The organism is Cohnella sp. GCM10012308, assembly GCF_042649185.1.
Taxonomy (GTDB): Bacteria; Bacillota; Bacilli; order Paenibacillales; family Paenibacillaceae; genus Cohnella.
The window spans coordinates 1-53607 of record NZ_JBHRYU010000031.1; the positions used below are offsets into that span (position 1 = coordinate 1).

Annotated in this window: 67 protein-coding genes (1 of these 67 only partly in view); 11 read left to right on the plus strand and 56 right to left on the minus strand. The window is 55.9% G+C overall.

Annotated elements, in window-relative coordinates:
* Nucleotides 1-309: 309 nt before the first annotated feature.
* The gene (locus ACFOTD_RS26155; RefSeq protein ID WP_378122889.1) at nucleotides 310-567 is read right to left on the minus strand and encodes a YkgJ family cysteine cluster protein; all 258 of its coding nucleotides are present in this window, start codon (nucleotides 565-567) and stop codon (nucleotides 310-312) included.
* 163 nt (nucleotides 568-730) lie between these two features.
* A complete protein-coding gene (gene hemW / locus ACFOTD_RS26160) occupies nucleotides 731-1909 on the minus strand; it encodes a radical SAM family heme chaperone HemW (RefSeq protein WP_378122890.1) in 1179 nt (392 codons plus the stop codon).
* Nucleotides 1910-2247: 338 nt separating this feature from the next.
* Between hemW and ACFOTD_RS26165 the strand changes: the two genes are divergently transcribed.
* On the plus strand, nucleotides 2248-2532 hold the full coding sequence (locus ACFOTD_RS26165) for a hypothetical protein (protein WP_378122891.1): 285 nt from the start codon (nucleotides 2248-2250) through the stop codon (nucleotides 2530-2532).
* Nucleotides 2533-2571: 39 nt separating this feature from the next.
* Here ACFOTD_RS26165 and ACFOTD_RS26170 read toward each other — a convergent pair whose 3' ends face one another.
* The 5 genes from ACFOTD_RS26170 to ACFOTD_RS26190 form a co-directional block, all read right to left on the minus strand.
* On the minus strand, nucleotides 2572-3135 hold the full coding sequence (locus ACFOTD_RS26170; RefSeq protein ID WP_378122892.1) for a hypothetical protein: 564 nt from the start codon (nucleotides 3133-3135) through the stop codon (nucleotides 2572-2574).
* A 94-nt stretch (nucleotides 3136-3229) separates the two neighbouring features.
* Nucleotides 3230-3619, minus strand: coding sequence for a hypothetical protein (locus ACFOTD_RS26175; RefSeq protein ID WP_378122893.1), 390 nt, complete (start codon nucleotides 3617-3619; stop codon nucleotides 3230-3232).
* Nucleotides 3619-3816 carry a hypothetical protein gene (locus ACFOTD_RS26180; protein WP_378122894.1) on the minus strand — a complete coding sequence of 66 codons (198 nt, stop codon included), beginning with the start codon at nucleotides 3814-3816 and terminating at the stop codon, nucleotides 3619-3621. Before ACFOTD_RS26180 ends, ACFOTD_RS26175 begins: the two co-directional genes overlap by 1 nt.
* Nucleotides 3803-4033, minus strand: a complete 231-nt coding sequence (locus ACFOTD_RS26185) for a LexA family protein (protein WP_378122895.1) — start codon at nucleotides 4031-4033, stop codon at nucleotides 3803-3805. Before ACFOTD_RS26185 ends, ACFOTD_RS26180 begins: the two co-directional genes overlap by 14 nt.
* Nucleotides 4034-4114: 81 nt before the next feature.
* The gene (locus tag ACFOTD_RS26190) at nucleotides 4115-4318 is read right to left on the minus strand and encodes a transcriptional regulator (RefSeq protein ID WP_378122896.1); all 204 of its coding nucleotides are present in this window, start codon (nucleotides 4316-4318) and stop codon (nucleotides 4115-4117) included.
* Between the two features lie 610 nt (nucleotides 4319-4928).
* Between ACFOTD_RS26190 and ACFOTD_RS26195 the strand changes: the two genes are divergently transcribed.
* Nucleotides 4929-5876: a protein NO VEIN domain-containing protein gene (locus tag ACFOTD_RS26195; RefSeq protein WP_378122897.1), complete on the plus strand. Its 948-nt coding sequence runs from the start codon at nucleotides 4929-4931 to the stop codon at nucleotides 5874-5876.
* A 193-nt stretch (nucleotides 5877-6069) separates the two neighbouring features.
* On the opposite strand, the gene ACFOTD_RS26200 is transcribed toward ACFOTD_RS26195, so the two are convergent.
* The 30 genes from ACFOTD_RS26200 to ACFOTD_RS26345 form a co-directional block, all read right to left on the minus strand.
* Entirely contained in the window at nucleotides 6070-7041 is a 972-nt protein-coding gene (locus ACFOTD_RS26200; RefSeq protein WP_378122898.1) for a GH25 family lysozyme, read from the minus strand.
* The gene (locus tag ACFOTD_RS26205) at nucleotides 7022-7396 is read right to left on the minus strand and encodes a phage holin (protein ID WP_378122899.1); all 375 of its coding nucleotides are present in this window, start codon (nucleotides 7394-7396) and stop codon (nucleotides 7022-7024) included. The genes ACFOTD_RS26200 and ACFOTD_RS26205 overlap by 20 nt, the downstream gene beginning before the upstream one ends.
* Complete coding sequence (locus ACFOTD_RS26210; RefSeq protein WP_378122900.1) at nucleotides 7396-7773, minus strand: hypothetical protein; 378 nt, start codon at nucleotides 7771-7773, stop codon at nucleotides 7396-7398. The genes ACFOTD_RS26205 and ACFOTD_RS26210 overlap by 1 nt, the downstream gene beginning before the upstream one ends.
* 4 nt (nucleotides 7774-7777) lie before the next feature.
* A complete protein-coding gene (locus ACFOTD_RS26215; RefSeq protein ID WP_378122901.1) occupies nucleotides 7778-7957 on the minus strand; it encodes a hypothetical protein in 180 nt (59 codons plus the stop codon).
* Between the two features lie 3 nt (nucleotides 7958-7960).
* Complete coding sequence (locus ACFOTD_RS26220) at nucleotides 7961-8236, minus strand: hypothetical protein (RefSeq protein WP_378122839.1); 276 nt, start codon at nucleotides 8234-8236, stop codon at nucleotides 7961-7963.
* A gap of 55 nt (nucleotides 8237-8291) precedes the next feature.
* On the minus strand, nucleotides 8292-8459 hold the full coding sequence (locus ACFOTD_RS26225) for a hypothetical protein (protein ID WP_378122902.1): 168 nt from the start codon (nucleotides 8457-8459) through the stop codon (nucleotides 8292-8294).
* A 47-nt stretch (nucleotides 8460-8506) separates the two neighbouring features.
* Nucleotides 8507-12193, minus strand: coding sequence for a phage tail-collar fiber domain-containing protein (locus ACFOTD_RS26230; RefSeq protein WP_378122903.1), 3687 nt, complete (start codon nucleotides 12191-12193; stop codon nucleotides 8507-8509).
* A gap of 12 nt (nucleotides 12194-12205) precedes the next feature.
* The gene (locus ACFOTD_RS26235; RefSeq protein ID WP_378122904.1) at nucleotides 12206-12757 is read right to left on the minus strand and encodes a phage tail protein I; all 552 of its coding nucleotides are present in this window, start codon (nucleotides 12755-12757) and stop codon (nucleotides 12206-12208) included.
* Complete coding sequence (locus ACFOTD_RS26240) at nucleotides 12750-13877, minus strand: baseplate assembly protein (protein WP_378122905.1); 1128 nt, start codon at nucleotides 13875-13877, stop codon at nucleotides 12750-12752. Before ACFOTD_RS26240 ends, ACFOTD_RS26235 begins: the two co-directional genes overlap by 8 nt.
* Nucleotides 13877-14209 carry a lysozyme gene (locus tag ACFOTD_RS26245; RefSeq protein ID WP_378122906.1) on the minus strand — a complete coding sequence of 111 codons (333 nt, stop codon included), beginning with the start codon at nucleotides 14207-14209 and terminating at the stop codon, nucleotides 13877-13879. Before ACFOTD_RS26245 ends, ACFOTD_RS26240 begins: the two co-directional genes overlap by 1 nt.
* Nucleotides 14206-14604, minus strand: coding sequence for a phage tail protein (locus ACFOTD_RS26250; protein WP_378122907.1), 399 nt, complete (start codon nucleotides 14602-14604; stop codon nucleotides 14206-14208). The genes ACFOTD_RS26245 and ACFOTD_RS26250 overlap by 4 nt, the downstream gene beginning before the upstream one ends.
* On the minus strand, nucleotides 14601-15032 hold the full coding sequence (locus ACFOTD_RS26255) for a phage baseplate assembly protein V (RefSeq protein ID WP_378122908.1): 432 nt from the start codon (nucleotides 15030-15032) through the stop codon (nucleotides 14601-14603). Before ACFOTD_RS26255 ends, ACFOTD_RS26250 begins: the two co-directional genes overlap by 4 nt.
* A 3-nt stretch (nucleotides 15033-15035) precedes the next feature.
* Nucleotides 15036-16064: a phage late control D family protein gene (locus tag ACFOTD_RS26260; protein ID WP_378122909.1), complete on the minus strand. Its 1029-nt coding sequence runs from the start codon at nucleotides 16062-16064 to the stop codon at nucleotides 15036-15038.
* Nucleotides 16065-16067: 3 nt separating this feature from the next.
* Nucleotides 16068-16271 (minus strand): tail protein X, encoded by a 204-nt coding sequence (locus ACFOTD_RS26265; protein ID WP_378122910.1) that lies wholly within the window; start codon nucleotides 16269-16271, stop codon nucleotides 16068-16070.
* The gene (locus ACFOTD_RS26270; protein WP_378122912.1) at nucleotides 16268-19183 is read right to left on the minus strand and encodes a phage tail tape measure protein; all 2916 of its coding nucleotides are present in this window, start codon (nucleotides 19181-19183) and stop codon (nucleotides 16268-16270) included. The genes ACFOTD_RS26265 and ACFOTD_RS26270 overlap by 4 nt, the downstream gene beginning before the upstream one ends.
* Nucleotides 19184-19335: 152 nt before the next feature.
* Nucleotides 19336-19680, minus strand: a complete 345-nt coding sequence (locus ACFOTD_RS26275) for a phage tail assembly protein (RefSeq protein WP_378122913.1) — start codon at nucleotides 19678-19680, stop codon at nucleotides 19336-19338.
* Between the two features lie 12 nt (nucleotides 19681-19692).
* Nucleotides 19693-20211, minus strand: a complete 519-nt coding sequence (locus ACFOTD_RS26280; RefSeq protein WP_378122914.1) for a phage major tail tube protein — start codon at nucleotides 20209-20211, stop codon at nucleotides 19693-19695.
* A gap of 12 nt (nucleotides 20212-20223) precedes the next feature.
* Nucleotides 20224-21660 (minus strand): phage tail sheath family protein, encoded by a 1437-nt coding sequence (locus ACFOTD_RS26285; RefSeq protein ID WP_378122915.1) that lies wholly within the window; start codon nucleotides 21658-21660, stop codon nucleotides 20224-20226.
* The gene (locus ACFOTD_RS26290) at nucleotides 21650-22126 is read right to left on the minus strand and encodes a hypothetical protein (protein WP_378122916.1); all 477 of its coding nucleotides are present in this window, start codon (nucleotides 22124-22126) and stop codon (nucleotides 21650-21652) included. Before ACFOTD_RS26290 ends, ACFOTD_RS26285 begins: the two co-directional genes overlap by 11 nt.
* A complete protein-coding gene (locus ACFOTD_RS26295) occupies nucleotides 22123-22557 on the minus strand; it encodes a hypothetical protein (RefSeq protein ID WP_378122917.1) in 435 nt (144 codons plus the stop codon). Before ACFOTD_RS26295 ends, ACFOTD_RS26290 begins: the two co-directional genes overlap by 4 nt.
* Nucleotides 22554-23120 (minus strand): phage tail protein, encoded by a 567-nt coding sequence (locus ACFOTD_RS26300; RefSeq protein WP_378122918.1) that lies wholly within the window; start codon nucleotides 23118-23120, stop codon nucleotides 22554-22556. Before ACFOTD_RS26300 ends, ACFOTD_RS26295 begins: the two co-directional genes overlap by 4 nt.
* Nucleotides 23117-23443: a head-tail joining protein gene (locus ACFOTD_RS26305; RefSeq protein ID WP_378122919.1), complete on the minus strand. Its 327-nt coding sequence runs from the start codon at nucleotides 23441-23443 to the stop codon at nucleotides 23117-23119. Before ACFOTD_RS26305 ends, ACFOTD_RS26300 begins: the two co-directional genes overlap by 4 nt.
* Nucleotides 23440-23748: a hypothetical protein gene (locus ACFOTD_RS26310; RefSeq protein ID WP_378122920.1), complete on the minus strand. Its 309-nt coding sequence runs from the start codon at nucleotides 23746-23748 to the stop codon at nucleotides 23440-23442. Before ACFOTD_RS26310 ends, ACFOTD_RS26305 begins: the two co-directional genes overlap by 4 nt.
* An 11-nt stretch (nucleotides 23749-23759) precedes the next feature.
* A complete protein-coding gene (locus ACFOTD_RS26315) occupies nucleotides 23760-24809 on the minus strand; it encodes a major capsid protein (protein WP_378122921.1) in 1050 nt (349 codons plus the stop codon).
* Nucleotides 24810-24821: 12 nt separating this feature from the next.
* Nucleotides 24822-25187: a hypothetical protein gene (locus tag ACFOTD_RS26320; RefSeq protein ID WP_378122922.1), complete on the minus strand. Its 366-nt coding sequence runs from the start codon at nucleotides 25185-25187 to the stop codon at nucleotides 24822-24824.
* Nucleotides 25187-26305 (minus strand): head maturation protease, ClpP-related, encoded by a 1119-nt coding sequence (locus ACFOTD_RS26325; RefSeq protein WP_378122923.1) that lies wholly within the window; start codon nucleotides 26303-26305, stop codon nucleotides 25187-25189. Before ACFOTD_RS26325 ends, ACFOTD_RS26320 begins: the two co-directional genes overlap by 1 nt.
* A complete protein-coding gene (locus ACFOTD_RS26330; RefSeq protein WP_378122924.1) occupies nucleotides 26259-27830 on the minus strand; it encodes a phage portal protein in 1572 nt (523 codons plus the stop codon). The genes ACFOTD_RS26325 and ACFOTD_RS26330 overlap by 47 nt, the downstream gene beginning before the upstream one ends.
* Nucleotides 27827-28051, minus strand: coding sequence for a DUF6148 family protein (locus tag ACFOTD_RS26335; protein ID WP_378122925.1), 225 nt, complete (start codon nucleotides 28049-28051; stop codon nucleotides 27827-27829). The genes ACFOTD_RS26330 and ACFOTD_RS26335 overlap by 4 nt, the downstream gene beginning before the upstream one ends.
* Nucleotides 28052-28073: 22 nt before the next feature.
* Complete coding sequence (locus ACFOTD_RS26340) at nucleotides 28074-29903, minus strand: phage terminase large subunit family protein (protein WP_378122926.1); 1830 nt, start codon at nucleotides 29901-29903, stop codon at nucleotides 28074-28076.
* On the minus strand, nucleotides 29890-30423 hold the full coding sequence (locus ACFOTD_RS26345) for a hypothetical protein (protein ID WP_378122927.1): 534 nt from the start codon (nucleotides 30421-30423) through the stop codon (nucleotides 29890-29892). Before ACFOTD_RS26345 ends, ACFOTD_RS26340 begins: the two co-directional genes overlap by 14 nt.
* 742 nt (nucleotides 30424-31165) lie before the next feature.
* Here ACFOTD_RS26345 and ACFOTD_RS26350 point away from each other — a divergent pair.
* Together ACFOTD_RS26350 and ACFOTD_RS26355 are read left to right on the plus strand one after the other, a co-directional pair.
* Nucleotides 31166-31399, plus strand: coding sequence for a helix-turn-helix domain-containing protein (locus tag ACFOTD_RS26350; protein WP_378122928.1), 234 nt, complete (start codon nucleotides 31166-31168; stop codon nucleotides 31397-31399).
* A gap of 341 nt (nucleotides 31400-31740) precedes the next feature.
* Entirely contained in the window at nucleotides 31741-31932 is a 192-nt protein-coding gene (locus ACFOTD_RS26355; RefSeq protein WP_378122929.1) for a hypothetical protein, read from the plus strand.
* A gap of 159 nt (nucleotides 31933-32091) precedes the next feature.
* Here the strand turns inward: ACFOTD_RS26355 and ACFOTD_RS26360 are convergent, their stop codons facing one another.
* From ACFOTD_RS26360 to ACFOTD_RS26385, 6 genes are all read right to left on the minus strand, one after another.
* The gene (locus tag ACFOTD_RS26360; RefSeq protein WP_378123000.1) at nucleotides 32092-32553 is read right to left on the minus strand and encodes a sigma factor-like helix-turn-helix DNA-binding protein; all 462 of its coding nucleotides are present in this window, start codon (nucleotides 32551-32553) and stop codon (nucleotides 32092-32094) included.
* Nucleotides 32543-32992 carry a hypothetical protein gene (locus tag ACFOTD_RS26365; RefSeq protein WP_378122931.1) on the minus strand — a complete coding sequence of 150 codons (450 nt, stop codon included), beginning with the start codon at nucleotides 32990-32992 and terminating at the stop codon, nucleotides 32543-32545. The genes ACFOTD_RS26360 and ACFOTD_RS26365 overlap by 11 nt, the downstream gene beginning before the upstream one ends.
* The gene (locus tag ACFOTD_RS26370; protein ID WP_378122932.1) at nucleotides 32979-33236 is read right to left on the minus strand and encodes a DUF3310 domain-containing protein; all 258 of its coding nucleotides are present in this window, start codon (nucleotides 33234-33236) and stop codon (nucleotides 32979-32981) included. The genes ACFOTD_RS26365 and ACFOTD_RS26370 overlap by 14 nt, the downstream gene beginning before the upstream one ends.
* Before the next feature lie 4 nt (nucleotides 33237-33240).
* Nucleotides 33241-34608, minus strand: a complete 1368-nt coding sequence (locus ACFOTD_RS26375) for an SNF2-related protein (protein ID WP_378122933.1) — start codon at nucleotides 34606-34608, stop codon at nucleotides 33241-33243.
* Entirely contained in the window at nucleotides 34605-34883 is a 279-nt protein-coding gene (locus ACFOTD_RS26380) for a VRR-NUC domain-containing protein (RefSeq protein ID WP_378122934.1), read from the minus strand. Before ACFOTD_RS26380 ends, ACFOTD_RS26375 begins: the two co-directional genes overlap by 4 nt.
* A 265-nt stretch (nucleotides 34884-35148) precedes the next feature.
* Nucleotides 35149-37503, minus strand: a complete 2355-nt coding sequence (locus ACFOTD_RS26385; RefSeq protein WP_378122935.1) for a virulence-associated E family protein — start codon at nucleotides 37501-37503, stop codon at nucleotides 35149-35151.
* A gap of 157 nt (nucleotides 37504-37660) precedes the next feature.
* On the opposite strand from ACFOTD_RS26385, the gene ACFOTD_RS26390 reads away from it, so the two are divergent.
* Both ACFOTD_RS26390 and ACFOTD_RS26395 read left to right on the plus strand, forming a co-directional pair.
* A complete protein-coding gene (locus ACFOTD_RS26390) occupies nucleotides 37661-37978 on the plus strand; it encodes a GIY-YIG nuclease family protein (RefSeq protein ID WP_378122936.1) in 318 nt (105 codons plus the stop codon).
* A 6-nt stretch (nucleotides 37979-37984) separates the two neighbouring features.
* Nucleotides 37985-39256, plus strand: a complete 1272-nt coding sequence (locus tag ACFOTD_RS26395; RefSeq protein WP_378122937.1) for a DNA sulfur modification protein DndB — start codon at nucleotides 37985-37987, stop codon at nucleotides 39254-39256.
* 43 nt (nucleotides 39257-39299) lie between these two features.
* On the opposite strand, the gene ACFOTD_RS26400 is transcribed toward ACFOTD_RS26395, so the two are convergent.
* Nucleotides 39300-40553 carry a phosphoadenosine phosphosulfate reductase domain-containing protein gene (locus ACFOTD_RS26400; protein WP_378122938.1) on the minus strand — a complete coding sequence of 418 codons (1254 nt, stop codon included), beginning with the start codon at nucleotides 40551-40553 and terminating at the stop codon, nucleotides 39300-39302.
* Between the two features lie 78 nt (nucleotides 40554-40631).
* Between ACFOTD_RS26400 and ACFOTD_RS26405 the strand changes: the two genes are divergently transcribed.
* A complete protein-coding gene (locus tag ACFOTD_RS26405; RefSeq protein WP_378122940.1) occupies nucleotides 40632-40994 on the plus strand; it encodes a hypothetical protein in 363 nt (120 codons plus the stop codon).
* On the opposite strand, the gene ACFOTD_RS26410 is transcribed toward ACFOTD_RS26405, so the two are convergent.
* Both ACFOTD_RS26410 and ACFOTD_RS26415 read right to left on the minus strand, forming a co-directional pair.
* Nucleotides 40991-42949: a DNA polymerase gene (locus ACFOTD_RS26410; protein WP_378122941.1), complete on the minus strand. Its 1959-nt coding sequence runs from the start codon at nucleotides 42947-42949 to the stop codon at nucleotides 40991-40993. The genes ACFOTD_RS26405 and ACFOTD_RS26410 overlap by 4 nt on opposite strands.
* 349 nt (nucleotides 42950-43298) lie before the next feature.
* The gene (locus ACFOTD_RS26415) at nucleotides 43299-43967 is read right to left on the minus strand and encodes a nucleoside triphosphate pyrophosphohydrolase family protein (RefSeq protein WP_378122942.1); all 669 of its coding nucleotides are present in this window, start codon (nucleotides 43965-43967) and stop codon (nucleotides 43299-43301) included.
* Between the two features lie 61 nt (nucleotides 43968-44028).
* On the opposite strand from ACFOTD_RS26415, the gene ACFOTD_RS26420 reads away from it, so the two are divergent.
* Nucleotides 44029-44196, plus strand: coding sequence for a hypothetical protein (locus tag ACFOTD_RS26420; protein ID WP_378122943.1), 168 nt, complete (start codon nucleotides 44029-44031; stop codon nucleotides 44194-44196).
* 608 nt (nucleotides 44197-44804) lie between these two features.
* Here ACFOTD_RS26420 and ACFOTD_RS26425 read toward each other — a convergent pair.
* From ACFOTD_RS26425 to ACFOTD_RS26465, 9 genes are all read right to left on the minus strand, one after another.
* Nucleotides 44805-45401 (minus strand): DUF2815 family protein, encoded by a 597-nt coding sequence (locus ACFOTD_RS26425; protein ID WP_378122944.1) that lies wholly within the window; start codon nucleotides 45399-45401, stop codon nucleotides 44805-44807.
* Between the two features lie 175 nt (nucleotides 45402-45576).
* The gene (locus ACFOTD_RS26430; protein WP_378122945.1) at nucleotides 45577-46776 is read right to left on the minus strand and encodes a DUF2800 domain-containing protein; all 1200 of its coding nucleotides are present in this window, start codon (nucleotides 46774-46776) and stop codon (nucleotides 45577-45579) included.
* Nucleotides 46776-47198, minus strand: coding sequence for a hypothetical protein (locus ACFOTD_RS26435; RefSeq protein ID WP_378122946.1), 423 nt, complete (start codon nucleotides 47196-47198; stop codon nucleotides 46776-46778). Before ACFOTD_RS26435 ends, ACFOTD_RS26430 begins: the two co-directional genes overlap by 1 nt.
* A 22-nt stretch (nucleotides 47199-47220) precedes the next feature.
* On the minus strand, nucleotides 47221-47475 hold the full coding sequence (locus tag ACFOTD_RS26440; protein WP_378122947.1) for a hypothetical protein: 255 nt from the start codon (nucleotides 47473-47475) through the stop codon (nucleotides 47221-47223).
* Nucleotides 47459-47662, minus strand: a complete 204-nt coding sequence (locus ACFOTD_RS26445) for a hypothetical protein (RefSeq protein WP_378122948.1) — start codon at nucleotides 47660-47662, stop codon at nucleotides 47459-47461. Before ACFOTD_RS26445 ends, ACFOTD_RS26440 begins: the two co-directional genes overlap by 17 nt.
* A gap of 96 nt (nucleotides 47663-47758) precedes the next feature.
* Nucleotides 47759-48406 carry a sigma-70 family RNA polymerase sigma factor gene (locus ACFOTD_RS26450; RefSeq protein ID WP_378122949.1) on the minus strand — a complete coding sequence of 216 codons (648 nt, stop codon included), beginning with the start codon at nucleotides 48404-48406 and terminating at the stop codon, nucleotides 47759-47761.
* Between the two features lie 220 nt (nucleotides 48407-48626).
* Nucleotides 48627-49244, minus strand: coding sequence for a BRO-N domain-containing protein (locus tag ACFOTD_RS26455; protein WP_378122950.1), 618 nt, complete (start codon nucleotides 49242-49244; stop codon nucleotides 48627-48629).
* Between the two features lie 52 nt (nucleotides 49245-49296).
* Complete coding sequence (locus ACFOTD_RS26460) at nucleotides 49297-49500, minus strand: helix-turn-helix domain-containing protein (protein ID WP_378122951.1); 204 nt, start codon at nucleotides 49498-49500, stop codon at nucleotides 49297-49299.
* Between the two features lie 79 nt (nucleotides 49501-49579).
* Nucleotides 49580-49819 carry a helix-turn-helix transcriptional regulator gene (locus ACFOTD_RS26465; protein ID WP_378122952.1) on the minus strand — a complete coding sequence of 80 codons (240 nt, stop codon included), beginning with the start codon at nucleotides 49817-49819 and terminating at the stop codon, nucleotides 49580-49582.
* A 109-nt stretch (nucleotides 49820-49928) separates the two neighbouring features.
* On the opposite strand from ACFOTD_RS26465, the gene ACFOTD_RS26470 reads away from it, so the two are divergent.
* The 3 genes from ACFOTD_RS26470 to ACFOTD_RS26480 all read left to right on the plus strand — a co-directional run bounded on the left by ACFOTD_RS26470 (nucleotide 49929) and on the right by ACFOTD_RS26480 (nucleotide 52418).
* On the plus strand, nucleotides 49929-50669 hold the full coding sequence (locus ACFOTD_RS26470; RefSeq protein WP_378122953.1) for a helix-turn-helix domain-containing protein: 741 nt from the start codon (nucleotides 49929-49931) through the stop codon (nucleotides 50667-50669).
* Between the two features lie 18 nt (nucleotides 50670-50687).
* The gene (locus tag ACFOTD_RS26475) at nucleotides 50688-51125 is read left to right on the plus strand and encodes an ImmA/IrrE family metallo-endopeptidase (protein ID WP_378122954.1); all 438 of its coding nucleotides are present in this window, start codon (nucleotides 50688-50690) and stop codon (nucleotides 51123-51125) included.
* A 102-nt stretch (nucleotides 51126-51227) separates the two neighbouring features.
* A complete protein-coding gene (locus tag ACFOTD_RS26480; RefSeq protein WP_378122955.1) occupies nucleotides 51228-52418 on the plus strand; it encodes a tyrosine-type recombinase/integrase in 1191 nt (396 codons plus the stop codon).
* 107 nt (nucleotides 52419-52525) lie between these two features.
* On the opposite strand, the gene lepA is transcribed toward ACFOTD_RS26480, so the two are convergent.
* Nucleotides 52526-53607 carry the 3' portion of a translation elongation factor 4 gene (gene lepA / locus ACFOTD_RS26485; RefSeq protein ID WP_378122956.1) on the minus strand. Its footprint extends 733 nt past the window's final position, so only the last 1082 of its 1815 coding nucleotides appear in the window; its start codon lies off the right edge, out of view; its stop codon occupies nucleotides 52526-52528.

A 53607-nucleotide genomic window follows, 5' to 3' on the forward strand; every position in this document is an offset into this window, starting at 1 on the left:
ATGGGTCAAGACATTGGAAGACGCTTCAGACTATTACAGATCGGTGTAATCGCGCGAAATAAAGACCTACGCTGTAAAGATCGAATCATTGTAGGCCATGACTCCAGTTTTAGGGGGCCTAGCCGAAAGCGCAGGTTTTTCCCTGCAATTGCCCCATTTCCGGCTTGCGTTTTGGATTTACCTGCATATTTGCAGGCATTTCATCGCGTGTCGCGCGTCGGCTGAAAATACATGCACAAATGCAGGTTTTTAACCGCCAAACTTTCAAAAGCTCCGGTATGAGGATAGCGCTCTGCTTCTTTTTGAATCTTATCTCGGCGCCGTCAACCGCTCCAGCTCCGCCAAATACGCAAACGCATCCGCATCCCGCGCGCCGCACATCTCGGCGGAGGCTTGAAGCTGTCCGCAGACGGCAGGCCGTTCGGGAAGCCCGAATATGGAACAACGGTTGTCTTTGGTGAGCTGCACGCAGCGCACGCCCGCCGGCTTGCCGTCCGGCATCCCGGGAATCGGCGAGGAGATGGAGACGACAATGCAGCATGCGCCGCAGCCAGGTCTGCATTCCAAATCGATCGCCCCCTTATATTCATTCGTCCCGATGCGCCGATTCGAACACAGTTACACGGTTTTTCCGGCTAACTCGGTCTCGAACCTCGTTACACCCCGCAGTTACACGATTTTTCCGGCTAGCTCAGCTCACTCACACCGACTCGCAACGGCCTGCTGCGCCTCACGCCAGAAACGCCCCGAACACCTCGTTGCCCAGCGGTACCCCCGCCTCGCTTAACCGGTATCCGTCTTCCTCTGGCGTGCGCTCGAGCAGTCCTTGCGCCAGCAGCTTGTCCAGGACCGGACCGAAAACGTCAGCCAGGCTCGCTCCACCAAATTGAAGCGCAAAGTCCGCATCCCGTACGCCGGCTCGCAGCCGCAACCCGACCATCATGAAGTCCTCCATCGCTTCCTTCACGGACACGGCATTGCGCTCGAGTCTGGGCAGCCCTGCCAGCGCCGCGTCAATATAAGGCTGCACGCCTTTGATATTGAGATGGCGCTCGCCATGCGCATAGCCGTGAGCGCCTGCTCCGAGCCCGTAATAAGGCTCGTTGTGCCAATAGGCGGAGTTGTGCCGGCTCTCGAAGCCGGGACGGGCGAAGTTGCTGATCTCATAATGCCCGTAGCCGGCTTCTGTCAGCCGGCGGCGCAAATGCGCGAACATCTCGACCTCGACGTCCTCCTCCGGCAGCGGCAGTTCGCCCCGCTCGTACAGGCGGTGGAACAGCGTATTCTCTTCCACCTTCAGGCTGTACAACGAGTAATGCGGCAGGTCGAGCTCGAGCGCCCGCTCCACGCTGTCGGCCAACTGCTGCAGCGTCTGGCGCGGCAGTCCGAACATAAGGTCGATCGACAGATTCGTGAAGCCCGCCGCCTTGGCGTTGGCGATGCTGTTCACGACATCGTCCGCCTCGTGAATGCGGCCGATCGCGGCGAGCAGCTTATTGTCGAACGTCTGTGCGCCGAAGCTGATCCGGTTGACGCCCCCGGCGCGCATCGCCGCGAGCTTGTCAGGATCTGTCGTGCCCGGATTCGCCTCCATCGTGAACTCTGCGCCGGCGGCGATCGGAAAGTGCCGATTCACCGAATCGAGGAACCGCGTCATCTGCACGGGATTGAGCACGGTTGGCGTGCCTCCGCCGACGAACACCTTGCCGATCGTCTCAGGAGGAAGCGCCTTGACCGTGTTTTCCATTTCCCGCTCCAACGCATCCAGATAGGCGTCGATCGGCTGGCCGGCGGCCACGTAAGAATTAAAGTCGCAGTAATAGCATTTATTCGTGCAAAACGGGATGTGTATATAGAGCGCCCGGGGCGTCCACGCATGAAGCGGCGGCACCGTAGCGGTTGCGTTCATAGGTTAAGCTCCTCTCGGATGCGGCGCGGCATGCTTAAAGGAAGCAAAAGCTCCCCGGGACTTTGTCCTACGGAGAGCTTGCCGCAATCGTTAGTCTGTAAGATTCTAGTCGTCCAGCTTCAGTACCGCCATGAACGCTTCTTGAAGAGCGGAGTAATCCAGACGTATCTAATAGTAACTTATCGTAATCTGAAACGTCGTAATCCCCAGTTTTTATAAGGAGTTCTACAACATCATGCATCATATCATATCTAGATGTATTTTATCCAACTTTAATAGGCGGTGGCAAAAAGGTGTCCAGTATTTGCGCGTCATTATTATTGAAAGGAAAGATAAACATGGAGACATTGCAGCAGCACATTGAGGGGATCGTCGCGCGGAGCCGCGGCGGATGGTACGGCTTGGCATCGTGGCACTTGCCCGAGCTGCCGGCCGATCTAGCCGCTGAGGTAAACGAATGGTATGGCATACGAATGATAAACTGCTTGTGGCTGCTACGGGCGGCCGACGTCCCGCCGGGATGGTATGATTACGCTGACGTCGCGGACAAGGTTGTCGCCGTCGTGCGACGCAAGTCTACGGACGAGATGGCCGCCGAGGAAGCCGCGGCACGAATCAGGTAATGGTAAAGCCCCGGCGTGTAAAGCACCGGGGCTTGTAAGTTATGAATTCAACATTGCCATTTTTCTATCCAAAAGCATAATGCTACGGGCGCGTCCTTCTTCATTAAACATAACCGAGACTGCATATGTTTGCAAAAGCTCCTCTGGAGGTTGCCCGGTTAGATCAGAAACATATTTATTATTCTTGTTGTCATATGCGTAGTCTAAATTTTGTTCTCGCGCTTCAATCGCATGTTTTTTCCCATATAGTTTTTTTAATTCATCTTTGGTCATACCCGCTTCGGCTCCGCGAGCCGTTTTGTAATTTCCTTTTGAATCTTCGCCCAAACCTATCGCAGCAACTAGATCATCCCGGTACGCAATGTTAATGATTCCATCCTCATACGAAGTAAAATTTGTTAGGTCGCTCTCTTTTCCGCTACCCAGAATCTTCTCTACATCGGTGCGGGGGGCCCCGTAACAGATTGTCGCTTCCCCTTCCGTCTGAACGATACACATGTCCTTGTCCGAAAACGTATCAGCTTTAAAGCCCGCTCCGCTACCACCGCTACATCCGACCAACGCGATAAATAAAACAAGAATACCCACACGAAGTGCGCTCATTAATTCCATCCCCCATTCAAATCGTTAATTCCTATTTTCGCCATTCTTGTCGAATTTCCTGCAATAAAAAACGGCGATCGCTCGCCGGCTCTTCTTAAAATTGTATAGGATATTTCGCGTATCGCTCCTTGAGGCCTGGCCAATTAATCTGTACCTGCCCGATCAGGTCAGAGTAATCTTCGACCCGCTCCGTCATATAAGCCCGCAGCGTCGCCCGCTCAACCTCATAGATTCCACGTCTGCCTGCAACGCTATATGTAAACCGAAGCACCAGCGCTTCCCGCTCCGGGGTGTCCTTGATCCATATCCTATACTCCCTGAGACGGGCAGTAGAGCGCTCCAGCTCGCCCTGTATAAAGCTGCCGACGAGCTTGGTAATCGCCGCCCGGGTGCCGGTCGCCTGTTCGTGCTGCTGCCGTGCCAGCTCCATCAGCGTCATAATCTCCACATGTGCCTGTATAAGCTTTAGCGCGTCTTTGTCCATCACGCACGCTCCCGAAGCGGTCGCCAGTCCAGGATGCCGTCGAGCTGCAGCGTGCGCGGCCCCCGCTTCCCGTGGTCGTATACTTCCGCACGGCTCGCATCGACTGATCTGATCGATACGTGACGGTACGTGATCGCACCTTGCTTGTCTTGGTAGATCATATTCACCTCACGGCCGACGTGCTTATTTATGTCCATCTCTCCGCCGCCCCTTCCCGCCCTTTACGAGATGGATGGTGCGCGGGCTGTTGGGTTTCCAGTCCACAAGTCCGAGATCGCGTAGATCTGTCAGATGCACATGTGCCGGGCCGACAGAAATGCCTGATTCGTCGGCAATCTCGCGTAGCGATGGCGGGTAACCAAGTTTGTCCGTAAGGGTTGCGATGGCCGACATTACTTTGTCTTTGGTTCTCATGCTGCATGCCTCCAATCGAACGTTTGTTCTTATATTATACGAACATACGTTCTTTTGTCGAGTAAAAAAATACCCCGGCGATTATTCGCTAGGGCTTCCTTGTTTTATGACGGCAGCATCGAGCGCCTTGATGATAAATTCATTTAAGCTCATGCCTGCCTTTGCTGCAGCCGCCTCATATACCGCCTTACGGCCTTTTGGCACGTTGGGATACAATCGATCGTAGTTCGCCGCGTTGTATTTATTCTTTGCCCTTGTCGCGGCCGATCCCTTCTTTTCATCCATGGAATCACCCTCTTTCTTAATCCAAAATATCACAAAATAAATACGTACGCAAGTATAAAAGCGCTTGACTTTATACGTACGTAAGTATATAATAAGAATATAAGGAGGTGAGGAAATGAGAGCAAAAAGAAAGAAGAAACGCGATGATGCACTGAGGGAAGACATCATGCTGGTGATTGCCGCCACTAGCTTGATCGTCTCAGTCATCGCCCTGATCAGAGGGTGGTAATCGCAAAAGGGAAGTCGCCGAAAGGCGGCTTCTCTCCCCAAACGATTAATCCAAAGGGCGCGTTTCTTCTTTCGCTTCATTATATCACGAAAGGGTGAAAAGCATGAAACTCCGAATCGCGTACGGTCTGAGCATCGCCGCATTGGTCATTAGCATCATCGCCCTCATCAAGACGTTCTAACCCGCCTGACGAGGTCCAGACGAACGGGGCCGAAACCTAGCGCCTGATCGGCGCGATGGTCGCGGGGATTGTTCACGATGACAGAAGGAGATCATGCGGTGTGAGGCGAAGTTAAGGTTGGGTGCCATATTAAATGTGGAAAACAAAGCATTTCTACTTTTAAGGAAATTGCTTATGATACCAAATGGAGTTGTTGAATAGTGAGTCAATATACAATTATTGTTGAAAATGACGAGTCGCAGTGGGATGATCGAACCGGCGTATCCTATCACTTCCCAAGAAAGTACCGATCACTATTAACAACCGGCACTTCTGTTATTTATTACAAAGGAAGCCAAAGGAAATCTAGGTTCTCGAAACAAAGAATGAGTCGAGATCCACACTATTTCGGTCTAGCGAAGATTGGAGTAGTAACCCAAGACACATTAAACAGTGCCCATTATTATGCTGAAATAACGGATTATATTCCCTTCACAACTGCAGTACATATTAGAAATAATCTTGGGAATTATTATGAGGTCCCTACAAAAGATAATTTTTGGAGGGATGGAGTAAGGGCTTCAAGTAAAGATGTGTTTGCTAATATACTCAATCAAACAAATCTAGTGTTCGCTCAAAATTGTCCTGACATCGAAATAGAACTGGGCAATTCTCAATATCCGCCTGTCAATGACAGTTCTCCAGTGCTTGCCGACGATATTCTGTTTATCAAACGTGAATTTGAGAGACAAAAAATGGACAAAGGAGGGAATAGTGGCGGCTTTACATCAAACTCCAAGGTAATTGGTGATCGTGCTGAAGAAATTGTGTTAAAATACCTATCCGACACCCTTCTGCAAGAAGAAAAAGTTACTCTTCGATGGCTTGCAAAAGATGGAGAAACCCCTGGCTACGATGTATCATACGTGAACCAACAGGACGAAACAATTTGTATTGAAGTTAAAGGCACCACATCAAAAGCTTTCTTGAGTTTTAATATAACAATAAATGAATGGATGGCTGCTGAAAGGGAGCGAGATAATTATTTTATATATCTTGTAGCTGAATGTTTCTCAGCCTTTCCTTCCATTCAAGTGATAAAAAACCCCTTTGAACTCTGTAAAGATTGGTCCCTGAAACCTTTGGCATACAGAGTAACTCTAATCTAATTGGAAGCTAGTTATATTGTTGGTGATATACGGAGTTAATGCTCTCCATTCTTTTATTTCTTGAAAAATCCGTTACCGGTATAATAACTCCGCCGCCTTTGCTTCATATAGAAGGAACATTTAACGGCGCCAGAGTGTATCAGGTTCTTAACTTAACGAAAAAAGCCCGGGAGCCGATGCCCCCGGGCGCTTCTTATTTATACAGGTATACTTTTTTCGTCACGTTGTCCCACGACACCGTAGCGCCCAGCACGTCGGCCGCTGCGCGCACACCGACAAATGCGACGTTATCGATGAGCTGAAACGTATAGACGGCCTTGCCGTCCACATACGGCAGCTTTTTTTCGTTATCCCAGTTGATCGCCTTGCCAAGCGCTTCGCCCAGCTGCCGGAGCGGGAGGTACACATGGCCGTTGATCAGCCGCCCATACGCTGCCAGCTTGTCATTGACGACGACCTTAATCGTGTCCTTGCCGTCGGGCTTTGGATCTGGCTTTGGCCCGTACGCTGCGCGCAGCTGCTCCCCCGTCCCCGCGTAGACGTTCAGGTCCACTGCGCCGGGCAGACCGGCGACCTTCCGGCTGCCGTTTGCCCGCACGCCGCCCGCGCTGCCGTCGCTGTACTGCCAGATGGTCCATTCCCGCCAGGCCTGGTTGTTGTCCGGAGGAGTAGACGCGCTGTATCTGGCGATCCAGAGTGGATACGCGGACAGCTGCGGACCGAAGTTAAAGCCGAAGGAATTGCCCGTGTAGACCATCGGACGCCGGCCAGTCAGCCGCTCGAGCTCCGCAAGGAAAGCCATTGCGACCTCGTTGATCTTCGCCTGAGACAGACCACCCGGGTTATTCTCGTAATCCATGACCGGCGGCAGGTCGAGCAGCTGGACGCCGCCCGCTGCCGCGATGGACTCCGCGAAGTTGGCCGCCTCCAATTGAGCCGCAAGTACCGATTTAGCATCGACAAAATGATAGGCACCTACCATGATGCCCGCAGCTCGCGCCGCCTTGATATGGTCGGCAAATGTCGGGTCCCGGTACAATTGGCCCTGCGACGCCTTCAGGAAGGCGAACGAAATGCCATCGGCGGCCACCTTCGGCCAATCTACTTTTCCATTATGATGGCTGACGTCGATCCCCTCGGCGTTGTTATTGCTCCGCTTTTGCACTTGTCGTGCCTCCCTTGATCTGAGATTTATAATCGAGCACGGCCTTTTCAATGGCCGCGCGGATCGACTGTTCGCTGACCTTGATGCCGAGCGTCGCCGCCCTATCCGATACATACGTGATCGCTGTGTCCAGCTTGAGCGCGCCAGCCCCGCCGCCCATCATGGACTCCGCGAGCGCCGCCGCCTCCGTCGCCAGCTTGTGTAGCGTCTCGCGCTGTGCGGCCGTCGTACGGGCGTTGAGCCAAGCCGAGAACCGTTTACGCAGGCTTACCGCGTAACCGACCAGAACGGCAAAAATAAGCTCCAGCAGATGATCTGCCAGAGCTGTCAGAAACGTATTTCCCGCATCATGCATTACTCTTCATCCTCCTTCTCGCGATCCCGCCGCCGAAGCCGGATCCACAAGTCATATTTACGCGTGTACGTCTGGTAGGCGAGCAGCAGCAGGCCGACCATGGTCCCGCCGGTCACGATCAGCCACGTGAGGCGCTGCGCGGCGTCCATGCCGGGCGTCTGCCACCCGAAGGCGATACTTGCCCGGATCCAGACCGCGACGAGCATTTTCGCGTCATAGGCGGCAAGAAAAAAGAGCATCGACAGCATAAACGCGCTGACGACGCCCTTCCGGAAACGCTCGTGAAAATATTTGCGATGAGCGGCCAAAATGTAAGTCGCGGTACCGACCGTCACGGTGTAGACGGCCAGCAGCGCGAGGTCGATCCAGTCAAGCATAGGATCAGTCCCCTTTTTCGTATATAAGGTACTTGGCAAAGTTGTTGCTTCGGATCTCCTCCTGCAGCTCGCGGGACGCGGTACGGTATTGGATGATGGCGCTGCGCGTCTTGATCGACGCGTGGTTCAGCTGCCGCTGCTTGTCCCGGTACCAGGGGGATAGCCGCATGAGCCATTTAATCATGCGTTATCCGCTCCTCTCGTTTGGGTCATCCTTTTTAAGATTACTTACCACGCCCGCGATAGAACGATACGTATCTTTCTGCTCGATCAGCGCCGTCAGCAGCTCGTCGCGATCGTGCTCCACCTTGTCGAACAGCGACCGCGGCACAAGCTTGCCGGTCACGACCATGCGCACGACATACAGCATCGTGACAAGGAAGATTAAAGCGAAAATGAGAGCGACGCCGTACTTCTCGGCCAACTGCGCCAGCTTGGCGACCTGGTCAATATCCTGATTCATTGCGGCGCACCGCCTCCGTCATAAAATGAGCCCCGCCGAAGCGGGGCCGACCGTACTATTCCGCTTGCTTCTCTTGCTCCTTGGCGGCTGCCGCGAGCTCCTGGTCCTCGGCCTGCGCGATGCTCAGGAATGCGGCGAGTGACTTCGCCTCTTCCCCCAGCACGTACATTTGTGCTTGGATCTCCGTCAGGCGTACGCTTGCTCGTTGTCTTGTCGTTGTCATATGAATCGCTCCCTTTAAAATGATTCGATAACTGAGGTCTCTGTTGCTTAAGCAGTTGTTCCGATACGGCCGCCTACACTTGCGCTTTCAGCGGTCGTTCCTGCGGGCTGAGTGGAATCTTTAATAATAAGCGCACCGTTCGTGGCGTTTAATCCGGTAGAGTTGCCAGTTCCTCCGTTTCCGCTGGACAAAAACTTACTCAGGAGATTCCCTTGAATAGCGATGGATCGATTACTTACTGTACAGTCTACGACTCGCGCTCTTGAGCCTCCCGTGATAACTATACCGGGGGAAGAAGCAGCAGTCCCAATGCTAATACTAACAACACTTGCATACGTAACGTACGCTACAGTCAGTGCTGCAGTAGTGGCGGCGATGGTCATGGAACCCATTGATAAATAGGCGATATGCGAAACGCTCACAGTACCGTTAATGATGGTCGAATCTCCGGCCCCTAACATGAAGACTCGCGATCCGCAAGAAGCGTCGATAACGATATTTTCTGCATATGTTCCCGCTGCTACGTAAATCTCGACTTCAGTGTACATTATGCCGTAATTCTTTTTTGCGAGGGCAAGCGCGGCGCCTATAGTCTTTAACGCTGTCCCCGTACTCGCTCCGCTATTGGAATCCGATCCAGTAGAAGCGTTAACGTACAGGGATATAAAGCTGGTGCGTGCCGCGCTTGGGACAAAGTCAGTAGCGTGCTTACCGTCCAACATGTCAGCGTTCAGAGTAAACATCAACGTGCCGTTATTGAGCGGTATGTTGTTGGCCGTTCCTGCCGCGCTCACATGATATCCATCTACCATATCGGCGTTGAGATTCGCAACAGCGGTCGTGGATGTCACGGTGAAAGGGGCCGTGCCGGTCCCTACGGTCGATGTGAACCGGCGGGCGCTTGTGTCCCCGTTAGTATCGCGGTACATTAACGTCCCTGCAGCGGCGTTGCTTGTTGCATTATTACTCATGACCATAAATCCATTCATGTTCACATCCCAATAGAGATATTGAACACTTGCTAAACAGTTAGCGGGGAGCGTAAATGTTCCAGATACAAAAATGTCCTTAGCTCCTAGTCCGTTAACGTTTAACTTTGGGCTTGCTCCGTTAGGAACGTGTAAATTAACCCGGATGAGCATGCCGTGACTGAGTGCCGTTATGCCCGGAATGGTTGCGACATACGCCGTGGCAGTGCCTGTGGTCGTCACGATGTTCGGAATAACGCCGCCACTGTTGCTTAAGACAAAGTCCGTAGCATGGTATCCATCCACCATATCGGCGCTAAGGTTTGTAACCGTCGAGCCACCGGAGCTAACTGAAAACGGAGCTGCCCCGGTCCCATTATCATCAACAAACGATGCGCCATATCTGAACACTGGCGTTGCACTAAATGTGAGTGGGCCATTTACATTCCCAGCACCTAACCAAACCTCGCCTCCAGTTAAGTCAGCCCCCGCAAACGTCGGTCGTGCCGTTGTTCTGACGTCTTGATTTAGGTGAAATCCATCCACCATATCGGCGTTAAGATTCGTGACGACGGTCGTGGATGCCACTACAAACGGAGATGTACCGGATGCGATTAAGGAATTAAACCGATTCGCGCTAATAACGGCGTTTCCATCTCGATATGGAATGCTAAAATTGGTCGTCCCTACTGTGCTTACGTGATACCCGTCCACCATATCCGCGTTCAGGTTTGTTACCACGGTCGTTGATGTAACCACAAAAGGCGCCGTGCCTTGGGCGGCGTTTATCGTCGCTTGTCCAACGGAGACGCCTCCGTTAGCATCACGGACAACGGCGGTATTCGAGCTATTGCTTGCCGATGCGTGAAACCCATCCAGAAGGTCGGCGTTTAAATTCGTGACAAGTGCGGTCGTTGACGGCCCTTTTGAATCGATAAGTTCCCGCCAAGATCCCCAAGCGTCTGTGCTGTAGAGTCCGTAACGGTATTTTATCGGTGCATCCACGTTGTACGGGTAAAAATATTGGGTTGCCGCCATGTTGTTGTATCCCTTGATGGTGACTACAGTGCCGTATTGTGCGGGCCATCCCGAGACGTTATTAACAAAAAACGAGGTCGTTGTCTTGTTGGGATACGTGCTCGGCAAGTCGGTTGAAGTTTTATAGTTGTCCGCCTGGTTCGCCCTGACAAAGTCGCTACCATGAAAACCGTCAACTGTATCGGCGTTTAAGTTTGCGACTACGGTCGTCGAAGTAACAACCATAGGCGCAGTGCCCTGCGCCGCCAAAAGAGTTACGCCCGACACGTTAATGAAGCTTGACGAATCGCGCACTACAAGCGTGTCCGTCGTATTCCCGACGCTGGCATGTTTGCCATCCACCATGTCGACGTTTAGGTTAGGGACGACGGTAGGGGAAGTGACAACGAAAGGCGCGGCACCTGATGGCAACGTCGAAATGATCTGCCCGGATGCCTCCAGATGGCTTGCCGTCGTCGTGCCTATCTTGATTCGCCCGGTACCGCCAACGCCGAAGATTAGATTTCCATTGTCGATTTGATTGTGAAACTTGAAATCTGAGGAACCGGCATCGACGTAGCCAAAATATGCGCCGCGCGAGCTTTGATCCGCTGCCTTCGGATAAAAGCCCATATATACGCCGTTTGAGCTGCCGCCCTTAAGCAGCAGGCTCTCCTGTGTATTTGCTGGCTGAAGCACATTGCTGCCGACCGTCGCGCTGGGGGCAGAGACCGGGCCCGAAAACGCAGATCCGGACAGGTTTGCCTTTTCCGAATTGAGCGCGGCGAGCGATTTCACGGGAGCCGTCCGCCAGGTCGCCCCGCCCGTAATCGACTTAATCATGTTGGCCAACCAGCCGAACAACGTCGTCACCGTGCCGCTGTCGCCGGTCGGCGCGGTCGCATCGCTGATCGTACGGCTGCCGATGGCCGTATCCGTCGACGCGCCGGCGCCGCCAGTTTGCACGAAGGTGATGGCCGTCGTGCCAAGCGTAACGGCTGCCGTGTTGCTCATGGCGAACGTCTTGCCCCCGCCTGCGGTACCCTCGCGCACGTACACGCTGATTCCTGCGGCAACCTTGGCCGTCGTGTCGGCATCTGCCCCGCGTAGCCATGCGCCAGCTGCCGCGACGTAGATGCCGTTCTGGCTGCCCGTCGTTTGATTCTTAGCGAGCACCCGGTCGCCTGCCGCAAGCGCGACACCATCGATCGTCTGGAGCCCGGACAGCGTGATGTTGGCCGTCGTCGCGACCCGCACCGCACCGTCCGCAGCTCGCAGGATGAGATCCGATTCCTTCGCGAAGACGAGCGATCCGTCGATGGTAGCGGTGATGTTGGCGGCCGTGCCTACGGTTACCACGGTGTCGAATGTCTTTTCAACGATGTCCGGCCCGCCACCGGGGCCGATATAGTCGGCCGTCACGCCGGCATTCGCGTAAGCGTATAGGATTTCGCCGACGTCCGGATCCTGCGCGAAAAGGCCGATCTCACGCATGTAAAAGCCGGTGGTCACATCCGCATTAGATATGACCGTGCCAACAGCAGCCTTGTTCGGCGGCTGGATCCGCAGCCGTGCGATCGGCAGCGTCTGCTTTTGCGAGATCAGCCCGTTAAGCGCCGGGATAGCTTGGCCCGTGAGAGATCCGTCGCCGATGGCAAACTTGGTATAGTGGAGCTCCGCGCCGGCTTGCGCTTTACCTTGCAGCGCCAGGCCTTTATTGGTTAAAGTCATTCCGCCAAATACTGCCACGCCTTTTCCTCCTTAAATCGTAATCTGTTCTCCGAAATGCAAAACGCCCCCGAAGTAGAGCTGCAGGGGCTCGGACTGGCTGATCGTGACGCTGTCGAGCACCGACGACAGCCGCTTGACGGCATCCACCGCCTGGATAAACTCCTGGGCCCGCGTTGTCGTCACCTCGGAGTTATTTGTCAGCACCCGGAAGTGATGCGGATCCCCGCCGTATTCCCACCACTCCTCAACCGCCCCCTCACCAAACAGCAGCGCGATCAGGTCCTCGACCGCGCCCGGCGTTCCCTTCTTACGATGGAACGGGATCGCATTGCGGACCAGGGCGCGCCGTTGATCAAGCGGCAGATCCGGATCGTAGTACGGCGGCTGATACTGCCAGGCGAGCTCGTCCGTCTCTTCGTCCGTCCACTCCGCCGAACGACCGAATATATCCAAGGCGGATACCATCGCGGCGGTCGCTTGCAGCTGCACATCCAGCGCACCGGCAGCTGCAGCCATCGCAGGATCCCCACGGATCGACGACGGCAGCAGCTCGAGGAGGCTCACGGTTTGCATCTCAGTCATCGACGAGCCCCCCATATACGATATTCGTCGCACTCTCCTGGGCGATCTGCGTCGCGTCGAGAGGCGCATACGTTGGCGCTGTCACCACAATTCGCTGTGCTCCCGCAGCCATCGCACGCGCGACGAGCTCCGACGGATTGATGTCGCGGCCAAGCTTCGCCTTCTGCCAGCGCTGATAAGCCGCGACGGCTGCCGCGACCGCCGCCTGGATCGCCGGGACCTCCGCCGCCCGGGTCTTGTTGATGTAGTAGGTCAGCCCCGTGTTGTACGAGACCGGCAACGGGGCCTCGACGGTGACCTTGTCCGTCAGCGGTCGGATTCCGCGGTCCTCGAGCGTCTCCGCGACAGCGTCGAGCACATCCTGCCCGGGGATGATGCCGCCAACCAGCAAAGGCACGATCGTGACCTCGCCGTCTGCAGGCGAGTAAGCGTGGACGTCAGATATGGCCGACGACGTCGTTTTTGCCCAAAATTCATAGGCGCCCTGCGGGCCTGCCGTACTGTATGACTCCGGCGCTGTGCGGATCCGCGTACGGAAGTCTTCGTCCGACTCGGCTGCAGCGCCGCCGCTGCTCTCCGTCAGGTTGACCGCTGCCTGCACAAACGGCAGCTGATCCATCAGCACGTTAATCTGACCCGGCAAAAAGCCGTTACCCGCCGTTCCCGGCGTGGAGCTTTCCGCCGTAATCGTGCCGGTCGTGCTGCCTGCGGGGATCTCAAAATAACTTGTCGTTGAAAAGTAGATCGAGCCGTCGCCCCCTTGCGCACCGACACGCGTCCCCGCTGGGATCGGCGTCGCCGACGTCAGCGGAATGGATAACGTAAACTGCAGCGTCGTGATGGCCGGCGCGGCAGCGAGCCGGGTAATGCCAAGGAAGGCTCCCATATGATCAAGCAGCGAACCGGTCGCAAATCGCAGCAGGTTGCCCTTGGCGACCTGGTTGACCAGCACCCGCTGCTGCACGATGATGGCCGCAAGCGAAGACAAAAAAAGCCGCACCGGATCGGCGGGCTGAAGCGTACGGCCGGTAAGGCCTTCGTATACGGTGATGATGCTCTGCTGGATGCTGGCCGCATCCTCCGACGTAAACTGAATTTCTGGCAAATCCACGTATTCCATCAGGTCACCCCATCCGCGAGACTGTACCGCACGATAGCCGGCAGACGGCCAGCAAGCGCAGCAGTAGGATCGCCATTAATCAAGACTTCAGACACTACCGCGCGCGGCTCCTGGGCGGCGATGGCTGCCGTAATCTCGGCGACCAGACGAGCCTCAGCGATGGCCGGCGCTTCGTCGATCATCGTGTTGTCGATCCCTATACTGCGAGCAAGCGGCGCACTGCCGATCGGCGTCGTCAAAATCGTTCGAATGTTCTGTGCGACTTCTGCGGCGACCGTCGCCGGCGCGAAGTCAATTTTCGAGGGCTGGGTCATATCCACGGAAAAAATCATTTCACATACTCCTCCAGCGTTAGATTGGCCGTTGCCGAATATACGTTCCCCTCACCGTCCAGCACATCCCAGGATTGCGTCATGGACGTGATGACCCATAATCCTACGCCAACCCCTTTGCGTCCGATAATGAGCGGCACAGCCTTGCCGTCGCGCTCGAGCTCGGTCAGTCGGTCCAGCTCTTTCCGCGGGTTGAGGCCAAGACTTACGCTAAACAGCACCGAGAACGACACGGAGTCGACGCCCGGGCCAAGCCATTGCTTTTTAGGCTTTTGGCCGACGATGTCGTGCTGCGCCCAGCGGGCCGAAGAGTTGCGCGTGAATTCGTCTAGCGTACGCGTCGCACCCTCGGAGACGACGAAGACGACCGGGCCAAGGCTCCCCACCTTGTTCATTCAAGCCCACCTCCGCTGTAACTACTTGCGGTAATGCTCCCTGATACGGTCAGATTACCGGTTATGCTGACGTTGCCGCTGATCTGCGCCGCGCCGTCGATCTTGACGCCGCTCGCCGCTTTGACGGTCAAGCGCTTGGCAACCCGGTCATAATAGACATAGCTGCCATCCTCAAACCACGTCCCCCACTGGTCCGCAGCCCCCGGCGGATCTCCGTATGTGCCGAGGCAAAACCCGACGTTTCGAGTTGCATCCAAGAAAACGCACAGCACAGTCTCGCCCGGCTCAGGGACGGCGTTACCGCGCCCCCAGCCGCCCGACGTGATGACCGGCAGCTCGCCGGACACAAGGTCGTCGCGATCGGCGAAGACGACGCGCACGCTGCCGGCTGCCGGATCCGCCTTGGAGACTTGCCCGATATAGATCATCCGTTACCACCCCAATACCTTTCGAATTTCCAAGTCGGTCGTGTACCCCGATGAGCCGACGACATGCCGCGCGGAGACGATGATATATTTGCCGTCGTACTTACCCCAACCTTTGACCTGGACTGTTAGGCCGGCAGCCATTCGAATGTCGCCCATGAGCTGCAGCGAGCCCTTGCCGTACTCCTTGTTCTTCTCCCGCAGACGGATCCGCGCCAGGCGCAGCGCGGCCGCCTGCGAATCGGCCTGCTCATTCACCTTAAGCACCGGCCCCGTCTTCGGCGCGCCGGCGGGCGTAAACGTGACGGAGACGGTCTTTTTCGATTTGGCGTTCGTATAGCTAACGGTACAGGACCGATAGGCGGCGTTCGTCGTCGACCAATCGAATTGATATCCGGTCACATCATCCGTGCCGCGTTTGATCGTCGCGATCGTCGCCTTCTGCTCGTAGGTGAATTCGTCGAACAGGACCAGCTTCGAGCCTGACACCTTGATGGCGAGTCCCTCACGGTTCGCCGTGTCCTGGAGAAAGGAAAGGTCTGACTGCTCGGTCTGCTGCAGGCGGTCATAGGAAGGGTTGTCCTTCGTCTCGTACAGCAGCGTCAGCCCCGCGCGCTTCGCGATCTCGGCCGCGACCGTCTTCAGGGCTGTCTTTTCCCACGACTTCGACCGCTTCTCGAGCTTGGCCGTTCCGTTATTCGGCAGCGAAACGGCACGGATGGTCACTGTGTCCGGCGGGCCGCTCACGTTGCCCGAATCGACCTCGAAGGACCCGAGCGGCAGGCTCTTGATCTCGCCCGGTCCCGCCCAATTAATCGTTCGGATCTCCGCTTTGATTCGATCGCCGGCATCAGGCGTCCATGCCCCTTGCCAATTCCGCTCCCGGTCCTCGAGGGAGATCTCCAGATCGTCAAGCATCCCCGTCGCATCGGTGTACGAAAAGCTAAGCAGCGATTTCGCGATGTCCGCACTAACGTCCTTACCGTTGTAGGAAAGGACAAGCACCGCCCGGCGAGCGTCCTGCATTTGCTCCATCGGTCAGCCCTCCCGGCGCCAGGGCGGCAAGTCGGCGGCCGTCTCGGCAGGTCGTTCCGGCACGGCAAGGAGAACGCCGCCGCTGAAGAGGACGGTCGCCGCATGCGCCGGATTGGCATTGATCAGCAGCGACATGAGCGTCTCATCGCCGTACAGCTTAAAGGCGATACCATCCCAGGTATCGCCTTGCAAAGTGCTGTATATCATCGCAGGCTCACCCGCTCTCTTCGTTCAACCATTTGCCGGAATTTCCGTTCAAAATCGGCTTGCGAGTCCTGAAGGGCTTGGCGGAATCGCTGTTCAGTCTCCGGATCGCCGCCTTGGACAGTGATCACCGGCGCCCATGTTACGGTAATATCACCGCTGCTACCTTCTCCAGATCGCCCCATCATGTCGTTTGCCACGTCAAGCAGAGCATGCGATCGAGGCCTATTATCCAGCGGAATAGCGATTTCCGGACCCGCCTCGCCAAATATAGAGGGACTATTCGCGATACCGCCCTTGGCGTATTTAGGAAGCTCCGGCACCTTCGGCATCCAAGGAGCATCCGCGAAAACGCTCTTCGATCCGGTACCGGCTGGCTGAGGCAAGCCTGAGGTTTTATATAGCACGTCGACATTGATTTTCTTCTCCGCTGGGAGGAGGTCGACTTGTTTGTTCAACTCGTCGATCGCTTGGGCCGCTTCGGCGAATCTCTTCTTTTCCGCCTCTGATGCCTTGTTGTACCGTTCAGCCATTTTTTCAATCGAACCGCCCAGTTCGTTCTCAATCATTTTCACTTGCAGATTGTAATAGGAAGCAAAACTATCTTGTGCATCGGCTATTTCTTTTTCAGTTTTGCCGATTTTATTATTAAGACCGTCGAAAGATTTTTCTAAATTGTTAAGGTCGTACTCTAAGTTTGCCCAGTTACCGCCATAGTACAATCCAGTTTCGCTCTGAATCTTCTGAGCAAGACTGTTTAAATCCTTCGTTTTCTCGTCGTAACTTTCGTCACTGTCGCGGATCCCCTGCAACTCATTCATATACTGGAGGTAATCTCTGTAAGATTCTTTTGCCTTTTCATAAGCCGTATTTTGTTTTTCTAACTTGGCTTCTAAATCAGGATAAAGATCTTCAAGCTCTGGCAATTTACCCTCAGCTTCAAGCGCTTGGTGTTCAAGTTCGCGCTTACTCATATCCGCCTTCGCTTGATTGATGCCTTTCACCAAATCAAGTTGCTCTCGAAATCTATCGCTCCGTGCATCTTCGGCGCTCAAGATTTGCGGATTCATATCGATAAGTTCTTGCTCGACATTCGATAGTTTCCTTCGAGCTTCGGTAAGCTCGTCTGCGGGTGTCTTCGAATTTTTTATTTTTGCTGTTAAGCGATCATACTCTGTAATGAGGTTTTGTGTTCTTTTATTAGCATGGTCGATCTCATCGAAATTAGAATACGCCTCACCTAGAGAATCCCCCATGTTCAGCAGCTCTTGACGTGCCTTTTCTTGATGGCGCTTGTAAGCTATCACCCCTAAGGTGAGCGCGCCAACGCCAGCGACAGCTAAGCCAATCGGATTGGTCAGCAGCGCTGCTGCGGTGCCGAACGCTCCCGCCGCTCCGCCGGCGCCAGCAGCCGCGGCCTGCACCGTCATGAGACTACGAACGATCTTAACCGTGTTCTTCGCCAGTAAGACAGCAGGCACGCCGAGGGCGATCACCTTCACCAGTTCCTTATTGTCTCCCAGCCAGCCGGCGAAGTCCTGCAGCAGCGGCATCAGATCTTCGCTGAGCGGAATGACAAGGCCCGTCATCAGCTCGCGACCGACCGCCTGAAATTGCTTGCTGAGCGTATCATATTTCACGGCCGCGACGTCGTCCATTGTTTGCTTCGTCATATCAAACTGCTGACGCGCGGATCCTAGCGCCGAGATAACGCCAGCTTCCATGTCCTCGAATTGGGTACCAAACAAAGCCACGCCGATCGTGCTGCGTTCGATAGGATCCTTGATGTCGTCCAGCTTGTCGATGACCATCTGCATGGCATCGCGGCCTTTCAGTGAGCCATCCGACAGGCCGTCAAGTACGTATTGCCCTTTGCCCATGACTGACTGCAGAACAGTGAACGTGTCGCTCGCCTTTTTGCCGCCCTTATTGAGATTGGCCAGCATTTGATTTGCTGTTGTCTTGCCTACCTTCCCGGCTAGCTCAATGTACTGCTTGGACTTCGTTCCGCCTTTTTTGAGCGAGTCTGTCCACTTCACGATATTATCCGGAGCAAAGAGAGCAGCAAGAGCGTCAGACGTGGAATCGCTGCCGTCTTTGATCCGGATCCCGAATTCCTTTACCGCGTCGCCGACTTTGTCCAGGTTGAACGCGCCGGCATCAAGGCCTGCGGCAAATTGATTGAACATGTCCTCGGCGCTGTAGCCGAGCGTGGAAAAGTAGACGCTGTATTCGTTGGCGCTATCCAGCAGTTCACCCGACTTATTGAGTCCTTTTTGCGCCCCTTGAGCTAGAAGGTTATACGCCGCTTTTGAAGACACGCCGAAGTTCTTCATCATGGTATCGCTCGCCTTGATTGACTCCGTAATGTCCTCTCCGAACACGTCGCGGTAGACGATAGCGTCTTTGGTCATCCCCTCGAGCTCGTCGCCCGTCGCCTTCGATACCTGGCGAACGGTAGCCATCGCATTGCTCAAGTCCTCGAAGCCATCACCGAGACGCATATTGTAGAGATCCTCGACACTGTCGTGCATGACCGCCATTTCCTCGGCCGTCGCTCCCGTCGCCGCCTCCAATTGCGCCATGGCGTCGGACTGATCGAATACCGTGCCGACGATATCCTGAAGCGAATCGCTTGCCCTGTTGACGATGGCGAATGCCCCGCTGACTTCTGCAACGCGCTTCAACGTGTCGCCGAAATGCTTCGCACCGTCCGTCAGCCTGTCGATTGAGCCCTCCGTCCGATCTGCGTCTCTTCGCAGATCATCGAGGTCTCCCCGGCTGTTCATCGCCCGCAAAGCCCGCTCGAGCTCTTCAATATGGCGTTCCGCATCACCCATGGATTGACGGAAAGAGGAGTCCATCAAACCGTTAAGGCGGAATGCGATATCGTATTCCCTGCTGCGTCCTGGCATAATTTATCCCCTCTTTCCCTTCAATTCAGCGATATCGTCCATCCATTCCCTAATCTCCGCCAGCGGCAGCCCCAAGTAAAAAGGTGCCGGCGTATATGTAAGCATGGCGAGGGCGGCTACGTTTTTCCTAAACGCACCGCCGCTCCCCACGCCTACAGTAGCAAAAAATTTCGCGCCCTCAAGGTAAGGCGGGTGAAGTCCTTGGCGGATGCCGCACGGATGAGTCCGGCATGGACACCGGACGCCTTGGCAACGATGATTGCTTGATAGGCCTTGTCCATTTCCGGCGCAAGGGATCCACCGCCGTTCCGGCTTTGATCAGCACGATATTGACGCTCGCTCGACAAGATGTCCTCTCCGGTCAACTTGTCAAAGTCAACGGTAATCTGCTTGTACTCGGCCCCTTCGAAAAGAACAGGCCGGGCGAAAGTATAAACTTCGCCGGCCCCAGCTTGCTCTTGTTGCGGCATTTCTGCCGCTTGTTGATCGTCAGCCATGAAAAACGCTCCTTACAATCCAAGATTGGCCCGCGTTGTCGCCAGATAATCGACACCGTTGACCTTGTGGATATAGTTGTACTTGTCAATCTCCAGCTTGTCCACCTTGTCGATCGTGACCTTAAGATAGGTCACCGAAAATGCGTTGGTCGAGTCCATCGTGGCCGCGGGCTCGAGGTTACCAAGCGAGCTCGAGAGCGGACGGGCGCGCACCGTGACCTTAAGCGCCTTTTCCTTAAATTCTGCGGTCGCTGGATCGAACATTTGAATCGAAGCGCGCAGATCGAGCGCATGCACCTTAGGTGCAAGCAGCTCCGTCACGGCTTCTTCGATAGTCCGCCAGTTAAGCGTGAGCGTCATCGCACCGGTTTGGCCCGGCGCAGGCGCCTCTACTTCACCGTTAATGCCCCCGCCTTTGATGGTATCCACCAAGTACGTGATTTCCGGCAGGTTCGCCGTAGCAGTCCCCAAGTAATCCTTCCCGTCCTTGAACACCGAATAGTCAATAACGCGTTCAGATCTTGTCGGCATGTTGTCCCTCCTTTACGCGAACAGCGCGGCCAGATACGACGTGTCGTATTCAAGCAGGAAATTGATTTCCTGCGCCGGCCCCGGCGGCGTGATGTATAAATGGAATTTGACCTTGCCCGCCATCAAACTCGTAATCGGATTTTCCGACTCGAGGAATTCGACACGGCCACCAAGCAGTGCGCCGGAAGCCGTCAGGCCGTTCAGCCAGATATTGATGGAGTCGGTCACAGCTGCGATGAGGCGATTATTCAGCGGATCGTCTACACGCTGCATGTACGTCAGGACCAGGCTATTCCCGATCCAATTGAACATGCGGCGAATCGGGATGAAACTGTCTTTCGGATCCGTGACGCCCGGGAATGCACCCGTGTTGTTGCCCCAGCTCCTCCAGCCGCTCGCGCCCAGGTTGACCGCTGTCATGATGCCCTGGCTGTTGAGATACGTCGCCTGGTCGATACCCAGGAATTGATCGGTACCGTCGGCCAGCGCCGTGCCGTCTGCCTGCAGTGACTTGTTCGAGGGCGAAACGAACGGAATGCCGCCGTTGTCCGCGTCGGTGCGCGCGATCAGGCCGGCGAGCTGCGTCGAGTAATGGAATACCTTTGCACCAAGCGTCAGCATCGGATACGTTGCGATCTGTAACGTGCCCGTGTAGTTGTTGTCCGACTTCCAGGCGCCGGCATCCGCGTAAGGCTCCGTCGGATCGAGATCCGTTAGCGCCATCGCCTTAAAGTTACCGTTGATGTTGCCGGCCTTGGCCTTCATCACGGCAGCTACCGCCGGCTCATGCGACCAGCCAGGCGCGACCAGCAGGTCGGGCAGCACGCCATAACGTGGATAAGCCTGGTTGACCAGCTCGAATCCCGTATAGTCGCCGCCGACGGATACGCCGCCGATGATATCGTCTGCGTCGACCGCGCTGGGATCGAGCTTGTTATAGCCGATCTGCAGCTGCGTTGCGTTCGCCGGAATGGTCCCCTTGGTTGTGATGATGACGTGCCCGTCGTCGTCAAAGGCGGCCGTATAATCGGCGGCCGTGTACGTCGTTGTGCCGTCGGACGACTTCACGATCAGCGACGATAGCACGACGCCGGACGCGACGATCGTCGCGACCTTATTGCTGACAGCGACCGATGCCGGCGCGACCGTCGTCTTGTGCGTAGCTGGATCCAGCACGTTGACCAGGATCAGCGGTGCCTTGGCGTAAAGCGCAAAGTGGGAATAGATCAGCTCGCAAAGCGTAAAGTCCGCCCAGTTGTCGGAGTAGCCGAGCGCGGCGACCGCCTCCGCGTACGTATAAGCGAGCACCGGCGTATTGGCCGGGACGGCCGCGGTCGCCAGATTCACCGGCGCGGTACCGACCGCAAACGGGATGCCCGTTGCCGCAGCCGTTGGCGCCAGCACCGATGTGGCTTGCTCATTTACGGTAACGCCGTGATTAAATGCCATTGTCGATGCCTCCTTGGAGCAGGGTTTGATAGGCGACATACTCCGCCGTCCCCGTCTTGACGATACGCGCCTGTACGGCAGCCATATCGCTGACCGGCACGATGAGATCGGACACGGCCGGTCGCTCCGCGATCAACGGCTGCAGATACGCGGGAACCTCCGTGCGGAAGACGGTGGACTGCAGCAGCCGGCCGCCCGGGATGTTCGGGCCGAGATAGATCAGCGGACCCGTGACGGGTGGCGCGGCCTCCGGCTCGGCTGCCGCGAAGACGCCGAAAGGCTCGGCCGGGATGTTTTGGTCCTGGCCTTCGTATGCGGTAGGCTCCGGCTGGGGAATCGGATTCGGTACCGGATCCGCGGCTGCCACTTCGGCAGCTTCTAAGTCCGTGTCCGTCACCATCACGCCGTCGCTCGCTTCTTCAGCTGCCAGCTCGGCGTCTTGCTCTTGCTTCCTCTTGGTGCTCATAGATTTTTGACCTCCTGTCTGATTTGCGGTAGGGTCCAGGTCGTGAGCGCTTGGCAGATCCATTGCGGCTCCGGCTGGTCCTCAAGGAATTTCCATTTCCAATCCGATTCGATGCGGAATTTCTTATCAATGATGCGCTGCCGCATAAGCAGGATCCGCACACGCTCCATCAAATTGAGCACGTCAATAAAACCCGAATCGTGTTCCGACTGGGTCCCGAAAATGAGCTTAATTTGTGCGGTCGCTGCGCTTTCGTCGCTGTCGCCCTCCATAGGGCGGATGATGATCAGCGGGAACACTTCCGCATCGCGTGTCGATTCGGACTTTGCTGGCAGCGCGCCGAGGTGGACGGCGGGAACGCCCGCCGCGTCACCAGCCAGCTCCGTGCGAAGATAGTCCTGCAGCGCCAGGATCAGCATGACCGTCGTCAAGACGTTCCACCTCCCAGGCGTCGATTCAATTCATGCTCCAGCCGCTGCTCCATCGTTTCGCCCGCCACGTTTTCGAGGTGCTCCACGATCTCGGGGTTGTTGAGCATGACCGGGACGGCCGGGCCGTAAAGCTCTTGGATCGGCAGCCGACGCCTCGCACTCCGCCGATATACGCCGACGTGCCCACTGCCCATCCGCGCGAGGAACGCGCCGTCGATCGGCTTATTCCCGCCCGCGCGCTTCACAGCCGCCTTCAACACGCGTGGCCGTTTCGCCGTGACGCCCCGCGGGCTAGTTCGGAATTGCATCAGCGGCAGGTTTCCACCCTTCCAGCGCAGCTCACTGGACAGGGAGGACGCGCTGCCGCGCCGCAGCATGACCTGCTCTGTGACCGACTTAGCCTTGACGATGTACGTCTCCCGCGCCTTACGGCCGGATTCCGTTCGCATGCGCTGCTGCGTCCGGTTGAGCGCGGACAGGAAAGCCTTACGGACATCCTTGTCCAGTCCGCCGATTCGCCGCAGCGCGTCGCGGACGCCCCGCACCTCGCCCTGCACGATCATGTGACATTCGCCTCCAGGCCGATCGTGAGCACGCCCATATCCGCGTAGACGCGGTCCACACGGTAGCGACGGCCATTGATTTTAAGCCATTCGTTTTGCTCCGGCTCGCCGCCGAAATCTGCCAGGCTCACGAAGAGCACATGCGTGAGCACCGACACGCCTTCGGCCGACGCCCACGGGTGTTCCGTATCGCCGGACTGGTCCAGCACGCCCACGATCTCGCGGTCGTTGATGAGGAGCAGGTCGCCAAACTCGGCCGGATTGAGGAACGTCGCGTTATCTGCGGCTACAAAATCCTTGAAGTTTGGCAGCGGCAGCGTCATTCCGGATCGCCTTCCAGGAATGTCTCGTACTGCTTCAGACGCTCCGCGGCGTTCGATGCCGGCTCGAGCATGGCGCGCTGCAGCAGTTCTTTCTGGCGATCGGCGGCAGCCGTCTTGAATTCATCCGCAGACGGCCATTCCTCGTCCTCGGCCGCAGGTGTGAATGCCGGTTGGCCGTCCGCCCATTCAGCAAGACCTGCCTTCACCAGCCGGATCTCGACTTCCGTATCGGCGAGGCTGACGACCTCACCAGCAGGAATAAGGCCATCCTTCGTACGAATGGCCCAAGTCGATTTAATAGTCATGGCAGGTCCTCCTATTCCAAGACTTTGGCGACGTACCAAGCGTCCGAATTTACCGGCACCGGCAGCGGCTTCGAGCTGATCTGCAACCAACGAACGGCCGGGCTCTTCTCCGCCCAGCTTTCAGGTACGCGATCCCCCTCGATCGTACGGAAATTGCCGTCATCACCCATAATCGTGATACCGCCGTAATGGAACGTGAATAGCGGATCGGTTGGCAAGAAGGCGACCGTGCCTGCAGGAACCATCGGCTTGAGCTTCGGATCCCCGTTGCCGTCAAGATCCGTATCATCGAGATACCATTCGTCGTAACTCCAGATCTCGACACCCGGATAATTCAAGTAGCCGATATAGGTCGCACCGCCAACAGGCGGCCGAGGTGCGACGCCACCGAGCGTGAAACCGCGGATATCAAGCAGCTTCTGGATCTTTGCATTCTCGATGAACGCGTTCGCGACGTCCGTCGCTACCAGGAGAACTCCAGGAGCACCGCCCGAAGCCTTCGCGACCAACTGCTTCCAATGGACAAGATCCCCCACGATGTTGCTTGTATCTTCGCTCCAGAGTGTCGGACCCGTGAGGATTTCTTTGTTCGTGAAATTATAATCGATGATTTGGCTAACGCCTTCGCCGATTTGTGTAACCTTGCCACTGAAAATGAGTTCGGACAAAGCAACTTCTTCTCGCCTCGTGATCGTGTCGTCCAAGTCGATCATGTCCGAAGCGATAAGTTCTTCCGCTCTCTCCTCCGGCGTTTTACCGGAATAGGGGTCCTCGCCGAACCCACGCTTGCTCAGGTCGATCGTCGTGATCGGACGGGCTGGCTTAATCAGCGCCGGTTCAATTACGCTGACCGTGCGCCCATCGCGCGCGATAACTTTGCCCGGCAGAAGTTCAGAAACGTAAGGCGCAAGCCGGCGCTTGCCCTTCATGTATTCAATTTCTACCGTCTTGGTAGGAAACGTCTTACCCGTCCGCGTAAAACGATCCCGCAAGAAGGTAAGAACCGAAGGAATTTGACGCTTTGCTTCCAAAAGCGTGCGCGTATCGTAATATCCAGCCATGGGTGACCCTCCTTATTTAACGACGGTCTTGACAATCAGACCGACTTTTCTGAGTTTTTCGACGTGGTCCTTGACGGCGATCGTGCCGTCGATGCGCAACGCGGCCAGGTTATACTCGCCGCTGAGGTAGGCCGACGCACGCGCCGTCGTGGTTACAACGACTACCGGATCCGCCAAGATGGCGTAAGGCGCGTCATTCGTTCCGCCCACATAGGCCTTGACCGTATCTACGCCGGCGGCGTCCGTGCTGACGTACTGCAAGATCTGGCCGCGCTTATACGTGCCAGCCCCCGAGATAACGACACCCTTCGCCGCAATGTGCGGCGGGCCTGCGAACAGGTCGTCCCAGGCAAAAACGTCCGTGATTTGCTCTGCCATTATCGCTTACCTCCTCTGAGTGCGGCCGCGCGGGCTGCGATACCCGACGCCTTGGCCTCCACGTCTTTCTGTTCCTTCGTTTCCTTGCTGTCGGTTCCCGTTTCCGGAGCGTCGGTTTCGACATCGTTCACGCCGGAGTTGTCGGCGTCGTTCTTCAGCTTGCCAGCCATCGCCTTCCGGCGTTCGTTGTCCGCCTTGATGATTTCCATAGCGGTAGCTTCCGGGCTCTTGCCGGACTCCTTGGCCGAGGCGATCAGTGCGGCATTGGCCGGCGTCGCCATTTCGTCCAGCGCTTTGATGCGCTCGCGCTCTTCCTGCACCGCGGCCTTAAGGATATCCGGGTGCTTGGCTTTCAGTTCTGCCAAATCCATGATCTCGTCATCTCCTTCTGCGCTCTCGGGCGCTGGTTGTTCTTCTGCGGAATCCTCCGCGGCGACCTCCTCGGCCTCGTCTTCCTCCAGTGCTTCCGGCAACGGAGGGATGGAGGCGAACGCCCGCAGGTCAAAGCGTTGACCGCCGAACGAAGCGATGCCGTTTTTGATGGTAGCCGCGACCTTCGTCTTCCGGTCGACCTCGTCGGCAAATCCCAGGGATACGGCTTCATCGGCCGTCATCCAAGTCGATGCATTCAACATCGTCTTAAGGTCGTCTTCGTTCTTCCCTGTCCGGTCTTGATAGACGCTGACGAGGGACGTCTGAGTTTTATCAAGCATGTCGGCGGCAGCTCTGAAATCCTTCGCCTCGCCATACATCGGGCCAGCCCATGGATTGTGAGCCATAACCATAGCTCCCGTCCCCATGATGATCGTGTCGCCGGCCATCATAATGACAGAGGCTGCCGACGCAGCCAGACCGTCGACCTTGACGGTCACCTTCGCCTTGTGGTCCTTGAGGTACTGGTAGATGGCGAGCCCAGCGAACACGCTGCCGCCTGGACTGTTGATTCGTACGAGGATCTCGTCCACGTTCCCCATATTCTTGAGCGCACGCATGACGCCCTTCGGCGATACGGAATCGTACCACCAGGACTCCTCATCCTCGATTGGCGCATAGATCGTGAGCTCCGCGCCGTTATTGATCTTCGTCGCGTTCCAGATCGGCGTCGTCTGTCTTGGCATTTTGTTGTTCACCTCCTCCGCCAGCTGTCAGGCCGTCATCCGCGCGCATCCGCTTTTCACGGACGAGCTGCCGATGGTTCTGCTCGTAGTCGCTGCCGTTGATCTCGGCCGCCTCGCGCTCGCCGGTGCTCAGTCCGTTTGCGATCCGCTTCTCGGCCGCCTGCACTTCCTTCAATGGGTCAAGCTGACCCGGACTCGGACCGTGCCATTCGGCTTTCGTGTACGCCTGCCGAATCAGGTCATCATCAAAAAAGCCGGGCGCCGGGATTCTCCCCTTGGCGACGGCTTCTGCGAACCATTCCTCGTATATGGGCTGACAAAAATCCGATGATAGCCAGCTGCGCCGCATCCGGAATGCCTTCCACGCTTCAAGTAGCGCGGCGCGGCTCGCCGAATAAGACGACGTGAAATTTTTGACCAGCAGCTCGTACGGGATTTCGAGCGCGGATCCAACTTGCCGCAGGATCGACGTCACGAAGCCGTCGAATGCGGTATTCGGCCGGCCCGGGTTCGACGTGTTCGCCGTTTCGCCTGGTCCCAATCCGATGATCGCGCCGTTTCCGAGCTCGTAACTGTTTTCGTCCGCCCGGTCCACCTGCTCGCCGGCAGGGATGACCGGCGCGAGCGGATCCGCCGCGTTCTCCGTCTGGATGAACACGGTAAACATGCCCGATACGACGGCCGCCATCAGCTCCGCTTCAGTGTAACGGCCGAGCTGTTTCAGCGATTCGATGACCGGCGCGATGAAGGGCACGCCGCGGCGTTGCTCCGGCCGTTCCTTCTCCATCATGTGAATGACGTTCCGGCGCCCAGTCTCCGCGCCGAACACCTCGACGCGCGTCCATTCGCGCGGCATATTCTTGCCGAGCGGATGTTTATTCGCAAAATGGTAGGCTACGACCGCACCGTCAGAGTCGCATTCGACGCCGCCGACGATGTCCCGCCCCTCCATCTTCTGCGGATTGGAGCAGCGGTCCGCTTCAACGAGCCGAACCCGCAGGTCGTATAACGAGTGCCGGCGCGGGATGATCGGCAGCAAACCGAAGACGTCGCCGCTCATCATGTACGATAAGCAAGCGAGCTGTTGCAGCTGATAAAAGGTGTCCATCCGCATCGCGTCGCAGGCGGTCGTGCCTGCCCACAGTGAAAACTCCCGATCGATCGTCCGCTTCAGCTCTTGCGCCTCATCTTCGGAGAGGCCAAGAAAGTCCGCATCGACCGCCGGCTTCAGCCGCAGGCCGGTCCCGATGATATTCGTCCGGGCCGTCTTCAGCGCGCCGGTCGCGAGTGTCGCCCCACCCATGTAAAGGTCACGCGACCGCTGGCGAAGCGTCTCCAGGTTATCGATGATGTCTTCGTCCGGCGACCCGCCGCGGAATAGCCACCCAAGTAGAGACTTCTTGGTCCGGCTTGCGCCGTGATTGGAGTAACCGGAATTCATGACCTGCAATTTCTTGCGGGCGACCGTTCGCTTCAGCCCGCGCTCCGGTGAGACAGCGGCGACCGCACGATCGATGATGTTCATAGATCACGCGGAACCACGCGCATGACGCGAGCGCCGCTGCGGCCGGACTCGGCTTCCGCTAGCTTCCGCTCCCAATACGCGATGCTATCGCGGATCTCTTTCAGATTGGCGCGCGTCAAGCTGCGCGTGCCGATCGTGTAGGACTGCCCAGTCGATACGGCCAGGTCGGCAGCATACCAGGCATCCAGATGGAGCTGAATTTGTTCTTTTGGCAAAGGCATTAATTCCTTCACCTCCTTCCCGTCATAATCCCCTGCTGATTGTGCCGCGCTTGCGGCCAGGCTTCGCAGCCGTAGGCACCGCCCCCGCCGTTTGCCCGGCCGCCGGCGCCAATGCATCCAGGTTCGGCTGCACGATCTCCAGCGCAGCCATCGCATAGTTCCGAAGGTCGAGCGGTTCGTTTCGCGCGGATACCTTCTGCCACTCATATCGAGGCTGCCCGCGGTTAAAGCGCAGCACCTTCCGCTCCGCCGTGAGGCCGCGGAAATACTGTTCCGAGTACCCTTTGTCCGGCGCGATCGGGAAGTGGCAAAAGCCTGCTCCCCACTCTTCCAGCTTCAGGTTCGAGGTGATGCGTTCCTTGCCGGCATCGACGCCGACGCGGACCAGCAAACACTTCTCCCGCTTGGTCCGGCTGTGTCCGGCGATGATCGGCTTGCCCGGTCCGGATTCGCCCTTGATCGCGTAAATGCGCCGGTGCTCGCGCGGCTTGCAGTATTTATAGACCTCTGTCGTAAAGTGTCCGCCGGAGTCGATACAGGCGCCGGCGATCAGCATGCGCGCGCCGTCCTCGCGCCGCCATTCACGGGCGAGGTAGGCATCGAGCGCCGCCCATGTCTCCGGCTGGTCCGGCTTGCCGTGAATGACGTGGTACTGGATGCCCCAGCTCTCTTTACCAAGGCCCCACCCGACGACCTCAACCTCGAGCCGGTTGTCCTGCGTGTCCACGCCGGCCGTCAGCAGCAGCGCCTTCTCCGGCACGTCCACCTCTTCGCCGTAGTCCTCACGGCGCTGATACAGGAGCTCGTCGTCCAGCTTCTCTCCGGTTTCTTCCCACGTCTCACCCAGCGCCGTGTTCGTCCACGTCTTCAGCATTTCTTTGCCGCCCTTGGTGGCCTCTTTAAAGTTGTGGACGATCTCCTTCCACGTCACGAACGTGCTCGCGAGCTCATTCAGGTGGAAGCCGCGCGTCTTTGCGTTGTCCTTGCGTGCGATCCACTTGCCGGTGCCGGCTTTCCACTCATGCTCCCCGTGGAGCGCGCCGCACGACCGGCAAGCATGGTCCGCCTTCGTCGTCGCCTTCGTTTCCTCGTCGTACTCGAATCGGATCTGCTTCCAGGACAGCGGTTGGTGCTCGCCGCAGCTCGGGCAGGGCAGGCACCACTGCTCCATGCTGCTCTCCTCGTACGCGAATTCGATCCGGGAGGCGTTCTTGATCGTCGGCGTGCTGACCATGATGCGCTTGCGGTTCCAGAACGTCGTCGTTCGCTTCGTGACCAGGTTGACCGGGTCGCCTTCGGTACCGGCAGAAGCCGGGTATCGGTCCACTTCGTCGAGCAGCACAACGCGAATAGGCCGGCTCGCGAGCGACGCCGGCGCGTTCGATCCCGCGAGCGTGATGTGCCCGCCGGGGAATTTCTTGTGCAGCAGCGTGTTGCCCGTCGTCCGGCTCTTCACGTCGCGGATCTTCTTACCAAGCGACGGCGTGTCGCGGATCATCGGCGCGAGCCGGTCTTTGGAAAACGCTTCGGCCATCTGCTCCGTCGGCTGTACCAGCATGATCGGCGCCGGATCGTGGTCGACGAAGTAGCCGATCGCGTTCAGCAGGATCTCCGTCTTGCCGACCTGGGCCGAAAACATCATGACGATGTTCTGAACCCGCGGATCGTTGATCGCGTCCATGACTTCGCGCTGGAACGGCGCGCGGCTCGTCCGCCATTGCCCCGGCTCGGCCGATGCCTCCGGCGACAGCCGCCGGTAAGCGTCCGCCCACTCCGAAACGGTGAGATCCGGCGGCGGGGCGGCCAGCTGCGCGATGCCACGGAACAATTTCGCCAGTTTAGCCGGGATCATCGTCGTTCAACTCCACGAATTCCGAGCTGGCGGCGTAAAATTTCTTCGGATCGTAGGCGGAAAGCTCCGTCAAAGCGTCGTGAACCTCCCGCGTCAGCATCTCCAGAATGACCGGCAGCTCGTCTTTCGCCAGTAATTGGGGTGCGAGCTTCGAGGGCATGGCGAGGATCCGGGAGCGAAACGCCGCGATCATGTCGTTCATGACGAGCTTTACGTCGTCCGATCGGTGCAATTCGCCCTCCATCACGGCCAGTTCGAGCTCCGTTTTGCGGCGTTTGGCCCGCTCATGCAGCGCCCGCTCATCGAAATAGTCGACTTCCGACTTGCCCGCCGCACCTTCGGCCTGCAGGCGGATGTAATTCTGCACACTCTCCGCGGCGACGTACTTCCCGCGACCGCTCTTGACGACGATGCCCTCCTCGGCCAGCTGCTGGACCCGACGCGGCGTCAAGCCGAGCAAATCGGCCAGCTGCGCCGCCGTGAAGATCATTTCGCTTTGATTCGCCCCCGATTTCGCCATAACTCCCTCTTCACCTCCCCAAAATCGTGCCCGAAAATAGCAAAAAACCCTTGTCCCGCATGGGGTTAAGGGCTGTTATTTCATCCTGAATTTTCATACAGCTAGTTGCATAATGAAACGAAGCGACTAATTCCGAATCGTATCTACGCAAAAATCGGGGTCACGCGCACCCGCACCTTTTCCGGGCGCCAGGAGGACCCGCGCGGGGCCTTCATATGCTTCCCCTTTGGCCAACTCGCAAGTGTTCAGCTTGTCTGATTTGCACCGTATTTCCCCCTCCTCTACAGCAAAAATAATTTCGCTAAATGGCCAAAATAATCCAAATAATTATTTACGTACGTAAATATATTTGGTATAATTTAAGTATAGAGAGGAGGTGAACAAGATGCGTAAAACGAGGAAAGAAGAACGAATCGAGTTACGGACTGCGAAGTTACTGCTGATGACGGCAATCATCGGAACAGTAAACGCCGTACTCGCCCTCGCCGCTGGCATAATCGCCCTGATTAGCCTGAGGTAGTCAAGCAAGGAAGGGAAGGAGCCGCAAGGCTCCTGACCTTCCTCCAGCAAGACGAAGGGTTCGTTCTTCTTTCCTTGATTATATCACAAAAGGAGCGGCAAACATGAAACCAGAGAAGTTATACAAATTGACGGCCATTCTGACCGCTATCTCTGCCGTCCTCTGCTTGGCTACCCTTGTTATCCTGATTGTCATTCTGACCAAACTATAAGGCGGTGCATCATGTTCAACTTCGAAAGCAAGGAAGCTTTGGCCGAATGGATTGCCCATGAAGTCGTCAGCACGGCCGAGGCCGCGGAGCTGCTCAACTGTTCCAGGCAAAACCTCCACGCGTTTGTGACAAGCGGCAAATTGACGCCGATTAAAGAAACGAATCGCGAACGCTTATTCTGGCGCTCCGACGTCCTTGCGCGCAAGGAAGAAGCAAGCAAATACAAGAAGAAGGCCAGTACGTGACGGGCATAAAAAATGGGGCGCATTACTGCGTCCCGTTTTTCTTTACTCAAACGATATGACTCCAAGGCCCAATTTTGATTAAAGCAAAGGTGCCAAGCGCCATTCCCAGCATCATGCCTGCCTTTCCAGCACTTCGTGAAATCCGAAGACTCGCCAAGCCAGCAATCAGCCCTGGAACTACAATCCACAGCATCGGAACCATAATCATTCTCACAATGCCACTTACTAACTCGTTCGCAAATTCTTCCGGCAGAATTGGTCTCACCCCCCAACACTACCAATTCGCCGGTAGGAAGGAATTTCCTCCCATTATGCCGAATTATGTCAGAGAGGTGATAAACATGTATAAAGCTGGATACGTTCTCGATACTTCTGCTAAGCTTGCCGAAGCGCAGCGCAATCAGCAGCACGTCGAGATCCAAAAAGACGGCGTCCACCAACACAGCGGACTGATCGAATCATTCGACGACGATGCTGTCCGCATTAACGGCGGCTATTTCAACCGTTCGTTCTACTTGTTCAAGGTTCGTTAGCGAGGACAAGCCCGCAGCCTCTCTCACTGCGGGCCGACATCCGACTTTACCAGGTCGTCCTCAGCGGTTCAGCGCCGCACCAGGAGTCGTAAAATGTCCCTCTATATATAGCAATTTTGGGTGTCAATCGGGTGTCAAGATCGCCGGGAAGCCTTGTCTTTATTGGGCTCCGGGGATTTTTTGCTTCGCTCGGCGCAAGCTAGATTTTACCGTGTTTACGGATATTCTAAGCCGTGAGGCTATTTGCGATGGCCCTTCGCCCTGGACCTTATGCATCAACAAGCATTGTAGTTCCCGCGGCGACAGCAGACGAATAGCTGCCAGCGCCTCCAGTCGCTGCTCTTCCGTCAAGCTGACGTTTGCGCGCGGTGGCTCCTGCAAGCTTGGGAACAGGTCCTCGTCAAGTATGATGTGCCTATTGCTTCGATAGGCGCCGTGACGGTCCACCCCGCGTGAGAGGCCCGGCTGCCTGCCAGTCCGTAACCACTCGATTACCCATGCCATTTCTGCCACCATGCTATTTACTCGCGTCACCTCGGACGGATCCGCACCGTCGGTCGCCGTCAGCCGGTGCTGGTAAGCCGTCATCTTCTTCCGGTTCCTCAGGTATTCAAGCGTCATCCTCTCCGACCAGTTCAAGGCATACACCTCCCGACTTCAGCCCAAGTTGGATTGCATAGTGGATCAGCTGCGTTTTCGGGATGCCCAGCTGTTTGGCCAAAGCCGTCCTTGGCATCGTAGGGTAAAATTTATGCATCAATTTCGTAATGTCCGGCGTTAGGGGCGGAAAAATAATCGGTTCGTTTATTTCTTCATGGGGGCGTTCAACCGGTTGTTTTTTGGGTCGCGGTCCTCTCTTCCACATAACACCTTTGGAAGTACCGGACAGCTTATGTTTAGCTAAAAGCCAGCTCATAGTACCGCGCGGGATTTCAAGACGATCGGCCATTGCAGTAATCGTTAAGTTTTCAGCCTGCAATTGGCGTATTATGTCCGCAGTGATATGGTCATGTTTCGCCCGGCCGTTAGCTCGTGGTGTCGACGTCTTAAACCTTGGCATCGCGGAAGTGCCTCCCCTCCGTGACGTTGACCAGCCAGCCGAGGTACTCCTGCGCTTTCCGAAGATCTTCGGCGCCTCCGGCCTTGTGTCCCTGGCGGCTCAAGTATTTCAGGGCGTTGCCGCGGCACAACCCTTTGAATTCCTCCGCGCTCAGCTTCGCGAACATGTAGTCGATCGCCTGAATGCCGCCGACGGTGTAATGCGTTGGGTTTTTGACCGGATCGTGCTCTTGTTGTTGGCTCATGGTGTCATCCCCTGATTTTTTGTATGCGTGCTTTGACGGCTTCCATCAGCGCGTCCTGGCCGGCTGCCTTACGCTCCAGTGCTGCCACGGCCTCCTCGTCCATCGTCCCCTCGGCCACCAGCCGCATGACGACGATCCGCCGCGTCTGGCCCTGCCGGTGCACCCGGGCGTTGGCCTGCTGGTCCTCTTCCAGCGACCAGATCTGGTCGAACCAGACCACCGTCTGGCAGCTCGACTCCTGTAGGTTGAGGCCGTGACCGGCGCTTTTCGGGTGAAGCAGAAGCAGCGGGATCTCGTCGCTGTTCCATGCCCGAATGTCCTCGTTACCGTCACGGCCTTTACGCAGCGTTCGCGCTTGCGGGAATTGTTGCTGGATCCGGCTCAGGCTGTGCTGGAAGTTGTAGAACACCATAACCGGCTTGCCCTGCGCCGCCTCGATGATGTCCTCCAGCGCGTCCAGCTTGGCGTCATGGATCTGCTTGACGCCGCGGTCCTCGTCGTAAACGGCGCCGCTCGCCATCTGCAGCAGCTTGTTCGACAACACGGCGGCCGTGTTGGCGACAACATCCGCATCCGCGTACGGGAGAAGCAAATCACGCTCCAACTTCTCATAAAGCTTTCGACCTTCAGCGGACAAGGTAACAGGGATTGACCTGTCAACGCGTTCGGGAAGCTCCAGCCAGTCCTCTGCCTTCATGCTGACCGTAATGTCCTCGATTTTCTTGTAGATGTGACCCTCGGACTCTTTTTTCTGCCGGTACTTCGTGATGGAATCCTTGGTGATGCTGTGAAAATACTGATCCCGGTACTCTGTAAGCGTCTGGGATAGCCGTTGGCCACGATCAAGTAGATAGATCGGCGCCCAAATGTCCAGCAGACCATTCGGGGCCGGCGTACCGGTAAGCTGAACCATTCGCCGCATCAGCGGACGAACCCGGCGGAGAGCCCGGAAGCGCTTGGAATCCGGATTCTTGAAGCTGCTCGCCTCGTCGATGATAACCGTGTCAAAATTCCATTTCCGGCCAAGCTCAGCCACCAGCCAAGGCACGTTCTCCCTGTTGATCACCCAAATGTCTGCTTGCTCCTTCAATGCCCGGCGGCGTGTCTCGGCGTCGCCTAGAATCTTGCTGATTCGCAGATGCTTTAAGTGATCCCATTTCTGAACTTCACGGGCCCAAGTATCCTCGGCGACTCGAAGCGGCGCGATAACAAGAACCCGTTCGGCATCAAAGTAATCATTCAGCAGCAGGTCGATCGCTGTCAGCGTGCTGACCGTTTTGCCAAGACCCATCTCGAGCCAGAGGCCGATGAAGTTGCTTTCGATAATTCGCTGAGTCGCGTAAGCCTGGTATCTATGCGGCCTGTATTTCATGGACTCACATCCGCAATAAATTTGTTGATGGACTCGACGCTGTCCAGCTTGTAGTGGCGGTGCCCCATCCCAATTAGGATTGCACGCCAGCGTTCCTGCAATGGCGTTAGCTGTTTGCCCGGCGCCTTCATCTCGACGTAGACCGTTTGCCCGCCGGGAAGGATGACGATCCGGTCAGGCACGCCACCGTTACCGGGGCTTGTCCATTTTGCAGCGATGCCGCCGATGCGTTTGACCTCTCGCACCAGTCTCTGTTCTAGAAGTGATTCTCGCATATGGACCTCCTGATTTTGGTTGCCAAGGTTGACGCCTTTCGCGCGTACACGTTTTTTACGCGTTTAACCTATATGTGCGCCGTCCGCTATATGGTTATATATCTATATTTCTAATACTGGGTAATTTACGGCAACTACGGCAACCGGAGCCGGGAAGCCTTGGTGTGACTGGCCGGAAGCCGTTGCCGTGAATCTGCTTTTCCGGCAACCTTGCGGCAACCTCGGCAACCCTTTACGGCAACCTCGGCAACCTCACGGCAACCGGTCACGGCAACCGCTCGAACACCCTCTGAACACCATAGCCGGGCACCTTGGCTTTGTTCTTTCGCTCCGCCCAACCCGGTACGCGGCGAAGAATATCCATGATCTCCTTACCGTCCCAAGGCTTCATATCGCCCCGACGTTTATAGAGGCATTCCGTCCAGATTTGGGCCGCACAGACCCGGCTGCGAATCTCCTCAGTCTCCCGGCCCATCTCATCCTCGACAGGCTGATCGAGCCATTCCTGAATAATGCCCTCCCGGGGATCGCTCTCCATATGCGCCGCCTGCTGCTTCTCCGCCTCCACGCGGGCCTCGCTGTCCAGCTCTAAGGTCTCCCCCGCCCTGAACCAGCTAACAACCTCCGCCCAAATTTGGCTCACTTCTTCGTCGCCGAGATGGTCCCAGTGACTCAGCTCCGCCCGTTCCGGCAATACCTCAATGGGCCAGAACCGGCGGTTCCCCGTGGCGTCCCGAAGGAAGTCCCGGGTATTCGTCGTTCCGAAGAAGACGCATTTGCGCGGGAACTCCGAAACCTGCCGATCATAGGCCACCCGGTAACGGTCCTCCGTCTTGGACAAAAAGGCCTTGACCTCTTCGACCTCGACGCGCTTCATGGCCGACAACTCGCCGATCTCGAAGATCCAGCCCGACTGCAGATGCTCGCCGGCTTCCTTATTCTCGAACGTCCGCAACGAATCGCTGAACCACTCCCGGCCAAGCTTTGCGAGAAGCGAGCTCTTGCCGGCCCCCTGCGGCCCCACCAGAACCAGCATCTGGTCGAACTTGCATCCTGGCCGATAAAGCCTCGCGACGGCAGCCAGCAGCATCTTCCGTGTCACCTGGCGGACGTAATGCGTATCCGCCGCGCCGAGGTAGGTCACGAATAGGCGCTCCGCACGCGGTACGCCGTCCCATTTGCCGCTCTCGATGTACGCCTTAATCGGATGGAACGTGTTCTTGTGCACGACCTCCGTAAAGGCGTTCTGGATCGTCTTGGCCGAATTAATGCCATACACCTTCGAGAACCAATGCTGCAGCCGCTTGTCGTCCGCGCCCAACCATGGCTCATAGCTCCGCCCGGCACGCTCCCGGTCACGCCACGGCAGCGCCCGCCGGACGACTTCCGTATTGCCGAACGCGTCATACGCGAGCACGTGGCGCCACGGGCCATGCGTCAGGATCAGCTCGACATTGCTCGCCGTCGGCAGCGGCATGCTGGTTTTGCTGTGCACCTCCAGCCCGTCTTCCCAGCTGTCGTCCTCCGGCTCGGGCTCCCCGTCACCCGCCGCGGGCTCGCCAGCATCCATATCGCCGTACTCATCCTGCAGCTCGGCCATCTTCATCCGCTTTACCTCCGGCCGCGCCGCGGCGAAGTGTTCCATCGCGATATGGCTCGGCTTCTTGGCGTCCGGCGTGAACTCCTTGACGCGCTCGTCGAGATGACCGAACTTGTGCACGCGGACCAGGTCGAATAGGTTGTACGTCCGTCCGTCCGAGACCGGGTCGCTGTCCTGATGGCTGAACGCCAGATCCTGCTCGGGATAAACCTCGAGGCCGTTGGCCGATGTGCCTCCCGTGTAGGTATAGCGATTCGGCATGCTGCCGTCGACGTAGATGTCCGATAGCAATTCGTCGATCCCTTCCTCAATCGTAAACGCCCGGCAGAATAGGCCGATCGTGCCGAACTTCTCGCGCGGATCCTGCGCACGCTTACCAGCCAGCACCGGCGCCTTGTCTTCCGCATGTCGCGGCCACGCCATGACGTCGCGCCAATCGTCATACAGCGCCAGCACGGCGTCTACGTCCAGCGGCTCGCCGCCTTCGACATGCAGCTCCGGCTCCGCATCCTTGGAGCAGCTGGGCAGGTACATGAGCCGGTGCACATCGAACGTCGTCTTGTCGAAGTAGTGCATGCCGATCTGCTCCGCGAGCTTGCGCGCAACGGCCGCGTACTCGTCCGGCGACAGCGCACGGGCACACGGGACGATCAGGCGATACTTCGGTGCGTGCGGCCGGCTGCTGTGCGTCGTGTAGACGACGTAGGCCGTGCCGCCCAGGATGAGCTCGACGGCGAAAAGGAAGTCATCGTCCGCCCGGTCAATGTCCAGCGTGATCAGGCTGCGCGTGTCGACGTTCTCCTTCTTGCGCCGCCCGCCGCGGACCAGCCCGCCGACAAAAGCCGGACCGTCTTTCGCCTTCCCCTTGTCCGCCGCGGACATCTTGTCGTACTGGGCGATCGTCTCGGCCGTGCGCCACACCTTACCCAACCGCTCGACGAACTCGTCCCAGGTCAGGTATTCAGGTTTCCAGTTCGTGTCGGCCCGGTGCTTGCCGAAGCTGATGTCTAACTCTTGCATCTGAAAATCGTCCTCCTTCCCCAGCTTTTTGTTTGTGAATACTAGTATATGTTTTCGAAGACTTGTATTTGTTTTCGAAAATTATATTGTGTTTTCAAAAACAAGATGGTATATTGTGGTTACAGACCTACCAAGACAAGCCAAAGGTGGTGAAAGCATGAAGGTCAATCTATCTGGAACAGTACGCTACGCTCTGGCCTCATTGGGAAACATACCAATAGATTCAGGAGTCTACCTCATCCACGATTTACGAGGGACGCTGTACGTAGGGAAGTCGGCAAATCTTCAAAGACGCTTTGAACAGCATTGGCGCAAGAGTCATAATACCGGCCTGAACAAAGCACTTCTTTCCCCTGTTGGACAAGTACAATTTTCTTGGATCCGACACCCTGATCCTGGGGAGCTGGAGAAGTCACTCGTCACTTTTATCCGTCCTATCTGCAATGAAATTAAATTTAAATCTACTAAGGAGTGATTAGTAATGGGAACTACAGTTGCGTGCATTCGCGGAAAAATGGGTACGACAGAATATTATCTGGCTAAAATTAAGGCAGGCACACTCATCGATTCCGTTGGGTATGCATCCGAAATACTAGAGTGGGACGACATTGACATTGATGAGCAAGTCCAACGCGAATTGGACGATAAGCGAGTCGTAAGCGACATCGTTCCCTACTTGGTACAGGACCCCGATCGGTTCTTCGGGTCACTGATCGTCAGTGTTTATCGAGGTTGGGAAAAGCTCGACTTCGAACCTGTGACTGAAGTAGTGCCCAAAATCCCTAAGGCATACCAAGAAAACGCCGACGATCTGGGGTTTATCACTCTTCCGGATAATAAGAGGCTTATCGCCCTAGATGGTCAACACCGTCTGCTAGCTCTATCTGTCGCCATAAGAGGTGTAAAAGGATTGCCTGCAGGTGCCAAGCTCTCTACGGACGCACGAGAAGAACTAAAACCTAACCCCCACTTGGCGGACGAAGACATCACTGTCATTTTCGTTCCTCACAATGACACGATGGTTGTTCGAAAAATCTTCAACAAGATTAATCGGTATGCAAAAGGCACTTCGCGTAGTGACAACATCATTACCGATGAAGATGATATTTACGCCATCATCACGCGCCGCATCATGAAACACGGGGAAGTACTCGGGTCACTAAACGGACAAGCTGTCGTTAACTGGACAAGCAATACGCTTTCCACCAGAAGTAAGCACCTTACTACAATTAGCGCAGTCTACTCTATTACCGAGCAGCTGCTCGGTAAGGTTGAAAAGAGAACACGCCCAGGAGAATCGGTTATTAACGAAAAGACAAGCGAGATCACCGAGTATTGGACCGCCATGCTCGAAGGACTAGATGTCTACCGTAAGTACATTGACATCATTGAAGGGACAGCCAAGGACATTGACGTTCCAGCATTACGTGAAGAAAACTTGCTCTTGAAGCCAGTTACTCAGATGGCGGTAGCCATTGGGTTTGAACTGGCTAAAGAGAAAGGTCTTTCACTCCACGATTTTATAAAGCAACTCAACAAAATCGATTGGTCGTTCAAATTCCCCGGTTGGAGCCAGGTGCTGGTTATTCCGAATACCAGCAAGGTCATTTCCAACAAACAAGCAATTAACAATACAGGCAAACTAATCGCTTATCTCGTAACTGGGAATCTTTATACGACTGGAGAAAAAGAAACACTTCTAACTAGCATTAGGCTCAGCAATCCGGGCTATATTCTTCCCAAACCTGTCTAACACTTCTCTCACATCCCTTCTATAATGCAGGTATTCAGTGAACTTAGACCGTAGCAACCACGAACGGCTTCTCTTCGAGGAGCTGTTTTTTCTTTGCCCGGCGCTCTTTCCTTAGCTCTTGCTGCTCGGCCAGCAGCTTCTCCGCTTTTTCAAAGTCGCCCGGCTCCATCTCTCGGTTGTTTATTAACCACGGGCGCTTGGCTTCATCTTCCGCCCAGGCTTCCCTGATCATCTCGACCTCGTCTTCGCTGATGAGCGCAATCGGCGCGCGGTGCAGTGGATTCTCGTCCAGCTCGCGAAGCCGGTTCACGTCCTCCTGCGTCTGCAGAAGACGGTCGAGTAGATACTTGCGAGCGTGGATTGCAAGGCATCCCTTTCCCGGCCCCATTGGTGTTCGGTTGCGGCGGTATCCACTGCGCAGCTCCGGGTGTTTCTTTGGGTTGTGAACGTCTTTCAGGAGCTGGCGCCATTCCGTTAGCGGCTTCATCCACTCGTATTTCACGGCCATGTTCTCCGTGGAACGGTCCCGAGTGATCGGCGGGCACACCCAGCAACCGAACCGGGCGCCGCAAGCCTGTGTGGCTTTGACGGAGCCGCCAGGGTTGATCAGCGCGCATTCCCCCGTCGCGTCTTTGTAGAGCTTGCGGATCTCCTCCGATTGGCCCCAGGGCAACGGATTGAGGAGAATCTGCCAGACCTCATCTGTCGTGTAGTCGACGATCGGCATGTAGATCCGGCGACCGTCGCTGTAAGGCGAAACGGTGAAGCGGCTCCCCCTTTCCTCGCGGTACTTATCGATCGTGGCTGCCCGCCGGGTTGACTCTTCGGACCGGCTGCCGATTAGCTGCAGGCACGGGTCGATCTCAGCGAGGCGAAGGTTCTGTGGCTCGATCTTGAGCGCGTGCGTGCAATACCGGTCATCGCCATTCGTCGGAAGCGTCCACCCCCAGCCGAGTATGCCGACCCAGAAACTACGCTTCGCCTTACGTGAAACGATCTCAGCCGTGATCGGTAGCTTGGCCCAGCGGGCCCAGCCGTTCACTGCCCCAACCTGCCGGTGCATATAGTCCTCCAAGATGGGGTTCTCGATCTTCGTGTCGCTCATGATAACGTGCACCGGCCGTGTCCGCTTGGTCGCCGGCAGCATCTGTAGCGTCCGACAGACGAGGACCAATACCGTAGTGCTGTCTTTGCCGCCGCTCCAGCTGATCGCCCATGGTTGCTGTCCGGTATTCGGGTCACAGTACTGTTCCGCAATCTCGGCTACAGTTGCCATGACTCTGGTTTGTAGTTCCATATTTATCAGTCCTTATTAGAAGGATACGGGCAATAAAACGCGAATTAATTTTCATCTAACCAAAGAGGGGTGCAAAAAATGATTGACGAGAAGAGTGCGAGAATTGCGGATATCTCACTATATAATTATCTGAAAGATCTTAATGAACTTAGTGACCTATTTCCTTTGGGCCAAGCAACAAAATACTCATCAGTTGAAGGAGTTCTGTTCCTATTTGATGCCGACAAGAAGTTAATAAGAGTTGTTTCCGCCACCAACGATTTGTCACGTAGATTGCCCGAGTTGCTCAAGGATGACAAAAACGCCAACGCTGAATACTTTCAGTATCTTCTGAACCCTGACCGTATTGATCGATTTCGGGGTAGAAGAGACGCTAAAGAAGCACTAAAGCTATTAGATTCTTTGGTTGCTTACAAAGAATCTAATGCAAATCCCGTTTAATCCTTCTGATAGAATTCGCACTCGAACCCTGCCGCGTTCAGCGGCAGCCCTGGCGCCCAGTCGATCGGCCGGCCCATAATCTCCGTCACCTCTTCGACGGTGCGGCCGTCGATCGGCTCGTCCAGCACGACCTCGTCATGCACATGCATGACGGTCTCGATCCCCTCACGGTCCAGCCGCATCAAACTCTCCGCCAAGCAGTCCCGGGCAATCGCCTGTACCAGGTTCTCCACGAGCCTACCGCCGTACGTCCGTTGCGACATCCACTTCTTTTTGACCTGATCCATCCCGTCGAATACGAGCCCTTCCTTGTCGAAGTTCGGATCCGGCTTCAACCGCGGGTTCATATACGCGAGGCTCCGGCCGCTCGGCAAATCGGCAAAGAGCATGCCACCGGCGTACCGATACTGGACGCCATGCTTAAGCTTGACCGTCGACTTCGTCCGCACCGCCTCCACGGCCGCCGCCTCCGTTGCGTACCACAGCTTGCGGATGTTCGGATTCGCATCGCGCCACTGCTTCACCAGGCGCGGATACTCCGCCGGGTCGATCTCCTTCTTGCTGTCCATCGCTGCCAACGCGTTCTCGCCGCCCTGATAACCGCACGCGAGCACAGCCACCTTGCCACGGGCCCGCAGCTCGTAATTCTTGTGTCCCTTGACGATCGTCTCGAGCGGCACGCCGAACATTTGCGCCGCCGTCGCCTCGTAGATCTTGCCATGCCCGCGGAAGACATCCAGCACCCAGTGCTCGTCCGCCAGCCAAGCGATGACGCGGGCCTCGATGGCCGAGAAGTCCGAGACGATGAAGCGCCGACCTTCCGACGGCACGAACGCCGTACGGATGAGCTGCGACAGGACGAACGGCGGCGCGCCGTACAGCAGCTCGAGCAGTTCAAACTCTCCGGCGCCCAGCAGATCCCGTGCAAGCTCCAGGTCGGCGATCTTGTTCTGCGGCAGGTTCTGTACCTGGATGAGACGGCCGGCCCACCTCCACGTGCGATTGGCGCCGCAAAACTGCAGCAGCCCGCGCGCCCGGTCATCTGTGCAGATCGTCCGCGTCATGGCATTGTACTTGTCGACGCTGGTCTTGCTCATCTCCTGCCGCAGCTCCAGCATCCGGCGCGTCTCGTCGTCCGGCGCGGCGTCCAGTAGGACCGGCATGAACTCCTTGCTGAGACCGTCCGGCGTCTCCAGTCCGCGGCCTGCCAGCCACGCCTTGATCTGCGGCAGGCTGTTGGGGTTGTCCAGCCCGGTCAGCTCCCTGGCCTCCTGCACCAGCCTCGCCTCGTACTGCTCATCGCACGCGATGGCCTGCCGGATCAGCTCCGGGTCGAGCCGTACGCCGCGGTCGTTGATCCGCTGGTCGAGCGCCCACAGCGCCCACTCGTGCGCGGGCACCGGGAAGCGCTCCAGCTTTTGGCGCACCTCGCGCTCGACGACAACGTCCTGCCGGTTGTAAGCGACGTAATCAGCCCACTTGTCGGGCGCATGGTGCGGCAGGTTCCGCGTCCGCCCGCCGTTGATCTTGGTCGGCTTGCACGGCACGGAGAAATACTTGATCAGCGCTTTGCCCTTCGTGTCCTTCGCAGCGTCCAGCTGCAGCACTTCGGCGACGCCGCCCAGGTTCCCCGGCAGTCCGAGCGTCAGCGCCCAGACCGATGTGCATTGCCACTGCTCCGGCGGCATCGGCTGCCCGAGGTGCCGCGCAAGACAGGTCCGCTCAAACGCCGCATTGAAAGCCGTTTTCGTCACCGCAGGGTTATGCAGATCGCGCAGCACTATACCCGTTATGTCCTCGAAGGCAGTCAGGTCGACGACCGTCACCGGATCGTCGTCGTACGCATAGGCGAACAGTAGGATCTCGAAGTCCGTCGCTTCGACGTACCGATGCACGCCCGACTTGAGCAGATCGACGGAGCTGTATGTCTCAAGGTCGATTTGGAGAAATCTCACTTCTCCTCCCCCATTCCTAATGTGAAACTCATGGTTTATACTCACGTATGACAATTAATTACAAAGTATAGAGCGGCGGTTGACTATGAATAAAAGCGAATTATTTTTAAGGGCTGGCCATTATTACCGTGACCACGGGTACACAGGGACGATTGCTGATGCATTGGTTTTTTGGCTTGGATCAACCGTAGTGTGTTTGGCTGTTCGGAATATGCTCACTACGATTTTCACTTCACGGTTGATGAATAGAATTGTTGGTACGTTAGCAATAGCGTTGCCAATTCTCCTTGGGCTTCATATGATCTTCTTCAGCGAGATCTGGCTTTCTTAGATTGCACGGCTATTCCTCTTAAAGCACCTTGCCCCCGTGCCGCTGCGGCCTCGTCGCGTTGTAGGCCATCTTCTCGGCGATCGCCTCTTCCAGATCGATGCCGTAACGGCCGGCGGCGTCGAACACGCGGATTACGATGTCGGCCAGCTCAGACGGGATGCCGCAGGGCTTGCCCTCGCCATTGAGGTTATAAGGCAGCGTGTACACGTCGTCAGGCTTCTTGAATTCGTACCAAACCTCCGTCGGCTCGTGACCGTTTCGCAGGTCCTCAAGCGCCTCGGACGCTTCCGAATGAATCAGCGCGATGATCTCGCCGAAGCTGCGGTCCTCGTCCCACCAACCCTTGCTGACTGCGTTCGCATGCGCTGCGGCGACGTAATCGGAAATAGTAGGTCCATGCGGCAGTTTTGTTTCTTCCGTCATCGTCTCCTTCAGCCGCTGCAGCATCGTCAGGACTGCATCGATCGACTTCGGATTGCTAAATGCCAGAAACACGAGCTTGCCGTTTTCGATCTCTTCATCCGTAACGTCGCATTCAACATCGATCGCAATCGGATGTTCGGCATTGCGCTTTACAAACGCGATGGCATTCTCGGCCCGATCTTCGCGCGTCGATGCCGACATGATTGCGATGTCTCCCGTACCGAGTTGAATCGTGGGCACCTGCTTATTTACCGAATCAGACATGGATAAATCCTCCCTATTCAAGAACGTATGTTTGTTTTAGAATCGCAATGAGGTGTTACATATGACCGAACTTGCCTATGAATTTTTCCACCAGTACGACGGCAGCGGCGAAATTGTTCGAATCTTTGAGCGCTGGCTGCTCTCCCGTGTGCCGTCCGCCGCCGTCATGCGCGCCGAGGTCGCGGAACTGCGCGTGGTACTGGATGAACTCGCCGCGTCGGCGCCGTAATCAACTGACTTTATACATGGAAAATCTAAACCAGGTACAAGAGCCCTGCATACATTGGAGAAAACAATTTTGGAGGGATAGCTCTGATGTACTATAGAAATAACTACTTCAATCAAAACTACTTTGCGCCTCAACAACCTGCATCAACGGTTCCATTGCTAACTTGGATCTGCGATAAATGCGTAGATGACACTGGCCACACCTATGATTGCAATTGCAGGGACGTGTACTGGTACCCAGATGGCCCTTATAGGATGATTAGCTTAGCCTACCTAGATAGCGTCGTTAACGGGTATAATGAACTGCTTGACATGGTAAACAAACTCATTGAACGAGTCGACAAGCCAATCGACGACATCGTTGGACTACCAGGTAAAAAAGATTTCTGTTGTCATACATGGATCAGAAATGAGGACCAGTCTGAAGGCCTTCATGCCTATGAAAGTTATAGAACATACGAAAAACTCGCTAAAAACACGTGCCAGGGGATAATGCTTAGGAACTTTAAGAATAAATTTGATCACACCTCTGGTAGGTGTTAAACATTAGCCACATGCCCTTCTGATCTTGTAGAAAAGGGGACCCTTGCGGCATCCCCTTCTTCGGCATTAGTTCAGAAAGTCGTCTTCTTCCCCGCCGAAGTCGTCATCGAAGTCTTCATCCGCAAAGTCGGACTGCACGCTTGCACGGCCGGCCAGCGCCTCCCCGTCTTGAACCTTCACGACGTTATTCAGCCCGGCAGCGATTCCGCGGTTCCCGTTCGTATTGAACGGATAGAAGTTAATAGACACCTTCGCGAAGCAACCGGAGTAGACTTCCGTCGTATCGGTGATCTCGGCAAATTTCGTCTTGCCGTCCGCGCCTTTACCGACCGGCTTGGCGATACCCGGCTTGTTGTTCGACGAGGCGTTCAAGAAGTAATGGCCGGCGTATGCATCGTCGTCTGGACGTTCCTCGTCGCCGTCTCGAAGCGGCTTTTTCAGATTCGCCGGAATCTTGCCACCCCATTGCGCCTTGCCCTGCTCGACTGCCGCGTCAATCGCTGCCTTGATCTTGCGGAGCGTCTCCTTGTCCGACTTGGGGATGAGAATTGCCGTGCTGTACTTTTCGTCTCCGCCGTTGATGGATTGCGGCTGGAAGATGTGCGTATATGAGAGGCGAACCTTGCCGGTGATTACTTTCGTGCTTTGGTTGTCGTTTGCCATGGTGTGATTGCTCCTTTGAATTGAGGGATTGGTTTTTAGCTTGCGTGCTTCGAATCGCCATTTCCGAGCGTCGTTTCCGATTTTCTCGAATAGCTTTTTGCGGGCACGGCTTTTTGACGGCTCCGCAATGCCAAAGCACCACTTTCTTGAAACGGTGCTATAAATGCCGTATAGATCAGCCATCGAAATCCTCTCCGGCAAAGTCCTCGTCCAGACTGTTAAGCTCAGGACGCTTGTCCGTCTCCGGCACCAGCACCGGTTTGCCCGATGGCTTGACGATCAGGTCGCCGATCAGCGCGGCGAGCTCCTTCTTGCCGATCGCCTTCTCCAAATCGCCGATGCCGAGCATCTCCTGGGGCTTCAGATACTTGTCCGCCGACAGCTCTGCGCCCTCCAGCGCTACCCGTGCCGCCATCTTGTCTGTGATGGCTCGATTGCTCCGGCCCTCGACGAGCTTCCACGATGGGATCCGCTTGCCGATCTTGGCCTGCTCGAACGCGAACTCCTCGACGTCCTTGGCCCACGCCTTGAGCTGCTCGGCGACGTACAGGATCGATCCAACCTCATCGAGCGACAGCGTGGCCGGGTCCTTGAACTCGTAAGCCAGCGCGGCCATGTTCGCCTCGGCGCGCGCCCGGCAATTCCCTCTGATCTTGCACCACTTGCAATGGTCGCCGGATTTGAACTCGCCGTTACCGTCGAAGGCAAGCGCGGCCGCCGGCCCCACGATCGTCTCAGCCCACTGCAGCAGCTCGTCGATCGGCAGGACGTCCGTCGTTACGCTGTCGAGGCGCGGCTGTACGATCGTCCCGTGCACCTCGCGAATGTCGTATAGGTAGCTGTAGCCGGACCAGGCGCCGAGACCGTACAGCCTAATCTGCGGATTGCCGATCGCGCTGACTGGCTGCCCCTTGCCGTACTTGAGGTCGATCACGTCCATCACGCCGTCGGCGATCAGAACGACGTCGCCGGTCCCGTAGCCTTCCGATACCCACTCCGTAAAGTCCAGCCGTTCCTCGAACAGGATGACGGCGTCAGGACTGCGCGCCTTGGCGGCCATGAAGCGCTCCTCGACCACCTCAACGTAATAGCCGACCGCGTCCTCCATCTCGGGTCCATAGTACGGGTTGCTCGCCTTGAAGTCGGCGATAGCCTTGTCCAACTTGGCGCGCTCCGTCCGATTGCACGGCGTCAGCCGGCGCCTCAGGATCAGCTCGGAATACTCGTGCGCAGCGGTGCCCTCGTTGGCGTACTCGCTGCGCTTGTCCGGCACGTTTTCCTGCGCCCGGGCGCTCGGCGGGCAGTTAATCCACTGGCTTGCCTTGGACGCGCCCAGCAAGGCGTGAGCGCGCTCTGCGTGTGCAGGCGCCGACATTAGAGCTGCTCCAGCTCGGCCTTGAACGCAATCCGCTTGTCCGCCGGTACGGCCGTGATGTTCGGCACGCCGTATTTGTCCAGCAGTGCCTTGATTGCCCTCTTGGCGTCGGGGCCCTTAGCACCAACCGTTGATGCCAGTGCGCGCAGTTCCACGTCGGACGGGACCGGCGCGTCATCGGATGCGTCTCCACCGAGTGCCTCGACGTCCTCGTCCGATACTTCCAGCTCTTCCGGTTCGGCCGCTGGCGATTCTTCCTTCAGCGGCTCCGTCTTTGTGCGAGTCGTGCGCGGTGCGCGCTCCGTCTTCGGCGCCTCGGCGACCGGGGCGGCGGACTTAGCTGCAAAGCCTCCGGACAAATTGGAAAGCTCGGACAGTGCTTCTGCGGCGTTCTCGCCGTTGATGATGATTTGTACGCTCATGGATGATAGCCTCCGATGTATGTTAGTCAAAGCAATGGCTTCGGTGCTGCTGCTGTAATTGCTCATGGAGCATGGCGACCTCTTCGCGGAGCCTGTCGTTCGCGTCTTCCGCCTTCTTAGCGCGACGGATGGCGTATGGCCAGCCGGTAACAGCTTCCGACGCGTACCTGACCAGACGCCCTACTGGGTTATGAGATTCCATCGTGAGCGTTGAAGCCTCGGCACAAAGCATGAGATCCGCTTCGAGATCGCGGGGCTTATCAGTGGACGACGACATGACTCGGCACCTCCCCATACTCCGTGATGCATACAGGGCAAGCCTGAATGTCAGGCGCGCCTGGGAACGGCCGCAGCAGCTTGATGTCGACGTGCTGCCCGCAAACCTTACACTCCGGCTCGAGCAGAGCGATCGTCACAAGGGCAAGGTGCAGACGGCGCTGGAGCGGTCTAATCGCATTTTGCAAAATAAGTCCTCCTGTTTTCCGGCCAGTTGTGGTATACTGACCGCGACATGTTTCTTGCAGGCCTTGTTCTCGGGTGGAGCCGAGAGCAGGGCTTTTTCATTGCGCGTACTCGAGCCAAACCTTTCCGACTCGCCGAATGATTCGGCACACTTGGACCTGGCTTGTGCCAATCTTTCTGGCGATTTCATTTTGCGTCAGACCTGCCATCCGCCAATGTAAGACATCCGCTGTGCGTTCAGGCAGACGGGACAGAAAGTCATTAACTATATGAGAGCTAAAATCCGCAGACCTTGGAATCTTGGAAGAGAACGATTTATGATCTGAATCGGATAAAGGGGCATCCAGCGACCTAACGGTGAGCTCGTGTAGATCGCGAGCACGTCGAACCTTTTCGACAGTAGTGCCAAGGAAAGATGCTGCTGCCTCATCCGACAGATCAGTTAACTTGGACCAGAGCAATTTCTGAGCCAGTTCGCGAGTAGGTCGAGGGGTTTTAACGATAGGTCCGCCAAAGGCGCGGAGGTTGCGAAGTATGCTACCCCGAATCAATGTGACCGCGTACGTCGAGAAAGCCAATCCGCGTTCGGGTTCGAAGCGAGCTGCCGCCTCAACAAGCCCCATATAGCCGGCGCTTACGATGTCTTCGAAATCAAATGATGTTGATGCCCGCCTTACAAATTGCTTTGCCACGATACCTACAAGGCCCATATGGTCCTCTGCTTTAATCGCGTTGATGATGTTCACCTCCCTTCAAATGACCGTTCTATCTGTTTCCTCAGCAACGTATTTGCCGCCCGCAGGCTCGCGTTCTCCCGCTCCAGCTCGTCCACTCTCCAACGTGGCAGCCGCGCACCGATCAGGTAGCCAAGCGGCGCGGCCAGGACTGCCGTAAGTATGATCGCCTGCCAGATCGTCATCGTGTCGGCGTGTGTGTGAGTGGCAGATTCATTTCAGGATCCACCTTTCAATGAGCATGTTTTGAATAAATGGCTTTGCTAACCGACATATCGAGATGGAAGCGATCTACGACGCCCATCAGCTCGATCGTATCGTCGAGGATTGGTTGCCGCTCTACGAGCATGGCCGGGGTCATTTGGTTTTTCTTTAGCATCTTGGGGTGGCCGAACTTTGTGGAAACCGCCTTATCGGCGATAACGTTTGCCTTTATGAAATCTGGTCTGCCGGGTTCGCGAAGGCTCGCATTCAGCCGTCCCATTGCTTCACGCTGATGCTCCTTGTCCAACATCCGAAAGACTTGGAAAGCTTGGAGGCCCGAGGACTGGCGAAGTTGCTTGATTACGTCGTATAGCCATTCCTCGAATACTTCTGCTTCTTTCCTTCGTGAACGAAGCACCGCCCGGTAAATACCGTTTTCAGAGATGATGGACATTTCCTGATTGCCGCCAGGGGTACTCATTAAATGAGCATCCTTTTGGTTTGGTTTAAGCTTCCGCATCATGCTGTCGACTTTGCTGTAACCGAGTGCATCGGCTACGTCAGCAGCCACCGCCCACCAATCACCCGGAGTGACTTCGACGAACCGAATGTCGTGCTGGAGCCACGTCTCGATGCGAATATTCATGAAGGCTTGGTCTCCTTTACTTGCGACTTGATATATTGGAGGAATGAAGCATCTATAATGGGGACACACATTTCAAATCGGAGTAGTCTAATCCGGCGCTCCGCCGCAAGAAGTCTTCCAATTCGAATGTCGACACCTTCAAGCTTCCGAGCTTTAGAGCCTTGATATGTCCGTGCTTAATCAGCTCATAAACGGCATTAGGATTGACACCGAGCACTTTGGCAACTTCGGAAACGGTGTGGAGGCGGTTATTCATGTCGAAACACTCTCCAATTGCAAAGTCTTATGTCATTAATACTTGCGTCATTTTAAATAACGGTTTATAATAATGACATTCAGTGGCGAATTTCTAATCCGGTCTGTTCGGCCAAGTCAGGTAGTAATGATTCTGGCGTAGTCTCAAAATAAGCCGCTAGTTTGAATAGCAATTCAACACTTGGATTTCCACGTCCCGATTCGATTACACGAATTTGGTTTTCGCTGACACCAAGATCTAGAGACACTTTGCGCTGTGACGCATTACGTTTTTTACGAAACTCCTGAAACGCATTGCGTCTTTCTAAGGAAACCGCCATATGTGTAAACCTCCTTTCGTAGAATGTGCTTTTTAGTGACACACACATCATACAACGTCACTATAAAGCACGTCAAGATTTATTTCGACATTTTAAATGACTTTTAGGAGTGGTTGATTTGTTCTCACTAGGTGACCGCATTAAAACTGAACGAGCGCGGAAAAAAATGTCTCAAGAAGACCTCGCGGAGGAGCTTGGATTTAAGAGAACCAACATCGCGAATTATGAAGCAGGGAGGGTAACCCCACCGTCAGATGTGATCGCCAAATTAACAAAAATATTTAACGTGTCTTCAGACTATTTACTTTGTTTGGACGACGTTGGGTATGATGTTGGGGAGGCTATTGCAGAGGAAATGAAATTCCGCGGTTTAGAGGTTATCGATCTTGCCTCAATTGTCGGCGTTTTTCCTGACTACTTGCATGATTGCATCGAAAATGATGGCCCGATTAGTGAGACAATACTTAATCGCATTGCATCAGAATTCGGGTTATCCGTTCAATCTTTCCTCGAAAAACACAGTTTATGGGACGGATATATTAATTCTGAATTTGATGGCGATGTAGATAAACAAATTGCATTCGAGAAGGCCATAGAACAAGATGCTGTGTTTGAACGGGCTCAACCATATTACGAGCTCACCAATAAGGACGAACGCGATATCGCTCGCAAATTGGAGAGGATGATGGCGGGTCTTGATAGCAATCAAGCCATGGCGTTCTATGGAGAGGAAATAGAACTGGACGAAGACGAACGCGAACTACTTCGAGCGTCCATGGAACAAACGATGCGTCTTGCAAAGCAACTTGCTAAGAAGAAATTCACTCCGAAAAAATACCGTAAGGAATAGTCGGAGGGCGCTGCCTAAATGACCATCAAACAGATCGTAGAAAAGCTCGTGCATAAATATGGAACGCGCGACCCGGTTCGTATTGCAAAAGGATTAGGGATATTGATTGAATACCGGCATTTAAAAGGAATTTGGGGGTATTTCCAATTAGTTTATCGAATTCCAGTCATTCATGTTGCAATCGGGCTGCCTGAAGCATTGGCGTTATTTGTCATCGCACATGAACTCGGTCACCGACTTCTTCATCCAAATGTCAGCGTCCCTTTTTTACGAGCAAACACCTTCACAAACATTGGGGGATATGAGCGCGAAGCAAATCAATTCGCCGTCGAACTCTTGATACCGGACGAAATGCTGCGCTCTGGAGTATCCGTTTACGAGGCAGCTGCGGCAAGTGGCGTTCCGGAAGAACTTGCAGAATTAAAGATATCGCCAGGCAGCAGCTCTATGGCGTGACCGTGAATTATCTATTTGGATTAGAAACTTTGCGCTTTCCCGCTGCAAAGCGGTTCATCATACATAAAAAAAGAACATACGTTCTTGACTGGAGGAAAAAGAATGAAAGGCGGAGTAAGAAAACGAGGAAACACCTGGTACTACTACTTCGATGCCGGCAAGATCGACGGCGAGCGAAACAAGGTTGAATACCCTGCTGATGGGGCAACGAGCAAAGCAGAAGCGCTGTCTGTATTGCGTAGGAAAATGACAGACTTCGAGAATACCGGCACAATATTCCGACCATCTGAGATATCCGTTCATGATTACCTGAAATACTGGATGCGCGAGTACGTCGACTTAAAGTTAAAACCGAACACGCAATACAATTACGAATCGCTTCTTCGGCTGCATATCTTACCTGTGCTAGGCAACTACAAATTAAAGTCCCTATCCCCCCACCTTCTGCAACAATTCATGAATGGGAAGGTACGAGAAGGTTTCGCCAGGCAAACTCTCAGCATTTTAATCGGACTCTTGAATAAGGCGCTAAGGCATGCGGTATATCCTTACAAATTCATCAGCGAGAATCCCATGCAATATGTAGAACTGGTCATGGGGGACACGGAAGGAAAACCAACGCGAGAGGACCTAAAGATTCAATCCAAAGAGAACCTTCGCAAATTGAGCAAGCATTTTCAAGAGGGGCATCCGTTCCATATCCCCTACCAAATAGGGCTGCATACTGGTGTGCGTGTCGGAGAGGTCTGCGGACTGGAATGGAAACATGTCGATTTCGACGCACAGACGATCACCATCGAACAACAACTTGTCGGCAGACAGACCGATCGACCAAAATTCAAGAACGGTAAGAAGGGTACTGAATGGATCGTGGGGCCTCCGAAGTCCAAAGCCGGATACCGCACTATTGCAATTGGGAAAACGTTATTGGATATTTTGTGGAAGGAGAAGCACAGGCAAGAACAAAACCAATTACGCTATGGAGAGTTTTATCTGGCATCCAGTTCGAACGACTTCGTATGTCGGAAAGAGAGCGGAGAAGTCATCACGCCGGCTGCCGCGAAATATCATACCGGGAAAGCAAGCGAGGCCCTCGGCATCGATTTTAACTACCACTCTCTCCGGCACACTCACGCTACAATGCTGATCGAGCAGAAACTCCCGACCAAGTCTGTGCAGAAACGACTAGGGCACAGCCGGGCGGCGATCACTGAAGATCGTTATGTCCACCTAACACAAAAAATGGCGAGAGAAGCCGCCGATATCTTCGACTCCCTCGCCAGCGATCTTTAATTTGCTACCCAAAAATAAATCCGGTGGCAAATGGGTGGCAAAACACTTATTCCAACGAAATATCCCCCGCCTAAAAGCCTTAGAGGCCTTGATATTACAGCATTCCGCTAGTCGTCCAGCTTCAGCACCGCCATGAACGCTTCCTGCGGCACCTCGACGTTGCCGACCTGCTTCATGCGCTTCTTGCCTTCTTTTTGCTTCTCGAGCAGCTTGCGCTTCCGCGAGATGTCGCCGCCGTAACACTTGGCGAGGACGTTTTTGCGCATCGCCTTGATCGTCTCCCGGGAGACGATCTTCTGGCCGACGGCCGCCTGGATCGGCACTTCGAACATTTGACGCGGGATCAGGTCCTTCAGCTTCTCGCAAATGACGCGTCCGCGCTGGTAGGCACGGTCTCTATGCACGATAAAGGAGAGCGCGTCCACCTGCTCGCTGTTGAGCAGAATGTCCATCTTGACGAGGTTCGACTGACGGTAGCCGGTCAGCTCGTAGTCGAAGCTGGCATATCCCTTGGTGCTGGACTTGAGCTGGTCGAAAAAGTCGTAGACGATCTCGGCGAGCGGAATATCGTACTTAAGCGTGACGCGGTTGGCATCGAGGTATTGCATGTCGATGAATTCGCCGCGCTTGCCCTGGCAAAGCTCCATGATCGCGCCGACGTAGTCCTTGGGCACGATGATCGACGCCTTGACGTATGGCTCTTCGACGAAATCGAGCTTGCCCGCTTCCGGATATTCCGAAGGGTTCGAGATATCGAGCTGCGCGCCGCTGGTCAGCGTGACCTTGTAAACAACGCTCGGCGCCGTCGTGATGAGCGGGATGTTGAACTCGCGCTCGATCCGTTCCTGGATGATCTCCATGTGCAGCATCCCGAGGAAGCCGCAGCGGAAGCCGAAGCCGAGCGCCTGCGACGTCTCGGGCTCGAAGCGCAGCGAGGCGTCGTTCAGCTCGAGCTTCTCCAGCGCGTCGCGCAGGTCGTTGTAGTCCGAGGACTCGATCGGATACAGGCCGCAGAACACCATCGGATTGATGCCGCGGTAGCCCGGCAGCGCCTCGGCTGTAGGACGCTTCGCATTGGTGATCGTGTCGCCGACGCGCGTATCCTTGACGTTCTTGATCGATGCCGTCACGAAGCCGACGTCGCCCGGCCCGAGCTCGTCCACGATCGTCGAGCGCGGCATGAACGTGC

Coding starts and splice junctions, on each gene's coding strand:
- ACFOTD_RS26465 (WP_378122952.1), bottom strand. CDS start 49,819: ATGGCGGTTTCCTTAGAAAGACGCAATGCGTTTCAGGAGTTTCGTAAA.
- ACFOTD_RS26250 (WP_378122907.1), bottom strand. CDS start 14,604: ATGAACAAGGTGGGGAGCCTTGGCCCGGTCGTCTTCGTCGTCTCCGAG.
- ACFOTD_RS26265 (WP_378122910.1), bottom strand. CDS start 16,271: ATGATATACAGCACTTTGCAAGGCGATACCTGGGATGGTATCGCCTTT.
- ACFOTD_RS26290 (WP_378122916.1), bottom strand. CDS start 22,126: ATGAGCACCAAGAGGAAGCAAGAGCAAGACGCCGAGCTGGCAGCTGAA.
- ACFOTD_RS26275 (WP_378122913.1), bottom strand. CDS start 19,680: ATGGCTGACGATCAACAAGCGGCAGAAATGCCGCAACAAGAGCAAGCT.
- ACFOTD_RS26175 (WP_378122893.1), bottom strand. CDS start 3,619: ATGGACAAAGACGCGCTAAAGCTTATACAGGCACATGTGGAGATTATG.
- ACFOTD_RS26165 (WP_378122891.1), top strand. CDS start 2,248: ATGGAGACATTGCAGCAGCACATTGAGGGGATCGTCGCGCGGAGCCGC.
- ACFOTD_RS26395 (WP_378122937.1), top strand. CDS start 37,985: ATGGGAACTACAGTTGCGTGCATTCGCGGAAAAATGGGTACGACAGAA.
- ACFOTD_RS26460 (WP_378122951.1), bottom strand. CDS start 49,500: ATGAATAACCGCCTCCACACCGTTTCCGAAGTTGCCAAAGTGCTCGGT.
- ACFOTD_RS26370 (WP_378122932.1), bottom strand. CDS start 33,236: ATGAGCCAACAACAAGAGCACGATCCGGTCAAAAACCCAACGCATTAC.
- ACFOTD_RS26210 (WP_378122900.1), bottom strand. CDS start 7,773: ATGCTTGACTGGATCGACCTCGCGCTGCTGGCCGTCTACACCGTGACG.
- ACFOTD_RS26330 (WP_378122924.1), bottom strand. CDS start 27,830: ATGAACATCATCGATCGTGCGGTCGCCGCTGTCTCACCGGAGCGCGGG.
- ACFOTD_RS26300 (WP_378122918.1), bottom strand. CDS start 23,120: ATGATCGTGCAGGGCGAGGTGCGGGGCGTCCGCGACGCGCTGCGGCGA.
- ACFOTD_RS26380 (WP_378122934.1), bottom strand. CDS start 34,883: ATGCGAGAATCACTTCTAGAACAGAGACTGGTGCGAGAGGTCAAACGC.
- ACFOTD_RS26360 (WP_378123000.1), bottom strand. CDS start 32,553: ATGACGCTTGAATACCTGAGGAACCGGAAGAAGATGACGGCTTACCAG.
- ACFOTD_RS26270 (WP_378122912.1), bottom strand. CDS start 19,183: ATGCCAGGACGCAGCAGGGAATACGATATCGCATTCCGCCTTAACGGT.
- ACFOTD_RS26205 (WP_378122899.1), bottom strand. CDS start 7,396: ATGCATGATGCGGGAAATACGTTTCTGACAGCTCTGGCAGATCATCTG.
- hemW (WP_378122890.1), bottom strand. CDS start 1,909: ATGAACGCAACCGCTACGGTGCCGCCGCTTCATGCGTGGACGCCCCGG.
- ACFOTD_RS26425 (WP_378122944.1), bottom strand. CDS start 45,401: ATGGCAAACGACAACCAAAGCACGAAAGTAATCACCGGCAAGGTTCGC.
- ACFOTD_RS26185 (WP_378122895.1), bottom strand. CDS start 4,033: ATGAGAACCAAAGACAAAGTAATGTCGGCCATCGCAACCCTTACGGAC.
- ACFOTD_RS26480 (WP_378122955.1), top strand. CDS start 51,228: ATGAAAGGCGGAGTAAGAAAACGAGGAAACACCTGGTACTACTACTTC.
- ACFOTD_RS26245 (WP_378122906.1), bottom strand. CDS start 14,209: ATGATTTTTTCCGTGGATATGACCCAGCCCTCGAAAATTGACTTCGCG.
- ACFOTD_RS26430 (WP_378122945.1), bottom strand. CDS start 46,776: ATGTCGGCGCCTGCACACGCAGAGCGCGCTCACGCCTTGCTGGGCGCG.
- ACFOTD_RS26260 (WP_378122909.1), bottom strand. CDS start 16,064: ATGGAGCAAATGCAGGACGCTCGCCGGGCGGTGCTTGTCCTTTCCTAC.
- ACFOTD_RS26225 (WP_378122902.1), bottom strand. CDS start 8,459: ATGACAACGACAAGACAACGAGCAAGCGTACGCCTGACGGAGATCCAA.
- ACFOTD_RS26335 (WP_378122925.1), bottom strand. CDS start 28,051: ATGCCTTTGCCAAAAGAACAAATTCAGCTCCATCTGGATGCCTGGTAT.
- ACFOTD_RS26345 (WP_378122927.1), bottom strand. CDS start 30,423: ATGGCGAAATCGGGGGCGAATCAAAGCGAAATGATCTTCACGGCGGCG.
- ACFOTD_RS26325 (WP_378122923.1), bottom strand. CDS start 26,305: ATGCCAAGACAGACGACGCCGATCTGGAACGCGACGAAGATCAATAAC.
- ACFOTD_RS26235 (WP_378122904.1), bottom strand. CDS start 12,757: ATGACTGAGATGCAAACCGTGAGCCTCCTCGAGCTGCTGCCGTCGTCG.
- ACFOTD_RS26240 (WP_378122905.1), bottom strand. CDS start 13,877: ATGGAATACGTGGATTTGCCAGAAATTCAGTTTACGTCGGAGGATGCG.
- ACFOTD_RS26190 (WP_378122896.1), bottom strand. CDS start 4,318: ATGGATGAAAAGAAGGGATCGGCCGCGACAAGGGCAAAGAATAAATAC.
- ACFOTD_RS26365 (WP_378122931.1), bottom strand. CDS start 32,992: ATGCCAAGGTTTAAGACGTCGACACCACGAGCTAACGGCCGGGCGAAA.
- ACFOTD_RS26355 (WP_378122929.1), top strand. CDS start 31,741: ATGTATAAAGCTGGATACGTTCTCGATACTTCTGCTAAGCTTGCCGAA.
- ACFOTD_RS26180 (WP_378122894.1), bottom strand. CDS start 3,816: ATGGACATAAATAAGCACGTCGGCCGTGAGGTGAATATGATCTACCAA.
- ACFOTD_RS26415 (WP_378122942.1), bottom strand. CDS start 43,967: ATGTCTGATTCGGTAAATAAGCAGGTGCCCACGATTCAACTCGGTACG.
- ACFOTD_RS26475 (WP_378122954.1), top strand. CDS start 50,688: ATGACCATCAAACAGATCGTAGAAAAGCTCGTGCATAAATATGGAACG.
- ACFOTD_RS26375 (WP_378122933.1), bottom strand. CDS start 34,608: ATGAAATACAGGCCGCATAGATACCAGGCTTACGCGACTCAGCGAATT.
- ACFOTD_RS26455 (WP_378122950.1), bottom strand. CDS start 49,244: ATGAATATTCGCATCGAGACGTGGCTCCAGCACGACATTCGGTTCGTC.
- ACFOTD_RS26285 (WP_378122915.1), bottom strand. CDS start 21,660: ATGGCATTTAATCACGGCGTTACCGTAAATGAGCAAGCCACATCGGTG.
- ACFOTD_RS26255 (WP_378122908.1), bottom strand. CDS start 15,032: ATGATCTATATCGGGCAAGTCTCCAAGGCGGATCCGGCAGCCGGCAGC.
- ACFOTD_RS26400 (WP_378122938.1), bottom strand. CDS start 40,553: ATGGAACTACAAACCAGAGTCATGGCAACTGTAGCCGAGATTGCGGAA.
- ACFOTD_RS26390 (WP_378122936.1), top strand. CDS start 37,661: ATGAAGGTCAATCTATCTGGAACAGTACGCTACGCTCTGGCCTCATTG.
- ACFOTD_RS26350 (WP_378122928.1), top strand. CDS start 31,166: ATGTTCAACTTCGAAAGCAAGGAAGCTTTGGCCGAATGGATTGCCCAT.
- ACFOTD_RS26280 (WP_378122914.1), bottom strand. CDS start 20,211: ATGCCGACAAGATCTGAACGCGTTATTGACTATTCGGTGTTCAAGGAC.
- ACFOTD_RS26315 (WP_378122921.1), bottom strand. CDS start 24,809: ATGGCTGGATATTACGATACGCGCACGCTTTTGGAAGCAAAGCGTCAA.
- ACFOTD_RS26170 (WP_378122892.1), bottom strand. CDS start 3,135: ATGAGCGCACTTCGTGTGGGTATTCTTGTTTTATTTATCGCGTTGGTC.
- ACFOTD_RS26435 (WP_378122946.1), bottom strand. CDS start 47,198: ATGAGCGTACAAATCATCATCAACGGCGAGAACGCCGCAGAAGCACTG.
- ACFOTD_RS26340 (WP_378122926.1), bottom strand. CDS start 29,903: ATGATCCCGGCTAAACTGGCGAAATTGTTCCGTGGCATCGCGCAGCTG.
- ACFOTD_RS26420 (WP_378122943.1), top strand. CDS start 44,029: ATGACCGAACTTGCCTATGAATTTTTCCACCAGTACGACGGCAGCGGC.
- ACFOTD_RS26405 (WP_378122940.1), top strand. CDS start 40,632: ATGATTGACGAGAAGAGTGCGAGAATTGCGGATATCTCACTATATAAT.
- ACFOTD_RS26220 (WP_378122839.1), bottom strand. CDS start 8,236: ATGAATCAGGATATTGACCAGGTCGCCAAGCTGGCGCAGTTGGCCGAG.
- ACFOTD_RS26440 (WP_378122947.1), bottom strand. CDS start 47,475: ATGTCGTCGTCCACTGATAAGCCCCGCGATCTCGAAGCGGATCTCATG.
- ACFOTD_RS26310 (WP_378122920.1), bottom strand. CDS start 23,748: ATGACTATTAAATCGACTTGGGCCATTCGTACGAAGGATGGCCTTATT.
- ACFOTD_RS26320 (WP_378122922.1), bottom strand. CDS start 25,187: ATGGCAGAGCAAATCACGGACGTTTTTGCCTGGGACGACCTGTTCGCA.
- ACFOTD_RS26385 (WP_378122935.1), bottom strand. CDS start 37,503: ATGCAAGAGTTAGACATCAGCTTCGGCAAGCACCGGGCCGACACGAAC.
- ACFOTD_RS26305 (WP_378122919.1), bottom strand. CDS start 23,443: ATGACGCTGCCGCTGCCAAACTTCAAGGATTTTGTAGCCGCAGATAAC.
- ACFOTD_RS26215 (WP_378122901.1), bottom strand. CDS start 7,957: ATGATTAAATGGCTCATGCGGCTATCCCCCTGGTACCGGGACAAGCAG.